Genomic DNA, 57671 nt, shown 5'->3' with positions numbered 1-57671 from the left:
TACAGGGGGCTGCACACTGTCAGCGTTGGGGAGTGCCAATGCGACCACATCATCGAGCTTGAGATGGCCCAGCAATCGGCGGCGTCGACTTTCGTCGGCAAGACGATGGGTGAGGATGTCGGTGAGCTGATTCAGTGAATCGAATCGTTCCAGGCTGTCGGCAGGGGTATAGAGAATGACCTCTCCAGCGGACTCATCGTCGGTTGCCGGAACCTGATCGCTGCGTTGCTCGGTGATCACAAATGCCCCTGTCAGCGCAAACAGCGCAGTGGCGCCGGTGCCTAGCCACACGCTGAATACATCGTGTTTGTGCAGGGGTTCAGCCGAGGTATCCACGCCGTAATCCAGTGTGTCGTTAAGCATGCTGTACAGATGCGGACGAAACTCGCCCTTCTCGACACGCATCTGGCACTCCAGCCTGAGCAATTTAACCCGGTCCGCGAGGAAGTCATCGCGCCGGGCGTTGCCGGAAGGCTGAATCACTGCCCAATGGTCCGAGAGCATTTGCTTATAGCGATCGGCCAGCCTTGGTGTGACGGATGCGTACAGGGCGACCAGAGCCTTGCGGTCAAGCGCGCCAATAGTGGGCGTGTCAGCCGAAGGAAGCTCGGTGGAATAAAGCTCCGCAGACTCGACGTTGTGCCATTGAAAGAGCCCGGTGAAGCATGCTGTCAGGCTGGCAAGCAGCGGGTAACGGCTGATGGTTTCTGTGGCGGCGGACTCGATGCTTCGCGTGTGGCAAACGAGCCATGTACTGGCGTAGTCAAATGTGAGTCCGCGATGGCTCAGGCGAAGGCAGTCAGTGAGTGTCTGCTCAACGGCCCGGGAAAAATCGGGCAGATCGTAGGGCGCAAGCGCTGAGCTGTCGATAGTGGGTGTGGGTGTGGGTGTGGGTGTGGGTGAAGGGGTGACGGTGGTGGAATTCATGGGGCCTGTTCATCTACATGAGGAATGACTCGCAGAACCGACGGGTTCGGCGACTCGTTTCATGGAGTCAGGGCTTGGGGCGTGCGTCTGTAGGCGGGACCAGGTCTGGATGTGAAGGAAAAGCGACCAGAGAGGTAGGATTTTTCACGGAGGAGGTGGGGCATCCATTGAGCAGAAATGCAGGTGCGGAGCCTGAAACCCGAAATGAGGAGGAATTCATCACTAAACCACCCAAAAAAGGTTCCAGGCCCCGCGAGACGCAATCTAAGCTGTTGCCGCCGTTTTGGCAAAGCGCGAACGCACTATTCGATCGAGCAGCCACACCGCCAGCATCGAAATGCCCACCAGCGGGAACGCCACGCCCAGCACGATCATCACTGCGGTAGCGGTTTTCCAGCGCGGCAGGTCATGACGCAAGGGCGGAACACCGAAGCCGTTCTGCGGGCGACGCTTCCACCAGATCACGATGCCGCTCACCGAACTCAGCAACACCATCAGGCAGATGAACAGAATCAGCAGCTGGTTTATCCAGCCATACATCTTGCCTTCGTGCAGCATCACGCCCAGTTCAGTGGCCTTGGACACCGTGCTGTAATCGCTGTAGCGCACATCCGCCAGCACCTTGCCGGTGTACTGATCGACATGCAGCGTGGCGTCGTTGCGCGGGTCATCGGCGAACACGGAAACGGTGAACACGCCATCGGCGTTTTTCGGTTGCGTGATGCTGTAGCCGGGCTCGATATGACGGGCCTTGGCGATGTCGACCACTTGCTGCAGGGAGATGCCCGGCGCGGCGGGAGCGCTGGACATGTGCGCGTGGTTCATGTGCTCGGCATGATCCCCGGACGACACCGGCATCGGCGTGTTTTCCATGGCCCACGGCACCGTCTGCACGCTGGCGCTGTTCAAGGCGCCGGCCTGTTTGTCCGACTTGGGCACGTCATTCCACATCGCCGCCGGAAAGGTGTTCCAGACGTCGGCATAAACCTTTCCCCACATGCCAGTCCAGGTCATGCCGCTCAGCAACATGAAAAGCAGCGCCACCGCCCCCAGAACCCGGTCACCGCGTGCAGGTCGCGCCAGAGAATCCGACCTCGCGCGGTTAAGCGAGGCCAGAGCACGCCGGCGGGTGATCGACCTCGCGGCCACCACAGGTACACGCCCGAAACCACCAGCACGATGCCCCAGCCAGCGGCCAGTTCCACCAGCCGATCGCCGACGGTGCCGATCATCAGTTCGCCGTGCAGTTCGCGCGCGATGGCTTGCAGGTTTTGCTTCGCGTCCTGGGTGCCGAGCACTGAGCCGCTGTACGGATCGATGAACACGTTCACGTCGCGGCCGTCGTTTTTGACCACGAACTGCGCGCTGCCCTCGGCATTCAGCGGCGGCAGGTATTTGCTCACCTGCGCCTGTGGATAAGCGGTCATTACGCGCTTTTGCAGGTCATCGGCGCTGAGTGAGTGGTGGGCGGGTTTGACCGTCAGCAGGTCGCTGTACATCAGCGCATCCAGCTGCGGCTTGAACAGGTAAATGATCCCGGTGACCGCCAGCAGGATCATGAACGGTGCGACGAACAGGCCGGCATAGAAATGCCATCGCCATGCCAGGTTGTAGAAAGACACATTCGGTTTGGACATGGTGCAACGCTCCCGTCAGGGAAAAACACGGCGCAGCGCGCTGACGGCCAGAAAAGGGGTCAGCGGGTACGAGTCAGTTTGTGGTGTTCAAGCGACTGACGAGAGGGGCGGCGCGCGACTGCGGGCGTTGGGAAAGACGTTGCGCTGGGCGTGGCCGAGTTGCGTGGCCTCATTGTAGTAGTCGGCGGGTCTGGGCGGGACCGGTGCCAGGACGGCGACGGTTTTGGTCAGCGCCGGGCAACTGAACAGCAGCGTGCAATACCCGCACTTGGCCCAGATGACGTGGTCGGCGCCGGCGTCCAGTTCGGCCTTGGCGTGGCCGCTGTGTTCGCTCGCGCCCATGCCCATGTGCATCGACGCCGACATATCCATTTCGCCCTGCATCGACATCGACATGGGTGTCGGCGCAGGCATCGCCATGCCGCTGTGATGCGCCATGGGCATCGACTGGGAAATCAGCGGGCCGATGAAAATCATCAGCATGGCGAACAGGCTCAGCCACGCGCCCTGCGTGTTACGCGGGGTAGAGGCGGATCGGGCGCGGATCGCGGGCAGGCGGTTCAAAGGGTTCGGCGTCGGAACTCAGCGGGTCAGTGGGCGTGGGCCGGAGCGACAGTATCGGGTGGCTGCTTCAGTACCACGACGTCGACGGTGAGGTCACCCGCTTTTTGAAAATGCAGGGTCAGCGGGAAGGTCTGGCCGTCGATGAGTCGGGTGCGGTCTTTCAGGTCCAGCAACATGACGTGATAGGCCATGGGCGCGAAGGTCACGGTGCCGCCGGCAGGGATGGCCACGGTCTCGACGTGCTGCATTTTCATCAGGCCGTCCTTGCTGATGTGCTCATGCAACTGGGCGGCACCGGCGATGGGGCTGTCGACGGACTCCAGTCTATCGGCGTCAGCGCCGCTATTGCTGATCACAAAATAGGCAGCGACGGTGGGTGCGTTGGGCGGCAGTGCCATGGACCATGGCTGCGCGACGCTCAGTTGGCCCTTGGTGTAATCCTGGGCCTCAACGAAACCGGCTGGCAGCGCGAGGGCGATCAGCAAGAGGATTTTGTTCAGCATCAACGCAGGTCTCCGGTTCATTCAGGTAGGCGACGGCACGATCGACACATCAGACCCGGGGTGATGCGTGGGGATTGCGGTCAGGCCAGTGCTGACGGGGCGGCGCGTGCAGCACCAGCACCGCGACAGGGAAACGCACCGGTTCGACAAGGGCGAACAGTCCAAAACCGATACGGGTCGGCACCGCGACCAATGGCACGGGATTGGTGCAACAGGCGCAGTGCTGCATGAACGCAATGTCGGGGTGATAGGGCGATTGTTTATCGATGACTTCAACGGGCGTCATGGCCAGTCGTGACCCAGCGCCAGTGCAGGCGCTTCCCCATACCAGCCGCTCACCCTCTGGGCGCGGCATGGTGGGCGTCATCGGCATCGCCAGCACGCCGAACAGCAACGCGAAACAGGCCACCCAGGCAAACGCCCGGCGCCGCTTCTGCGTGATGATTTGATCTTGTTGTTTTTTCATGTCGGCCATTTAGCCTGATCGGCCGCCAGATGTAAAAAGCCCGCCCGCGACGTTGTGTCGCGCAGCGGGTTTGGTTCAGGAAGGGTTCAGTCAGATACCGCACGCCGTAGGAGCCGGCTTGCTGGCGAACGCGGTGAATTGGACAGCGAGTTGTCGACTGACACACCGCATTCGCCAGCGAGCCGACGCCTACAGAGCATGTAGGTTTACAGCATTCCGCAACGCCTCCAGCACCTCGCCCACACTCCAGAAGGCCCGATCCACCTTCGGCAGCATCGGCCGTTTCAACACCAGCACCGGCACCCCGCGCTCCCGCGCCACTTCCAGCTTTGGCTCGGTCGCTGTGCTGCCGCTGTTCTTGCTGATAAGAACGTCGATGTTGCGACTCTCGAACAGCTCGCGCTCGTCCTCCAGCCGGAAAGGGCCGCGCGCGCCGATCACTTCACAGCGTTCGTTGCCGGGGTAAACATCCAGGGCGCGCAGCGTCCAGAACTGATGGACTGGAATCTCGTGCAGATGCTGCAAAGGCTCACGGCCCAAGGTAAACAGGGGACGCTCAAAGGGGGCGAGGGCGGCGATCAGTTCTGCCCAGTCCGCAACCTCGCGCCAGTCATCGTCAGGCCCCGGCTGCCACGCCGGTCGACGCAATGCCCAGCATGGAACACCGGTCAGCTTCGACGCCGTGACAGCGTTCTGGCTCATCTGCGCAGCGTAAGGGTGCGTCGCGTCCAGGATCAGATCGATGCCTGTGTGCTGGACGAAATTTGCCAGCCCTTCGGCGCCGCCGAACCCGCCCACACGGACTTCACAGCGCAAGTCAGTGGGCACGCGACCTACGCCCGCCAGACTATAAAAGTGCTGAGGCCCCAGCGTGCGTGCGATCGCCAGTGCGTCGGTGACGCCGCCGAGCAGCAGCACGCGTTTCATGGTGTGTGATTTCAAACAAAACCTCCCGCGTGGCCGACAATCCCGCCCTGTCGGTCGATGGCAAAGACCTCCACCTGAACCTGCGGCGGCACCACGCTGCGGGCGAAATTCAGTGCGTGCTGACACACTGCATCGCCCAGCGCGATGCCGACGGCGGAGGCCATGGCGAGCGCTTGCTGACTGGTATTGGCTTCGCGAATGCTTTGTTGCAGCTGGGCATCGGCGCCCACATCGGCAGCCCACCGCGCAAGCTGATCCAGATCGATACTCGAATGGCGGCTGTGCAGGTCCATGTGGCCCGCCGCCAGTTTGCTGATCTTGCCGAAGCCGCCGCAGACACTGAGCCGTTCCACCTGGGTTTTGCGCAGGTGCTTGAGCACGGCGCCGACAAAATCCCCCATCTCGATCAGCGCGATGTCGGGGATCTGATACACCCGACGCATCGTGTCTTCGCTGGCGTTGCCGGTACAGGCGGCGATGTGCTGGTAACCGTTGGTGCGGGCGACGTCGATGCCTTGGTGGATCGACGCAATGTACGCCGCGCAGGAAAAGGGCCGGACGATACCGCTGGTGCCCAGAATCGACAGCCCGCCGAGAATCCCCAATCGCGGGTTCATGGTTTTCAGGGCCAGCTCGCTGCCGTTTTCGACGCAGACCGTCACTTCAAACCCGCCGCCATAGCTGACCTCCTGGGCCAGTTGAGTGAGGTGTTCGGCCATCATTCTGCGCGGCACCGGATTAATCGCCGGCTCGCCGACCCCCAGCACCAGACCCGGGCGGGTGACGGTGCCGACGCCTTCGCCCGCAACAAAACGCACGCCAGGCTCAGAGATCAGCCTGACCTGGGCAGACACCAGCGCGCCATGGGTCACGTCCGGATCATCGCCGGCATCCTTGAGCGTGCCGGCCTCGGCGCCGTCCGCAATCAGGCGGCAGAATTCCAGGCGCATCTGCACGCACTTGCCTTTGGGCAGCGTGATGTCGATCGCATCGTTGGTTTCGCCGGCCAGCAACAGGCGCGCGGCGGCGAGGGACGTTGCCGTGGCGCAACTGCCGGTGGTCAAGCCGCTGCGCAACGGCGCGGGCTGTTCGGCGGTTTCGTCGCGCATCAGGGTTTGATCGCTTCGAGCAGGGTAATCGGCAGCGCCTGACGCCATGTGTCGAACTCGCCCAGTGGTTTGGCGTGGGCCAGATGGATGCGGGTCAGTTCGCCACCGTATTGCTCGCGCCAGTTCACCAGCATCGCCTCGCTTTGCAGCGTGACCGCATTGGCCACCAACCGCCCACCCGAGCGCAAGTTTTGCCAGCATGCGTGCAGCACGCCTTCGCGCGTCACGCCGCCGCCGATGAAGATCGCGTCCGGTTGCTCAAGACCTTCAAGCGCATCCGGCGCACGTCCGCGAATCAGCTGAAGGCCGGGGACGCCCAGCGCATCGCGGTTGAATTCGATCAAGTGCTGCCGGCCCTCATCGGCCTCGACAGCGATGGCGCGGCAGGTCGGGTGTGCGCGCATCCACTCGATGCCGATGGAGCCGCAGCCTGCGCCCACATCCCACAGCAATTCACCGGGAACGGGCGCGAGACGGGCCAAGGTAATCGCGCGTACGTCGCGCTTGGTGAGCTGGCCGTCATGCCGAAATGCCTCGTCCGGCAGACCGCCCAGCGGCGACAGACGCAACGTACCTGGCTCTGCGCGACAGTCGACGGCGACCAGATTCAATGCAGCGATGTCAGGATCGGACCATTCATTGGCCGTCGCATCCACTCGTCGCTCCGAGGCGCCGCCCAGATGTTCCAGCACCGTCATCCGGCTCGGGCCAAAACCGCGCTCACGCAATTGCGCTGCAATCGCCGCGGGGCTGTTGCCATCGTTACTCAACACCAGCAGGCGCACGCCGTGATGTAGCTGTGCATTCAATGCGGCCAAGGGGCGGGCGACGACCGAAAGCGTCACGACATCCTGCAACGCCCAGCCCAGGCGCGCGGCGGCGAGAGAATAAGAAGATGGGGCGGGAATCACGCGCATCTCAGCCAAGGGGACGTGTTTCGACAGGCTCGCGCCGACGCCGAACAACATGGGGTCGCCGCTGGCCAGCACGCAGATCGGGGCGCCGCGCTGCTCCAGCACCGGACTCAGGGAAAACGGGCTCGGCCACTGGCGCTGCTCGGCCTGAATGCACGGCGGCAGCAAGGCCAGCTGCCGCGCGCCGCCGAACACCTGCCGCGCCTGCAACAGCGCGTGCCGAGCGTTTCGACCCAGCCCTTTATAGCCGTCCTCACCGATTCCCACGACTGTCAGCCACGGTGACATGAATTGCCCTCAACCCGATTGCGTGCAACAGGCCCGCCTGCTCGGCCTGTGAAAGAGGCCGGCATAATACCGCGCGGACGGGCCCGGTTCGTACGGGTTTGTGAATCCGACAGAGCGTCTTTTCATGGCAACGGCCAAAGCAGGCATAATACGGCCCCTGTAACTTTTCGTTTCTCTACGCGTCCGCCCGTTCGCACCAGGTGATCCATTGACCGAGCCGTTGTCCGCTCGCCCATCCGCTACGCCCATTCGCCCCTCGGCTTGCCCGGGGTTGCTGCGTATCGTCCCGGCGCTGGATGGCGGCATCTGCCGGATCAAGCTGCCGGGCGGGGTGCTTTCAGCGGATCAGGCGCTGGCCGTGGCAGATGCTGCCGACGGGTTCGCCGGCGGTGTGATCGAGGCGACCAATCGCGGCAATCTGCAGATTCGCGGCATAGGCGCCGACCCTGACGGCTTGATTGCGGCACTGCTCGACGCCGGGCTAGGCCCGAAGAACCCGGCCAGCGACGACGTACGTAACCTGATGCTCAGCCCGACCGCAGGCATCGATCCCCAGCAGTCGCTCGACACTCGCCCTTTGGCCGCTCAGATTCTGCACTCGCTGGAAACCCACCCGCGCTTTCATGAGCTGTCACCCAAGTTCGCCTTGTCGCTGGACGGCGGTGAGGGCCTGGCGATGCTTGAGCATCCCCATGATCTGTGGCTGTCGGCGTTGCAGGTTGATGGCGGGACGCTGCTGGGTTTCGGGCTGGCGGGCTGTCCGGCCACCGATTCGCCGATGGCTGCGGTGGCGCCGGAAGCCGCGCAGACGTTGGTGGTCGCGGTGCTGGAAACTTTTCTGGAACTCGCTCGCCCCGATCAGGCGCGCATGCGCGATCTGCTGAAAGAAATGCCTGTTGCCCAATTCCTCGAACACGTCGCCGAGCGTTTGCCGCAGCGACTCGTGGTTGATCAAAAAGTAACCGACTGGCGGCGCGCGCCGATCCTGCCTTTTGCGCACATCGGCACGTACTCCCAGGCAACGGCCGGCGTCGTGGCCGTGGGTGCAGGCGTGCCGTTGGGGCGTTTGCGGCCGTCCATGTTGCGTGAAGCCGCTCGATTGGCGACTGCGTTTGGCGACGGCCAGGTGTGCATGACGCCGTGGCAAAGCCTGATGCTGCGCAATGTCCCGGCGGGAAAGTCAGCACTCGTATTGGATGGCTTGGGTCAGGCGGGCTTGCTCGTCGATGTCGCTCAGTCGCTGACAAAAATGGTCGCCTGCACCGGCTCCGCTGCGTGCGCTAAAGGGCTGGCCGACACCAAGGCCGATGCCCTGCGTCTGGCCGCATTGCTGCAAAAAAACGCCGTCAGCCGCGCGGTGCATCTGTCTGGCTGTGCGCGTTCCTGCGCCGCTGCGCACGTGATGCCGGTGACTCTGCTGGCAGCGTCGCCCGGTCGTTACGACCTTTATTTTCGTCATGCAGAAACGTCCGGATTCGGCGATCTGCATGCACGTGACCTCACTATTGAAGCAGTCGGCGCGTTGTTGACCGCCGACTCACGGAGCAACACCGATGATTGATTACATCCGCGACGGCCAGGAGATCTACCGCAACTCCTTCGCGATCATTCGTGCCGAAGCCCGGCTCGATTCCATCCCGGCCGACCTGGAAAAACTCGCCGTGCGGGTGATTCATGCCTGCGGCATGGTCGATGCGGTCGAAGGCCTGCGCTTTTCGCCTGGCGCGGGCACGGCAGGTCGACGCGCGCTGGCCGCCGGTGCGCCGATCCTGTGTGACGCGCACATGGTTGCCGAAGGGGTCACGCGCACGCGCCTGCCGGCCAATAATCAGGTGATCTGCACCCTGAAAAACGAACGCGTCCCCGAGATGGCCCGGGAGCTGGGCAACACCCGCTCGGCCGCAGCGCTGGAGCTGTGGCGGCCGCACCTGGAAGGGGCGGTCGTGGTGATCGGCAATGCGCCGACCGCGCTGTTTTACCTACTGGAAATGCTCGATGCCGGCGCGCCGAAACCTGCGCTGATTCTGGGTTTTCCGGTGGGCTTCGTCGGCGCCGCTGAATCCAAGGACATGCTCGCTGCTGATAGTCGCGGCGTGCCTTACGTGATCATGCAGGGCCGTCGCGGCGGCAGCGCCATGGCGGCGGCGGCGGTCAACTCACTCGCCACGGAGATCGAATGATGGCACCACGCGGTCGTCTGATTGGCCTGGGCGTGGGGCCGGGTGATCCGGAACTCATCACCGTCAAGGCGTTGCGCCTGCTGCGCGAATCGCCGGTGGTCGCCTACTTCGTCGCCAAGGGCAAGAAGGGCAATGCGTTTGGCATCATCGAAGGCTATTTGCAGCAGGCTCAGACCCTGATGCCGCTGGTGTACCCGGTGACCACCGAGGCGCTGCCCTCTCACATGTCTTATGAGCAAGTGATCAGCGAGTTCTACGACCGCTGCAGCACCGATCTGGCCGCGCACCTGGACGCCGGGCGCGATGTGGCAGTGATCTGCGAGGGCGACCCGATGTTCTACGGGTCCTACATGTACCTCCACGATCGTCTGGCCGAGCGCTACGAAGCTGAAGTCATCCCCGGTGTTTGCTCGATGCTCGGCGGCGCGTCGGTGCTGGGTGCGCCGCTGGTGTACCGCAATCAGAGCCTGTCGGTGCTGTCCGGCGTGTTGTCCGCCGAGGAGCTCAAACGCAAACTTCAGGATGCGGACGCTGCGGTGATCATGAAGCTTGGCCGTAACCTGCCGAAAGTGCGTCAGGTGCTGGTGGAAACCGGTCTGGCAGAGCGTGCGCTGTATGTCGAGCGCGCGACCATGGCCAATCAGAAGATCGTGCCGCTGGCCGAGGTTGACCCCATGTCCTCGCCGTACTTCTCACTGATCATTGTCCCCGGCGAACGGTGGCAAGGCTGATGGGCACGACCAACATCAAGGCCCCGGCGATCGTCATTCTGGGCAAAGGCGCGCTGGCGACGGCGCGACGTATTCAGCAGCTGTACCCGCAAGCGCTGATTTACGGGTTGGCCGGACGTGTCGAAGATGCCGACCGCAGCTACTCAGAGTTTGGCGCGACGCTGCGCCAGCTTTATCAGCAAGACACGCCGATCATCGCGCTGTGCGCGGCGGGTATCGTCATCCGCACGTTGGCGGCCGTGTTGCTGGAGAAGGGCGTCGAGCCGCCGGTGCTGGCCGTCGCCGAAGATGGCAGCGCAGTGGTGCCGTTGCTTGGCGGACTGGGCGGCGTCAACGTCATGGCCCGGGAAATTGCCGCAGCATTGAACACGGCAGCGGCCATCACCACCAGCGGCGAGCTGCGCTTCGGCACCTGCCTGCTCAATCCTCCTGCCGGTTATGCGTTGGGCGATCTTGAGTTGGGCAAGCGCTTCGTCAGCGACTTGTTGTCGGGTGAAAGCGTACGCGTCGAGGGCGCTGCACCGTGGCTGGCTCAGGCGCAGTTGCCTGAAGATGATCAGGCGCAGTTGGCTATTCACGTCGGTTACGCCGAGCGCGAACCCAACGACCACGAACTGTTGATCTACCCGCGCAACGTGCTGGTGGCGGTGAGCGGTGATCTGGCCACTTCCGGCGAGGCAGTGGCCGATGCCGTTAAAACCGCGCTGCATTATTCGCGCATTGCCGTGCAGGCGCTGGGTTGTTTACTGGCCAGCAAAGCCGAGATGGCCAATCCAGCGCTGCATGCGGCTGCCGACTCGCTGAGCGTACCGTTGCGTTTTACCGCCGCCGGTACGCCCGCCGAAATGACCCAGCAGGTGTTGCCGCAACTGTTGCCACCGCTTACGCCTGCGGCAGGTGTTGCCATTGCCGTCGCGCCGCAGCCGTTGGATGTTCAGCAGATTGGCCGTGGACGTGGGCGGCTGGCGGTCATCGGCCTTGGCCCGGGCGCCACCGACTTCATGATCCCCGCCGTAAAAGCCGAGCTGGCGCGCGCCAACGATGTGCTGGGCTACGAAACTTACGTGCGCATGGCAGGGCCGTTCCGCGCCGACCAGGTGCTGCACTGCACCGACAACCGCGAAGAAATGCTGCGCGCCCGGCACGCGTTCGAGCTGGCCGCTGAAGGGCGTTCGGTGGTGGTGGTTTCCTCGGGTGATCCTGGCGTTTTCGCCATGGCCGCGGCGGTGCTGGAAGCGCTTCATGAGTCGGACAATCCCGACTGGCACCGTGTGGATTTGCACATACTGCCGGGCGTGTCGGCTTCGCTGGCGACGGCCGCGCTGGCGGGGGCGCCGTTGGGCCATGACTTCTGCGTCATGTCCCTGTCGGACAACCTCAAGCCCTGGGAGATCATCGAGAAGCGTCTCGCTCTCGCCTGTGAGGCTGATCTGGCGCTGGCGTTCTACAACCCGATCTCGCGCTCCCGGCCCTGGCAGTTAGGGCGCGCCCTGGAAATCGTGCGCCAGCATCGTGGCCCGGAAACCCCGGTGACCCTGGGCCGGGATATTGGCCGGCCGGCGCAGACATTGCGGGTCATCACACTCGGTGAGCTGACGCCGGAGCAAGTCGACATGCGCACCATGGTGTTGATCGGCTCGTCGTTGACCTGCGTATTCCCGCGTGCCAATGGCGAGTCGTGGGTCTACACACCGCGCTGGTATGGTGCCAAGCCGGCGTGAGCGACTGTCGATTTGCGCTGTGGGATCGGTCCGGTAGCTGACGCAGGCCTTTCTGCGAGTCGACCGCGAAACCGGGCCAATGCCCGGCGGAAATGCCCGGCGGCGGGTGACACCATGCGTCGTGCGCTTCAGCTGCCAGGGGCGGCGGTTCTCGCAACCCTTTGCTTTTTCTGAAGTTTGAGTTTCCCCGGATCAGGGGAGTGCGCTGCCGTTCTGTAGGAATGCTTGCTCAAACGTAGCCGTAAGGCGCCCAACCCCTCGGGTGGCGTGCTTCCAAATGTTCGTTAATCTCGGAGGTGTCCACGACGGACTCACCCCTCAGTTAAAGGATTAACGAATGAAACATGAAGCAAGCATGACCATCGCCGAGCGCAGTGCGTTCATCAACAACTGCCAACTGGCCAACTGCACCCACTCGATGATCGAGCACGTTTCGGCAATGGACGACCTGGTTCCGGGCCTGCAGGACGAGCCGAGCCAGGGCGCCGTTGTCGCTGGCAACCTGTTGGCGTTCGCTGAAGGCGTTTCGCGGCAGAACAAGGAAGACGTCATGGACACCTTGCTCTTCGCCACGCTGTCCGCCAACAAGGAGTACAACCCGGAGACCCAGAGTCGGGAGTGGTACGAGCACTTTAACCGTGTGCTGTCGACGCTGGGCTGGCTTTCCCCCAACTGGAGGTACAGCCGCTATTACTCGACGCACCGTCGATTCAGCATGGAGCAAGCAGGGCTGGAGATCATCTCTTCCGCCATTGCAGCCGCCGCACTGCCCGGGCCCGCGTCCATCGCCATGTTGAAAGTTGCTGGTGATGCCGTTGCCGCGCTCAAAGCTCAAGACAAACCGCTGCGACTGTTTGAGCGTCAGACCAAGACCCACCGCGGCGCAAATTTCCGCATCGGCGCGTGTGCCGAATCCAACGACGGTACGGTCAACATGGCGATGGGTGCGGTTAATTTTGCTACCAGCTCGGCCGTCACCAACGTGCTTTTCTGGGAATGGAACAGTGCGGAAGTCAGCGCCTTCCGGGGTGAAAACCATCTGGTGTTTAACACGCGTTTGTACGCGCGTTTGCGCGAGCAGATCCAGCAGCGTCTGAGTAAAAGTGCCTCGGCCGCCATTGAAGAATTCGATATCTGAACTCAAGAGAGGAGGCGCGAGTCGCCTCCTTTCCCATGGAGATGTGCCATGCATCAGGGAACGATCGAAGCGCAGGTCAGCGCCGGCTGCGTGCTGTTCATGCACAGCGCCTGCGGGGCACAACGCAAAAGCGACACTGCCGACTGCATTCTGTACATGCAGCTGGCGGCAACCAAAAAAAAACCTCGTTTCACAGCCACATCGGACTGGAACGAAAGCTGGCTGGCGGCGTTCACCCGTTTCGGCTGGACGCTTAAAGCCCACGAGGCATTGGCTTGCCCCTCCGCTGAGTTAGGGCCCGGCTCAGTCTGGGCATGGCTTAAGAAGACCCTGCCGATGTTCATCCCCGCTGACCTGTTGTTTGCGGCAGAGTCCACGGCCTGGCAGTCGTTGTTGAGTTACCCGGATCAGCCTGCCATCGAGCGCTTGGCAAATGAGGCGCTCGAGCCAGTTAACGTCGGGATTCCGCGCGAAGCGCAAGACGGTCAGAAAGTGGTGCTGCAACTGGGGTTCCTGGACGCCAACGGCGAGCTATCGATGGTCCTCATCACCTTTACCCACGGTTCGTTGCTGAAACACGACTTTCTGTTCGAACCCCTGCAACCGGCGAACATCATCAGCAATGTCGAGCTGAGGTTCTACTCGCTGCGGCTGATGGACCTGGTGTACTCGCCGTTGCGGTCCAAGATCAGCCAGGCGCTGGAAGATCGACGATCGGGGCTGGTCTGTGCGCTGAAGGAGGCAGGTGATGTCCACTGACGAAAGCCTGCTCCAGGGCCGGAATTTTGTGTCGTTCACACCGGGCATCTCCTCGCAGCTGCGTGCCGACGTACTCGACTGTCTGCTCTACGCGCAGTTGTCCGCAGACCAGAAGTACGATCGGCATCGCAGGTGGAAAGCCTGGGTAGAGCATTACCAGCGCATCATCTATCAAAAAGGCGGCAGGCTGACCGGCAGCATTGATCCTGGCGTGGTCACGATCAAGCGTTTGCGGGATTTGCGTTATCTCCCCGCCAGCGCTTTCGGCAGGGCTACATCGCCGGAGCTGCACACATTAATGGCGGGGTCTCTGCAGGCGTTACTGAGCAGCGAGCATGCCAACACATTCTTCAGTTCTTGGATTTCATCGGGTCAGTCCGAGAGTTTCCAGGTGGTGCCGTGCAGGGCGAGCGGGACCGGCGCGGTAGATATTCTGGTGTGCGGGCTGCAGATGACCACGCGTGCGATACAACCGGGGCCGCTGTTCTGGGACGCGCTGTCCGGCGACATGCTCGTGCGCACCAATGGCGCGTCATTCTCACTCACCGAGCAGAGCTATGCGCCGCATCGGGAGAAGATCAGCCACTCCCTGACCAACGCCGCAAAAAAGACCATTGCCGAGCTATAGCGGTCGTCGTCAGGTCAGCAGATATCCCTTGATGCCGGTAAAGATGATCTGCGCTGCCAGGGCGCAGACGAACAACCCCATCAGCCGGCTGACAATCTGCAGGCCTTGATCGCCGAGAATCCGCTCGATGCTGTTGGAAAGATAAAGAATTACGCCGACGGTCAAACTGGCCAGCGCGATGCTGACGATGGCAGTCAGTTTGTCATCCCAGTGGGGCTGGCTGATGCCCATGACCAGCAGCGCGCCAATGGTGCCGGGGCCGACGGTGATGGGGATGGTCAGCGGCACGATCGCAACGTCCTGCTGGACGTTGTCGGTCTGCACGCCGGACTTGCCCTGCGCCATAGCCAGGGCGGAGATGAACAGCACGCTGCCGGCGCCGATACGGAAGGCATCGGCGGTGATGCCGAAGACCCCGAAAATCACCCGACCGAACAGGTACAGAAGGACGCTGGAGACCAGGGTCGCCAAGGCGATCTTCCATGCCAGGTGCCGGCGTTCCTTGCGCGAATAACCGCGGCTCAGGGAAATGAAGCAGGACAGGACGAAGAACGGGCTATAGAGCACCAGCATCTTCAGGTAAACGCTGAACAGCACGTGAAGCATGGTTTGAGCTCAGGCAGCAGACTGGGACGGCGCCAAGTCTATCAGCCCCTAACGGACACCTGGCGGTCAGTTTTGCTCATAACGGTCTTCGCCGCGTATGGCGCGGGTCGCCTGTTCCCGGGCACGCTGCTCCACCCAGTACTCGACCAGCTCGCGTAACTGCGACAGCTCCACCGGTTTGGACATGTGGCCGTCCATCCCGGACTGGCGCGCGCGATCCTTGTGCTCCGCCAGAATGTGCGCAGTCAGCGCCACCACGGGGGTGCGAATGCGCTGATTGCCGGTTTCCCAGGCACGGAACTGCTGGGTCGCCGAGAAGCCGTCGAGGATCGGCATTTCGCAGTCCATCAGCACTAGGTCATAGCGCCGGGTCTTCATTGCCAGCAGGGCCTCTTCGCCATTGCTGGCGGTGTCCGGCTGCAAGTTGAGCTTGCCGAGCATGCCGCGAATGACCTTGGTGGAAATGCTGTTGTCTTCGGCAACCAGAATACGGAAGTCGCTGGGCACGTCGATATCGCTGATCAGTCCGGGCACCGCAGAGAAGGGCGCATTGCCTTTGTTGCGCTGGTTGAGCTCGTCGGCCAGCGTGGTCTTCAGCGTGTACCCGGCGACCGGTTTGGCGAGGATGCGTTTGACCCCGGCATTGCGTGCGATGATCTTGCTCGGCGCGTTGCTGATGCCCGTGAGCATGATCAACAGAATGTCGTGGTTCAGGCTCGGGTCTTCCTTGATCTTGGCGGCCAGCTGCATGCCGGTCATGCCGGGCATGTTCTGGTCGAGCAAGACGATATCAAAGTAGTCGCGCAGGTGAGCTTTTGTACGCAACAGCGCCAGCGCCTCTTTGCCCGATGGCACGGCGCTGACGTTGAGCCCCCACGCGCTGCACTGCTGGACCAGCACCTTGCGGCAGGTGTCGTTGTCGTCGACCACCAGAACTCGCGCGCCTTTGAGCGGGCTGTCCAGGTCGGCGGGGGGCTGTTCCAGTCGTTCTGCATCAAGGGGCAGACTCAGCCACAACGTGCTGCCCTGGTTGGTGCCGCTCTGGATGCCGAACTCGCCGCTCATCAACAGGATGAGCTGCCGGGCAATGACCAGCCCCAGATGCCCGCCGACCTTGCTGGCCGCCAGGAAATTCTTGCTATGCAGTTCGGCGTGCAGCAGCGCGTCGCGTTCCTTGGGCGTCAGCGGCGTACCGCTGTCCTGAACGGCGATGCGCAGTCGTGGCTTGCCGCCGCGGGAGTCGAGGGCGACGACCAACAGGATCTCGCCCTCGTCGGTCTTCTTTAAGGCGTTCTCCAGCAAACTGAGCAGCGTCTGGCGCAAGCGTGTCGGGTCACCGCTGATGACGCGCGGCACCTGGGGCTGAATGAAGCTGATCAGCTCGACACTTTGCTGTTCGGCCTTGGCGCGGAAGATGCTCAGGCAGTCCTCGATCATCGCGTTGAGATCGAACTGCACGTCGTCCAGCTCGATCTGCCCGGACTCGAGTTTGGTGATGTCGAGGATTTCGTTGATCAGGGTCAGCAGTTCGTTGCCGGCGCTGTGAATGGTCTGCACGTAATCGCGCTGCTTGACCGACAGCGGCGTGCCCAGCAACAGTTCGGTCATCCCTAGAACGCCGTTCATGGGGGTGCGAATCTCATGGCTGATCTTCGCCAGAAACTCGGCCTTGGCGTTGATCTCTGCCGTACTCGCCGCCAGTTCACGGCTGATGCTGAAGTTGTCTTCAGTGATGCTGCGATGCCGCTCGCTGAGGGCAATGCTCATCAGCAGGCCGCACAGGCAAAACACCGCCAGCACCCCGATGATAAGGGTCTGCGCGGGAATGCTCGTCAGCCAGAGCATGGCCGGCAGCACCACGAGGTTGCCGAGATTGAACGCGATCATGGCGATCACGAACGGCCGGGCAGGGGAGTAACCCTTCTGCAGGTGGTAGATCGACACGAGGGTGATGCTGACCGTGGTCAGTGCCACGAGCAGGAACGTCATGATGTTCAGCGGCAGCGTTTCAACGAACAGCACCAGCAGCGCGCCAAAGCCGACCACCAGCAGCACGCCCATCAGGAGCCGATTGAGCATCTCGACCCCGCGCTGAACGAAGAAACAGTACGTGTACATCAGCCCCGTCGCGGCGGCGAGGAGCAGAGCGAGGTGAGCGCTCGGCGTCTGCTCCAGATGCCAGCGCGGCAGCCACGGCGCCTGAAGGTTGAGCAGCAACAGCGCGCTCAACCCCAGAAACGCCTCGCACGCCCCCAGCCATAAGCTGCTGACCGAGCGGGATTGAGCGAAGCGCGTAAGGTTCTGCACGATCAGCATGGCCAGCGAGCCGAAGAACAGACCGAGCAGCAGCGGGCGGCGCTCGTCGGCGGCGCTGGTGACGGCGGACTGCAGCGTGATGTTAGGGCGCAGTTCCTGCTCGGACTTGAGGCGCAAATAGAGGTCGAGGGGCTTGTCGCTGTGGGGCACCGGCAGCAGGAAGTCCAGCGACGGCAGAGGTTGGGCTTCGCGCGGCACCCGGTTACCGGAGCGCAAATGATCGATCAGGCTGTCGCCGTCGAGCACATACATGTCGACCGTGGCCAGGTCGGGCGCGAAGATCCGCACCAGCTGTTCATGGGTGGTCGGGGGCAGGCGATAGTGCAGCCACAGTGCGGCGTCGCGGTTGGTCGCGCGCACCTTGTCGAGTTCGACCGGGCTGAATTGGGATTCGTAGTGGGTGGAGCGAATGTCGCTGAGGTTCAGGTTCGCCTGATCGTCGACAAGGGTTGACCAGCCTGCACTGACCTCGGCGGTGGCCGAGGATATACAGAGCAGGGTCAGCAATGTGACGGTCAAACGAGTGGCAATCCTGAGCCAGCGCACGGCGAAATCCCTTCGTGAATGAAGCCTGTTAACTCTGGGGCACCGGATGACCGATCAGCGACTCAACGAGAAATCGCCGATCGGGCCGAGGCTCACACCAGATCTTCGCCGCGTTCCCGGGCAATGGCGCGATAGCCAATGTCCTTGCGGTAGAAACAACCGTTCCAGTCAATCTTTGCAGCCAGTTCGTACGCTTGTTTCTGCGCATCGCCAACGGTGTCGCCCAGCGCTGTCGCGCACAGTACGCGACCACCGGAGGTCACGATGCGGCCGTCCTGCAAGGCGGTGCCAGCGTGGAACACCTTGCCCGGCAACGCGGCCGCAGCGTCCAGCCCGTGAATCTCGTCGCCCTTGGCGTAGTCGGCCGGGTAACCGCCGGCTGCCAGCACGATCCCCAGACTCGGACGCGGGTCCCACTGAGCATCTACCGTATCCAGCGTTTGCGCCAGAGCGGCTTCGACCAGCGACACCAGGCTCGACTGCAGACGCAGCATGACCGGCTGGGTTTCCGGATCGCCAAAGCGGCAGTTGAATTCGATGACTTTCGGGTTGCCAGCCTTGTCGATCATCAGACCAGCATAGAGGAAACCCGTGTAAATGTTGCCCTCGGCGGCCATGCCCCTGACGGTCGGCCATATGACCTGATCCATCACGCGCTGGTGAACCTCGGCGGTGACCACCGGGGCCGGGGAATACGCACCCATGCCGCCGGTGTTCGGGCCGCTGTCGCCATCACCGACGCGTTTGTGATCCTGGCTGGTGGCCATGGGCAGCACGTTCTTGCCGTCGACCATAACGATGAAGCTGGCTTCTTCGCCATCGAGGAATTCCTCGATCACCACGCGCGATCCTGCGTCGCCGAAGGCATTGCCGGCCAGCATGTCACGCACGGCGTCTTCCGCTTCCGCGAGGGTCATCGCGACGATCACGCCTTTGCCCGCCGCCAGGCCGTCGGCCTTGATGACGATCGGTGCGCCTTTCTCTTGCAGGTACGCCAGCGCCGGTTCGATCTCGGTGAAGTTCTGGTAGTCGGCAGAGGGAATAGTGTGGCGCGCCAGGAAATCCTTGGTGAACGCCTTGGAGCCTTCCAGCTGTGCGGCGTTCTTGGTCGGGCCGAAGCACTTCAGGCCACGGGCGCGGAACAGGTCGACGACACCGGCCACCAGCGGCACTTCCGGACCGACGATGGTCAGCGCGACGTTCTTCTCGGCGAAGTCGGCCAGTTGCTCCAGCGCCAGCACGTCGATCGCGACGTTTTCACACTTGGCTTCAGTGGCAGTGCCGGCATTGCCGGGGGCGACGAAGACTTTCTCGACACGAGCGTCCTGCGCGACCTTCCAGGCCAGCGCGTGTTCACGGCCACCGCTGCCAATGATCAAAACATTCATTTCCAAAACCTCTATATCGACAACGCGTAAAAATCCGAAGGCAAACAGTGTGGGACGGCGAACGCAGACTGTGGGACCGGCTTCACCCGGGAAGAGGGCAATACATCCGACAGATCTGTCGGGTCGGGCATGCCGCTTTCCCGGCTAAAGCCGGTCCTACAAAAGCCAATCGCGCGAACCGGTCCTAACGTATCAATGACGGAAATGGCGCATGCCGGTGAAGACCATCGCGATACCCGCTTCGTCTGCTGCCGCAATGACTTCGGCATCGCGCATCGAACCGCCGGGCTGGATCACCGCCGTGATGCCGACCTTGGCCGCGTTGTCGATGCCGTCGCGGAACGGGAAGAACGCATCGGAAGCCATGACGGCGCCCTGCACTTGCAAACCGGCGTGTTCGGCCTTGATCGCAGCGATGCGCGCGGAGTTCACGCGGCTCATCTGGCCTGCGCCGACGCCGATGGTCTGGCGATTCTTGGCGTAGACGATGGCGTTGGATTTCACGTATTTGGCGACTTTCCAGGCGAAGATCAGGTCGTGAATCTCCTGCTCGGTCGGTGCGCGCCGGGTGACGACTTTCAGGTCGTCGGCGCCGATCATGCCGATGTCGCGGCTCTGCACCAGCAAGCCACCGTTGACCCGCTTGTAATCCCAGGCCGGCGCGCGTTCTGCGTCCCACTGGCCGCTGGTCAACAGGCGCACGTTGGCTTTACTGGCAATGATGGCCTGAGCTTCGGCGCTGACGCTCGGGGCGATAATCACTTCGACGAACTGACGTTCGACGATGGCCTTGGCCGTCTCGGCATCCAGTTCACGGTTGAAGGCGATGATGCCGCCAAACGCCGACTCGCTGTCCGTCGCATAGGCCAGTTCGTAGGCCTGACGAATCCCGCCTTCCGCGTCCAGGCTCACTGCCACGCCGCACGGGTTGGCGTGCTTGACGATGACGCACGCGGGCTTGACGAAGCTCTTCACGCACTCAAGCGCGGCGTCGGTATCGGCGACGTTGTTGTAGGAAAGCTCTTTGCCTTGCAGTTGGGTCGCGGTCGCGATGCCGACTTCGGCAGGCCTGGCTTCAACGTAGAACGCCGCGCTCTGGTGCGGGTTCTCGCCGTAGCGCATTTCCTGCGCCTTGATGAACTGGCTGTTGAAGGTGCGCGGGAATTCGCTGCGGCCTTCGGTGCTCAGGGTTTCAGCGGACTGGTCAACGCTGCCCAGGTAGTTGGCGATCATGCCGTCGTAGGCCGCGGTGTGCTCAAAGGCCTTGAGCATCAGGTCGAAGCGCTGCGCGTAGGTCAGGCCGCCGGCCTTGAGGCTTTCCAGTACGTGGGTGTAATCGCTGGCGTTGACGACGATGGCGACGTCTTTGTGGTTTTTAGCGGCGGAGCGAACCATGGTCGGGCCGCCTATATCGATGTTCTCGATGGCCGTCGGCAGGTCGCAGCCCGGCTTGGAAACCGTGGCTTCGAACGGGTAGAGATTCACGGCGACCAGGTCGATCGGCTTGATGCCGTGTTCGCTCATGATGGCGTCGTCGATGCCGCGACGGCCCAGGATGCCGCCGTGGATTTTCGGATGCAGGGTCTTGACCCGGCCATCCATCATTTCAGCGAAGCCGGTGTAGTCGGCGACTTCAACCGCTGCAACGCCGTTGTCCTTGAGCAGCTTGAACGTACCGCCAGTGGAGAGGATCTCGACACCGAGGGCTTCTAGTTCACGCGCGAATTCGAGGATACCGGTCTTGTCGGATACGCTGATCAAGGCGCGGCGGATCGGCAGGCGGGTCGTCTGGTCGGTCATCTCAACTTCCATCAAAAGCAAAAGAATTTTGCAAAAAAAACGACCGCATTGAAGTGAGGTCGCTTGTTTTTCGGATGCTTACAGCAGGTCGTACTGCTTGAGTTTCTTGCGCAGGGTGCCGCGATTCAGCCCCAGCAGCTCGGAGGCCTTGGTCTGGTTGCCCTTGACGTAGTTCATCACACACTCGAGCAACGGCGCCTCGACTTCCGAGAGCACGAGGTTGTAGACATCAGTGACGGCCGCACCTTCCAGATGAGCGAAGTAGTTGTGCAACGCCTTCTCGACGCTTCCGCGCAGGGTCTGACCCTCTTCGCTCGGCGTATTGAGGTGTTGTTTCAAATTGACGTTGTCGCTCACGGGTGTTGTTCCACTCACTAAAGTCTCAGTCATCATCGTCATGCGGCCACCTCTTCTTCGTTCCCTGCTGGGCGGGATTTATCGCGCTGGGAAAAGAACTCCCGAACGTTGGCGCACTGTGCTTCTGTATCGTCCAAACGGTTGAAAAGGGCGCGAAACTCCCTGGCGCCCGGCAACGTTGCGAGGTACCAGCCGACGTGTTTGCGAGCGATTCGCACGCCCATCACGTCGCCATAGAACGTGTGAAGCGCAGCCAGATGCTCTAGCAGAATGCGTTCCACTTCACCGACAGGCAGGCCCGGAAGTTTTTCCCCGGTCTGCAGGTAGTGTTCTATCTCGCGAAAAATCCATGGGCGCCCTTGAGCGGCCCGGCCTATCAACAGCCCGTCGGCGCCGGTCGCGTCGAGGACGTAGCGGGCCTTTTCCGGTGAATCGATGTCGCCGTTGGCAAATACCGGGATAGACACCGCCTGCTTGATGGCGGCGATGGTGTCGTACTCGGCTTCACCGGTGTAGAGATCGGCACGGGTTCGCCCGTGCACCGCCAGCGCCTGAATGCCGGCTTGTTCGGCAATTCTGGCGACGGTCAGACCATTTTTGTTCGCCCGGTCCCAGCCGGTGCGAATCTTCAGCGTGACCGGTACCTCGACTGCCGCGACCACTGCGTGCAGGATTTCGGTCACTAACTGTTCATCTTTCAACAGCGCGGAGCCGGCGGCCTTGTTGCAGACCTTTTTTGCCGGGCAACCCATGTTGATGTCGATGATCTGCGCGCCGAGTTCGACGTTGGCACGTGCTGCGTCCGCAAGCATCTGCGGGTCCCCGCCAGCGATCTGTACCGAGCGTGGCTCGGGATCGCCTTCGTGAATCATGCGCAACCGCGACTTGCGGCTGTTCCAGAGGCTCATGTCACTGGTGACCATTTCCGAGACCACCAGGCCTGCGCCGAGCTGGCGACAGAGTTGTCGGAAAGGCTGGTCGGTGACACCCGCCATCGGGGCGAGAATCAAGCCGTTTTGCAATGTGTAAGGGCCGATGCGTACCGCCGACATAGGGTGACCTGTTGTGGGGCCGAATCACGAGGTCTGGTCCGAAAAGTGCTTCAGCGCCAATTCAGACGGGACCCAGAGTATGAAAAAGGGTGGGCATGATACCCGCTCTCGATGACTGGATAAAGGCTGAATTGGATAAAATCTGAACAGCTCCGTTCTTAACGCGAACGGTTAGGTTTAGGCCGGTAATGTCATAAAAGTGTCGTCGGATTTCGGGCATCCCGCTCCGCGCAGGTGCTGCATTTCGGTGCGGACAAACCACTGCACGTGGCGTTTTTACTCCGGCGAGCGGAAGCTCAGGCTGTAGTTCGCCGCCTTGGGGCCCGGGTCGAGAATGTCCAGTGCGATATGGATCGGCGTCTGTGGCGGCATTTCGTCCTTGCCTGCCAGCTCGCCGCTCAGGTACTCGCCCGGTTTGAATCGCCGGCTGGCGATCAATTGACCGGTCGCATCGGCAAAGCGTAGTTCGAGCAGCGGGAATGGCTGGGAAAAGGACGCACGGTTATAGATGATCGCGTCAACCACCAGCGCGCCTTGAAATTCGGGGTGGCTGCGCACGACAAGGTTGCTGCTCTTGAGCAGTTTGATATCGACCTTGGACGGGACTTTGCAGCCGAGGGTCGGGCACAGCTCTGTAAAGATGGGCCGGTACTGATCCTGTCGCGCAAGTTCTTCAAAGTGGTAGGCAACGTACTGTCCGGCCAGTGCACCCAGCGCAATCAGGATCAACAGCATCCACAGCAGGCGCCGCCCCCAGCGCGGTTTGGTTTTTTGCCATGACAGTTGGAGTGGGTCATCCGTCAGGTCGACCAGCGCTCTGTCCCGCAGGCCCGGTTCGTTGCGGCTGCCACGCTTGCCGTCTGCAGCGCGCTGCACCTCATCGTCTTCATCATCGTGACGGGCGCTGAGGCGATCCTGATTGTCGTGGGTGTCCAGGGCGGAGAAGCGTTCCGACGACGGCTCATCGCCAGCCTCGGCGTGAGGCTTGAGCGAGTGGGGGCGAGCGGGTTCGTCGTCCAGATCGTCCGGGGTCAGCGAGAATGAAGGCTCGGTGCGATGCCGGTCCTGCTGGTTGATCGGCTCGTCCAGCGGGTTTTCGTCAATGGTGTGGTCGGTGTGCTCTTCGTGTTCCTCTACGACTTCCGCGCGCAGTTCGGGCAGCTGGTCGACATCGTCGTGACTCATGCCGTGGGCCCATGACTCCTGCGCGACGTCGGGCTCGTCGCGGCGGGCGCTGAAAGACTCGACTTCGTCGTGATCGCGCGCTTTGCTGACCCGCCCGAAGGACTCGGGCAGCTGAATCTCACGCTGTTCCAGACGGGCCAGTTCCACGTCGAGATCGTCCAGATCCAGGCTGTCCAGGTCGACATCACGCTCTTCACGCTTGACCGGCAGTGACGCTGGCTGAGTCACGACGAGTGACTGCGGTGCGATGATTTCCGGATTTTTCTCCATGCTTTCGGCGTTTGGCACGGAAGGCGACGGCGTTTGCGGGGTTGCATCGGCGCGTTGTTCCAACAGCTGTTTCGCGGCGTTGAACACCTGCAGGCATGAGCCACAGCGCACCATGCCTCGGGCCACGCTCAGCTGAGCGTGACTGACGCGGAAACTGGTCTGGCAATGCGGGCACTGAGTGACGAAGCTGTCGGTCATGCGGGTATCCGGGGGTTAAAGAGCGCCTGATGGATGGATCTTAGGGCAACTGGCTGTCAGCGGCGACGACCGGTGATCCGCACCCAACCCTCGCGGTTGGCGATCGGGTCTAGCTCGAAGGTATCAGCGTAGGCGGCAGCGACTTCATCGCCTTGCTCGGCAAGGATGCCGGACAGCGCAAGGCGGCCGCCGGGTTTGACCAGGCTCGCCAGCTGTGGCGCCAGCGAAACCAGCGGGCCCGCGAGGATGTTGGCCACCAGCACGTCGGCCGGCACCTGGGGCAGGTCTTCAGGCAAATACAGCGGGAATTTCTCGGCCGGGACATTGTTGCGGCCGGCGTTGTCGCGCGACGCTTCCAGGGCCTGGACGTCGATGTCGGTGCCGACGGCCTGTTCAGCGCCCAGCAGCAGTGCGGCGATGGCGAGAATGCCGGAGCCGCAGCCGAAATCCAGCACGTTGCAGCCGGCAAGGTCCTGGCCGTCGAGCCACTCAAGGCATAGCGCGGTGGTCGGATGGGTACCGGTGCCGAACGCCAGGCCTGGGTCGAGCAACAGATTGACCGCCTCCGGCTCTGGCGCGGCGTGCCAGCTCGGTACGATCCACAGCCGCTGGCCGAAGCGCATCGGGTTGAAGTTGTCCATCCAGCTGCGCTCCCAGTCCTGATCTTCGATCACTTCATGGGTGTGTTCCGGCAGCTCGGCGTCGGTGAGCAATCTCAGGTGAGCGAGGACGTGATCGGCATCGGTGTCGGCTTCGAACAGCGCCAGCAGGTGCGTGTGCGACCACAGCGGCGTGGTGTTCAGCTCTGGCTCGAAGATCGGCTGGTCTTCAGCGTCCATGAACGTCACCGATACGGCGCCGACTTCGAGCAGGGCGTCTTCGTAGGTTTCGGCTTGTTCTGGGCTAATGGCGAGACGGACTTGCAGCCAAGGCATGGCGGGTGACCTTCGAGTTGAAAAATTAAGAGGCGGCCGACGGCCACGAAAGACCGGCAAGTTTACGGGGTTCGTGAAGAAACAACAAAGCGGGTGTCGCAGTGTAGCTGGGAAGTGGGACCGGCTTTAGCCGGGAAGGCGTCAGCGCTCATACCGCAAAGGTGATGTCGGTCACCCCGGCCCCTTCCCGGCTAAAGCCGGTCCCACTGGATGGCTCGCGCCAAAATCTATATGGCAGGTCCCAAAAACAACAAAGCCGCTCGAAAGCGGCTTTGTTGTTCTGGAGCACTTACTGGCGGATCAATGCTTGTCAGCGGCCAGCTTGTGTTCCAGGTAATGGATGTTGACGCCGCCTTCGCAGAAGCCTTCATCGCGGGTCAGATCACGGTGCAGAGGGATGTTGGTCTTGATCCCGTCGACCACGATTTCGTCCAGTGCGTTACGCATGCGCGCCATGGCTTCGTCGCGGGTTGCGCCCCAGGTGATCAGCTTGCCGATCAAGGAGTCGTAGTTGGACGGAACCTTGTAGCCGCTGTACAGGTGCGAATCCACACGCACGCCATTACCGCCTGGCGCGTGGAAATGCTTGACCAGACCCGGGCTCGGAACAAACGTCTTCGGGTCTTCAGCATTGATCCGGCACTCCAGCGAATGCCCGTGGATGACGACGTCATCCTGGGTAAACGACAGTTTGTTGCCAGCGGCGATGCTGAGCATTTCCTTGACGATGTCGATGCCGGTGACCATCTCCGAAACCGGGTGCTCCACCTGAACACGGGTGTTCATTTCGATGAAGTAGAAACGGCCGTTCTCGTACAGGAACTCGAACGTGCCGGCGCCACGGTAACCGATGTCGATGCACGCTTTGACACAGGCCGCGAACACGTCCTTGCGGGCTTGTTCGTCGATGAACGGTGCCGGCGCTTCTTCCAGAACCTTCTGGTGACGACGCTGCAGCGAGCAGTCACGGTCGCCCAGATGGATTGCATGGCCCTGGCCGTCGGAAAGCACCTGGACTTCCACGTGACGTGGGTTGGTCAGGTATTTTTCCAGGTAGACCATCGGGTTGCTGAACCAGGCAGCCGCTTCAGCGCGAGTCTGCTTGGCCGCTTCGATCAGGTCTTCTTCCTTGTGCACCACGCGCATGCCGCGACCACCGCCGCCGCCAGCGGCCTTGATGATCACCGGATAGCCGACTTCACGGCCAATGCGCAGCGCGGTTTCTTCGTCTTCCGGCAACGGGCCATCTGAACCGGGGACGGTTGGCACGTTGGCGAGCTTCATGGCGTCTTTGGCGGAAACCTTGTCGCCCATCAGGCGAATGGTTTCGGCCTTGGGGCCGATGAAGGCGAAGCCGGATTTCTCGACCTGCTCGGCAAAGTCTGCGTTTTCCGCGAGGAAACCGTAGCCCGGGTGGATCGCCGTGGCGCCGGTCAGCTCCGCAGCCGAGATAATGGCCGGAATGTTCAGGTACGACAGATTGGCTGGCGCCGGGCCGATGCAGACGGTTTCGTCTGCCAGGCCAAGGTGCATCAGCTCACGGTCTGCCGTGGAATGGACCGCGACGGTCTTGATGCCCAGTTCTTTACAGGCACGCAAGATGCGCAAGGCGATTTCGCCGCGGTTGGCGATCAGGACTTTTTCCAACATCGCAGGCTCTCCCCGGTTCAAACGATAGTGAACAGCGGCTGGTCATACTCAACCGGCTGACCGTTTTCTACCAGGATGGATTCGATCGTGCCGCTGACTTCAGCTTCGATGTGGTTCATCATTTTCATCGCTTCAACGATGCAGATGGTGTCGCCTTTCTTCACTGTCTTGCCGACTTCAACGAACGCTGGCGAGCCAGGCGCCGGAGTGCGGTAGAACGTACCGACCATTGGCGATTTGATGACGTTGCCGTTGTACTTCGGAGCAGAAGGCGCTTCAGCGGCGGCCACGGGTGCTGCAACCGGGGCAGGTGCCGGAGCGGCAACGGGGGCGGGCGCGTAGTACTGCTGTGCTGGAGTCTTGCTGTGACGGCTGATCCGTACGGATTCTTCGCCTTCACGGATTTCCAGTTCGTCGATGCCGGACTCTTCCAGCAATTCGATCAGTTTCTTGACTTTACGGATATCCATTAATCATCAACTCCCAAGGGACGGTCAGGGGGATTTGGTGGCCGGTTCCGGCGGTCTGGCTCAGTACGGGACTGTGCCGTTCACACCGTAGAACGCTTGGCCAATTGTTCCAGGGCAGCCTCCAGGGCCAGTCGGTAACCGCTGGCGCCAAGGCCGCAGATCACGCCTACAGCAACATCTGAAAAGTAGGAGTGATGGCGGAAAGGTTCGCGCTTGTGCACGTTTGACAGGTGCACTTCGATGAATGGGATGCTCACTCCCAGCAACGCGTCACGTATCGCAACGCTTGTGTGCGTAAAAGCAGCCGGATTGATCAGGATGAAGTCCACGCCTTCATCGCGTGCAGCGTGGATGCGATCAATCAACTCGTATTCAGCGTTGCTCTGCAGGTACATCAGGTGGTGACCGGCTTCGCGCGCACGCTGTTCCAGATCCTGGTTGATATCGGCCAACGTGATCGAGCCGTAGATCCCCGGTTCACGGGTCCCCAGCAGGTTCAGGTTAGGTCCGTGAAGAACCAGAAAAGTCGCCATCGAGTGTTCCTTGTTGTTCGCGTTTTCGACGCTCACGCACAGAGTGAGCCGCTGATGGGCAGCGACTATGCCGGAAAGTACGATGGACTGTCCAGTTACCCACAATATTCAGCACGATGCCCGATGTTCGCGCGAAGTTTGTGACCATGGTGCTAAATTTGGTCATTTGCTCTAGAAAGCCGCTCTGAGAACGCTTCGACGTGGATTTCGCCGACGACGCGTGCGTTTTCCAGCTCGTTGCCGTTTTTTCCGAAAAACAGCAATGCGGGAGGGCCAAACAGCTTGTAGCGATCCAGCAATGCGCGTTGCTCGGTGTTGCTGTCCGTCATGTCGAAGCGGATCAGCTTGAAAGCGCCCAACTGATTGACGATTTGCGGATCCGGCAGAACCTCATGCTCGATGACCTTGCAGCTGATGCACCAGTCGGCGTACCAGTCGACCAGGACCGGCTGGCCTGCGCTTTTGGATTCCGCAAGAATCCGGTCGAGCTCACTCGCCTGGGTCACCGTCTGCCAGCGGCTTTCTGGCGTCGGTTGAGCACGGCCCGAAAGGATCTGGGATTGCCCGATTGGACGCAATGGATCGGACTGACCGCTTAACGCGCCGTACCAGCAGGCAAGAGCGTAGACCAGCAAGAACAGGCCCAGCAGGTGGGCGAGGCGACCCCGCGTGGTCTTTTCGCTGAACTCCAGCGTGCCCATGAACAGCGCAATGCCGGCACATAGCAGCCCGATCAGCAGCAACGTGGCTTGCCCCGGAATTACCCGGCTGAGCAAACCGATGGCCAGGGCCAGCAACAGCACGCCGATCGCATTCTTGACCGCGACCAGCCACGGCCCGCTTTTAGGCAGCCACGCCGCACCGCCTGTTGCCACCAGCACCAGCGGCGCGCCCATGCCCAGGCCCAGAACGAACAGCTTCAAGGCCCCGCCCAGCGCATCGCCGCTCGCACTTATATAAAGCAATGCGCCGGCCAGTGGTGCCGAGACACAAGGCGAGACCAGCAGGCTTGAAACCACGCCCAGAACAGCCGCGCCCCACAGAGACCCGCCCTGCGTATTGCCGGCGATACGGTCCAGTCGGTCATTGAGGGCGCGGGGCAGGCGCAGCTCGAACGCGCCGAACATGGCGACGGCGAACAGCACAAAGAACCCGGCGAACGGCACGAGCACCCACGCCGATTGCAGCCGCGCCTGCAGATTCAGGCTGGCGCCAAACATGCCCATCACTGCGCCAAGAACGGCAAAGCAGATCGCCATCGGCAGCACGTAGGCCAAGGACAAAGAGAACCCGCGCAGCCCGCCGATCTGCCCGCGCAGGACCACGCCGGAGAGGATTGGCAGCATCGGCAACACGCACGGTGTGAAGGTCAGGCCGACGCCGGCGAGGAAAAACAGCGCCAGTTGTTTCCAGCTGAACTCGACGTGGGTGACATCGCCAGCCAGGGGGATATCGGACGCTGCGGGGCTCGCGCCGCCGATGCTCAGGCGCTCGGTTTCCGGCGGGTAGCACAGCCCTTTGTCCGCGCAGCCCTGATAGGTGACCACAAGCGTAAAGGGGCGGGTGTCCCCGGCTTTGCGCGGCAGGTTGACGTCCAGGATGCCGTGATAGACCTCGACGTCGCCAAAGTACTCGTCGTGTTTCTTTTCGCCGTCCGGCAGTTGCGCGGCGCCGAGGCCGATGTCGGCGGGCTCGGTGCGAAATTGAAAGCGATGGCGATACAGGTAGTAGCCTTCGGTGGCGACGAACTGCAGCTTGATGGACTCAGGGGTGGTGTCGCTCAGGTTCAGCTGGAACGCCTGGCGAACCGGCAGAAAGTCCTTGCTGTTGTCGACTGTTATGCCGCCCAGTGTGGGGCTCGATCTGTTCTCCAGAAAGCTCGCGCCGACGGCGGGCAGGGCGCAGATAAGCAGTAACAGACAAAGCAGGCGGCGCATGGCGGTCTCGCATCACAGAAGTCCGCGCATGATAGCGGAGTGGCTGCGGGCGTGCAGGGAGGGCTAAGGTTCTTCGGTCTGAACTTCGGTCTGAAAATGACGTAGGACGCTGCCAGTCAAACGATGTCCGGATGGGTGTGTTTGCTGTGGGGTGATACTGCAGCGCGCTCTTCCAGCCCATGCACCTGATTGCGGCCAGCTTTTTTCGCGCGGTACAGCGCTTCGTCTGCTTGCGAGGCCATCGTCAGCGCGTCGTCGTCCTCGGCGATCTCCACTACCCCGGCGCTGAACGTGCAGAACAGATCCACGGGTTGCGCGGGGTAGTGGATTTCGGCGAAGCGCTGGCGGATTTCGTCGAGCACGCCGTGGGCGGCTGCCAGATCAGTGTCCGGCATGACCACGGCGAACTCCTCACCGCCATAGCGACCGATGTAGTCGGTCTTGCGCAAGCGTTGCTTGAGGAACAGCGCCAGGCTTTTGATCACGCGGTCGCCCATGGGATGGCCGTGGCTGTCGTTGACCCTCTTGAAGTGGTCAATGTCCAGCATCGCGAAGCTCAGTGGCTTGCTCTCTCGCCGCGAACGGAAGCTGCAATCTTCGAGTAATTGCAGGATGTGCGTGTGGTTGTAAAGCCCAGTCAGGCTGTCGCGGACCATGCGCGCCTTGAGGTTGCGCGCCCGTGCCGCGCGATTGCGCACGGTAGTGATCAGATGGCGGGGCTTGATCGGTTTGGTGAGAAAGTCCTCGCCGCCTTCGCTCATTGCATCCAGTTGCTTGTCCAGATCGTCTTCAGCCGAGAGGTAGATGATCGGCACGCTGACGTAGCGGTCATTGTGGCGTATCACCTTGGCCAGCTCGGTGCCGGTGCAGCCGGGCATGTACATGTCGAGGATGATCAGGTCAGGCTGAAAGTCGGCCAGCTCCGACATCGCCTTGATCGGGTCGAGCAGCGTTCGGGTGACGATACCGGCACCGTTGAGCAAGCGTTCGGTGTGGGTCGCCTGGGCGCGCGAATCGTCGATGATCAGCACCTTGTACGGTTCGTACTGCGCGACCCGGGTCAGGATTTCAACTTTCTCCAGCAGGCTTGATGCCTCAAGCGTGCCAGTCAGAAACTCTTCGCCGCCTGCGCGCACGGCGGCAAGGCGCGTGGGCGTGTCCGTCTCGTGATGGCTGAAAAACAGCAGCGGCAGTTTCTGCTCGAGTCCTTCCTGCATCTGCGTAGCAAGCTTCAGGCCCAGCCCGGCGCCACCGAAGTCGACGTCCATGACGACGGCGGCGGGCAAGCGCTCGGCCATGGTCATGTGGAAGGTGTCGACGCTGGCAAGGGATTGCGCGCTCAGGCCGAAGAACTCCAGTTGCTTGGCCAGACGCTCGCCGCGTTCATGATCCTCCAGCACGATGTAAATCGGCTTGCGCAGGGGTGGCAGGGCGGTTTGCTCAAGGCTGTCGCCGTGCCTGAGGCCGGTTCGGGACAGACGTTGCATCAGGCGATTGAGGTCGGTGATCAGGGCACTGCTCAAACGGCCGCGGTTGGCCTCGACGTCGAGCAATGCCAGGCTGATGGCGGTGGCCAGTTGTGCATGCTCGGCCTGCTCGAAACGTTCCGCGAACCGCAGCAGCCGCTGGTTTGCCTCGGTGAGTTCAGCCATGTCCGCTGCAGACCATTCACTTTGCTGCAGGCGCTGCCACACCTCAAGAATCTGACGAGCCTGATGGATAACGCGCTGGGCAAAGTGGTGCTTGAGCCTGTTGCGGCTCGGGTCTGCTGCTTCGGTCATGTTCTGACTTCTTTATAGGGGAAACCCCGATATAAATGATGGCGCTATGCTAGCACTACTTTTCCCGGGTCAGGATGCCGCGCGTGGATTTTTTCATGTTTTTTGACGCTTTTTTCCGTCAAATTTTTAGCTTTTGAGAGGTTTTGGTGTTCGGACCAGTTGGTTCAATTCAGGGGACGTCGATCAGTCTGGGTGAAGGGGTGTAAGAGAATGGATGAGGCGCTGTAAGCCGTACCCTGATGGCGCCCGCATCCGTCTATTCCCGGCGAGAGCCGGTCCCACTAAACAGCCGCGTTCATCTCGCAGGACCGTCTTCAGTCGGGAAGGCGCTCCACTCAGTTGCCAAAGAATTGCACCTGCCACCACATTCCTGCCAAACGCACCTTGCTGTAAGGTTGCGGTCAGAAGCACTGAATTCCGTGATTGAAAGGACAAGGCCATGCTGGATTGGAAGAAGCGCTCGGGCAGCGCGGGAACTGAACGCGTTGACGAAAAGCCGATGGGCAAGGCGCGTCGCGGTTATTGGGGCGGCCTGTTGTTCAGTCGCGCCGTCGGGGCCGTGGTGGGTATTTACCTGGTGGTCACCGTGGTGCTCGGCATCTGGTGGAGTAGCGAACCGCCATTGTTTCCGGTCCAGCAGCAAGCCCAGGCTGCCGCGCAAAGCGAAGGCAAGCAGATGGTGCTGGGCTACACCACCGTCGAAACCCTCAAGACCGTCGCGTCCACTCTGCTGGATAAGCCAGGCGGTTACATTTCCAACGATCGCTCGCCGCCCGGCCTGTGGATGGACAACATGCCGAGCTGGGAATACGGCGTGCTGGTCCAGGTGCGCGACATGAGCCGTGCGCTGCGTAAAGACTTCGCCCGCTCGCAGTCGCAGTCCGCCGAAGATGGCGACCTGGCGCGCGCCGAGCCGCTGTTCAACTTCGACAATAAAAGCTGGGTGCTGCCTTCGAGCGAGTCTCAATACCGCGAAGGCATCACTATGTTGAGCCGCTATCAGGCGCGCCTGTCTGACCCGAATCAAAAAGGCGCGCTGTTCTACACCCGCGCCGACAACCTGAATAACTGGCTGGGCGACGTCGGCACCCGACTGGGTTCTCTGTCCCAGCGGCTGTCCGCCAGCGTGGGTCGGGTCAAGCTGAACAGCACCCTGAAAACCGAGGCGCAATCCACGGTCACGGTCAAGCCGGGCGAAGTGCCGCAGGTTGACGAAGAAATCGTTGAAACCCCATGGATGCAGATCGATAACGTCTTCTACGAAGCACGCGGTCAGGCTTGGGCGCTGTCGCACCTGCTGCGCGCGATCGAAGTCGATTTCGCCGATGTTCTGGCGAAGAAAAATGCAACCGTCAGCGTGCGTCAGATCATTCGTGAACTGGAAGCCTCGCAAGAGCCGATCTGGAGCCCGATGATCCTCAACGGCAGCCCTTTCGGGATTTTTGCCAACCACTCGCTGGTGATGGCCAACTACCTGTCGCGTGCCAATGCGGCGGTGATTGACCTGCGTCAGCTGCTGTCCCAAGGCTGATCGATGAGTGTTTCCGATCAAGAGGCCGCCCACCGTGCGGCCTCCGATGCCGAGCTGATTGCCTGGGTTGATCGTCACGATCAACCCCTTGGCGCGTTGCCCAGAGCAGAACTGCGTGAGCGCGGCCTGATCGGGCGCGGCACCTACATCCTTCTGTTCAATTCGGCGGGCGAGCTGTGTGTGCACCGACGCACGCTGAGCAAGGCGATCTATCCCGGCTATTGGGATGTGGCAGCGGGCGGTATGGTCCAGGCCGATGAAAGCTACGCGCTCTCGGCGGCGCGCGAACTTGCGGAAGAGCTCGGCGTCTCCGGAGTGGAGCTTACGGCCCACGAGCGGTTCTTCTTCGATCAGCCGGACAACCGGCTGTGGTGCGCGGTGTTCTCGGCGGTCTGGGACGGTCCGCTCAAGCTGCAGCGTGAAGAAGTGCTGGAAGCGCGCTTTCTCAGCATCGACCACGTGCTGCGCGAAACCACTGAAAAGCCTTACTGCCCCGACTCGTTGGCCGCCTTCAAGCGCTATTTGGAAGGCGTCGCAAATGTTCCGTAAATTGGCGCATATTTGCACTTAGCAACTGCGCTTTTTGCCGTTACACTGCGCGACTTTTCACGCCGGACCGCCCTTGCGATCCGGTAGCGCCGCCCCTGCCTGAGTGGGGCTTCGCGGTCGGCTCCCGTCGGCCAGACTTCGCTCCTCAACAAGAGGATTGCCGGTGGCCAAAAAAGCCGCATCCTTCGCCGCCCTCGGTGGCCTGGTATTTTCAACCGACGCCGGTCGGCATTGCCCCGACTGCCGTCAGCCTGTCGACGCCTGCACCTGCAAAAGCACGCTCATCCCCGAAGGCGATGGCATTGCCCGCGTGCGCCGTGAAAGCAAGGGCCGCGGCGGCAAGACCGTCACGACCGTCACCGGCGTTCCGCTGGCCGAGGACGCGCTCAAGGACCTGGCAAAGACCCTCAAGCAGCGTTGTGGCACCGGCGGCGCGCTGAAGGATGGCGTGATCGAGATCCAGGGTGACCACGTCGAAACGCTGCTGGCCGAGCTGGTCAAGCAGGGTTTCAAGGCGAAGAAGTCGGGCGGTTGAGCCTCCCGTTTCAAGCCCGTTTATTTTTGTCGTCGGTCTGGCCGCAGTCACCCATGCAAACTCTGCTGCGCAATGCGGGTCTATTGCCCCACAGCGAGCAGGCGCTAAACCGTCATTTCCACGCTCTACACTGCGCCCAGCCGGTCAGGCCGGGGCTTTATGACTTTTCTATAGGGGACTTTGATGTCCGTACGACGCACACGCAAAGACGATGGCAGCCAATGGACCGTGGCAGACAGCCGCAGTGTCTACGGGATCCGTCATTGGGGGGCCGGTTATTTCGCAATCAATGAAGCCGGCCGCGTTGAAGTTCGCCCCAACGGGCCGACCAGCTCGCCCATCGATCTTTACGAGCAGGTCGACCAGCTGCGCAAAAGCGGTTTGTCCCTGCCATTGCTGGTGCGCTTCCCTGACATTCTGCAGGACCGCGTGCGCCAGCTGACCGGTGCGTTCGACGAGAACATCGCCCGCCTGGAATACCAGAGCAAATACACCGCGCTGTACCCGATCAAGGTCAACCAGCAGGAAGCGGTGGTGGAAAACATCATCGCCACGCAAAACGTTTCCATTGGTCTCGAAGCCGGCTCCAAGCCTGAGCTGATGGCCGTGCTGGCCCTCGCGCCGAAGGGAGGCACCATCGTCTGCAACGGCTACAAGGACCGCGAGTTCATTCGTCTGGCCTTGATGGGGCAGAAGCTGGGCCACAACGTTTTCATCGTCATCGAGAAAGAATCCGAAGTCGAACTGGTCATCGAAGAAGCCGCCGAGCTGAAGGTCGCGCCGCAAGTGGGTCTGCGTGTGCGCCTGTCGTCCCTGGCTTCCAGCAAATGGGCCGACACAGGTGGCGAGAAGTCCAAGTTCGGGCTGTCCGCCGCGCAATTGCTGTCGGTCGTCGAGCGCTTCACCAAGGCAGGGCTTGATCAGGGCATCCGTCTGTTGCACTTCCACATGGGTTCGCAGATCGCCAACCTGGCCGACTACCAACACGGTTTCAAGGAAGCGATTCGTTACTATGGCGAGCTGCGTAACCTTGGACTGCCGGTGGATCACATCGACGTGGGCGGCGGTCTGGGTGTCGACTACGACGGCACGCATTCGCGCAATGCCAGTTCGATCAACTACGACATGGACGATTACGCCGGTGTCGTGGTCGGGATGCTCAAGGAGTTCTGCGACGCGCAGGGCCTGCCGCATCCGCACATCTTCTCGGAAAGCGGCCGCTCGCTGACCGCGCACCACGCCATGCTGGTGATCCAGGTGACGGACGTTGAACGTCATAACGACGAAGTGCCGGAAATCACCGATAAGGAAAACCTGCCGGAAACCCTGCAATGGCTGGTCGATCTGCTTGGCCCGACCGACATCGAAATGGTCACCGAGACCTACTGGCGCGCCACGCATTACATGAGCGACATCGCGTCCCAGTATTCCGACGGCAAGATCACCCTGGCGCAAAAGGCCTTGGGCGAGCAGTGCTATTTCGCGGTGTGCCGTCGTTTGCACAACTCGCTGAAAGCCCGCCAGCGTTCCCATCGTCAGGTGCTCGACGAACTCAACGACAAGCTGGCCGACAAGTACATCTGCAACTTCTCGGTGTTCCAGAGCCTGCCGGACACGTGGGCGATCGATCAGGTGCTGCCAATCATCCCGCTGCACCGTCTGGACGAAGAGCCGATGCGTCGCGCCGTGCTGCAAGACCTGACCTGCGACTCCGACGGCAAGATCAATCAATACGTCGACGAGCAGAGCATCGAGACCAGCCTGCCGGTTCACGCGTTGAACGAGGGTGAGGATTATTTGCTGGGCGTGTTCCTCGTCGGCGCGTATCAGGAAATTCTGGGCGACATGCACAACCTGTTCGGTGACACCGATTCGGTGAACATCTACCAGAATCAGGATGGCAGCGCGTATTCGGCCGGGATCGAAACCCACGACACCATCGAAGACATGCTGCGTTACGTGCACTTGTCGCCGGAAGAACTGATGACCCATTACCGGGACAAAGTCGCCAGCGCCAAGATCACCCCGCGTGAGCGCACGCAGTTTCTGGATGCGTTGCGCCTGGGCCTGACGCGGTCTTCCTACCTGTCGTCTTGATGATGTAGCGACTCTCAAAAACGGGCCCTCGTGGCCCGTTTTCGCTGTCCGCACAGTAAGGCGTCCTCCACTTTTTCGGGAGCATGAACGATGATCAAACTGGCGCTCAAAGCAGTATTCACCGCCTGGCTGATGACCTTGTTGATGGCCTGCACGCCGTTGAAGGTGCTCAACGCGTTTACCCCGAGCAGCACGTTCACCAGAACGTCCGACCTGGCGTACGGCCCTGACCCGCGCAATAAGCTCGATGTCTACACGCCCAAAGATGCCGCGCCGGGCGCGCCGGTCGTCGTGTTCTTCTATGGCGGCAGCTGGACCAGCGGATCGCGGGGTGACTACGCCTTCGTCGGTGAGGCGCTCGCGTCCCGGGGCATCGTGGCGGTACTTGCCGATTACCGGCTCTACCCGCAAGTGCATTACCAGGAGCTGCTGCAGGACAGCGCCCAGGCGGTGGGCTGGACCCACGCGCACATTCGTCAGTTCGGCGGTGACCCGGCGAAGTTGTATGTGATGGGCCACAGTGCCGGGGCCTACAACGCGGCGATGCTGGCGCTGGACCCACAATGGCTGGCGGCGGCGGGTACGACGCCTTCCATCATCAAGGGCTGGATCGGTCTGGCCGGGCCCTATGATTTTCTGCCCATCGAAGATGCGGAGGTGAAGCCGGTGTTTTACTTCCCAAATTCGCCACCCGACTCCCAGCCGATCAACCATGTCAGCGCGGCGTCACCGCCGGCGCTGCTGCTCGCTTCCGCCGATGACACGGAGGTAAACCCGCAACGCAACACCGGGGGTATAGCCAGTCGTTTGCGTGCTCAGGGCGTGGCAGTGCGCGAGTTGTATTTCTCTCGTACCAGCCACCGCACGCTGGTGGGTGCACTTGCCAGGCCGTTACGCAGCCTCGCGCCTGTGCTGGAGGAAGTTGTAGCGTTCATCCATGCCCAGGATCAGGCACAGGTGTCGAGGGTTTCGGTCAGCCGTTGAACCAGGCGCCGCTGCGGTTGAGCTTGAGCGCCAGATACCCCAGCGTCAGCGCCCGCACCGCCATGAACAGCAAAAACACCAGCCACAGCCCGTGGTTGCCGAACCCGCTTGCCAGCCAGGCAAACGGTGCGGTGATCAAGGCCGTGACCACCATTGCGTTGCGCATCTCGCGGGCACGGGTGGCGCCGATGAACAGGCCATCGAGCAAATAACTCCAGACCGCGACAAAGGGCAGCACGGCGAGATAAGGCAGATACACGAAGGCGATGTCACGCACTGCGGTGATGTCGGTCTGCATCTCGATGAACAGGTGCCCGCCCAGCAGAAACAGCCCCACAAACGCGACGCTGCAAATCAGTGACCAGCCTCCGGAGACGTTCAGCGAGCGTCGCAAGGCGCTGCGGTCCCGTGCGCCGATGGCGTGTCCGCAGAGGGCTTCGACGGCGTGGGCCAGTCCGTCCAGCGCGTGGGCCATCAGCAACAGCCCGTTAAGCAGCAGCGCATTGGCGGCCACGGTAGCATCGCCCAGTCGCGCGCCTTGCACGGTGATCAAAAAGAACACCGATTGCAGGATCAGGCTGCGAATGAAGATATCGCGATTGACCGTGAGCAGCGGTCGCCAGCTCTGCCAGCGCTTGAGTGCGGACACGGCCAGCTGTCCCGGATACGCGTGCAGACCTTTGTGGGTGAGGGCGAGGCCGAGGAGGGCGCCGGTCCATTCGGCGATGACCGACGCACGCGCGCAGCCGACCACGCCCCAGTCCAGGCCCATGACGAACCACAGGTTCAGCGCGATGTTGACCAGGTTGGTGGTCAGCAGAATCGCCAGCGGCGCGCGAGCGTTTTGCAGCCCGAGGAACCAGCCCACCAGCGCGTAGCTCGCTAACGCTGCCGGCAAACCGAACAAGCGGGTGTGGAAAAAGTCGCGGGTCAGGTCGTTGAGGTCGTCCGAAGGCTGCATCATTTCAAGCGCCAGGTGCTGGAACGGCAGGCCGATCAGCCCCAACAGCACAGAAAACCCCATCGCCAGCAGCAAGCCCTGCAACAGCACTTGGCGTAGCGCCGCCCCGTCGTTGCGCCCGGCGGCCTGGGCGGCAAACCCGGTCGTGCCCATGCGCAGAAAACCCATCGCCCAGGCGAGAAAGCTGTACAGCGTGCCGCCGACTGCCACGGCGCCGAGCTGGTGGGCGTGGGGCAGGTGACCGATGACCGTGCTGTCGACCAGCGAAACCAGCGGCACGGAGATATTCGACAGAATCATCGGCGCCGCCAGCGCCCACACCTGCCGATGCGTGGCGCGCTGACGCCAGTCGTTGAAGAAGTTGGACATAAAGGCTCCCGGGCAAGCGCGCGAGTGTAGCGAGAACAAACGCACAAACCCACGGTCTATCTGCGCGCCGCGCTTTACGATTGCCAAAGCGGTGCTATAACTTCTGCTCCCTCATCGCTGCCGTCCAAATGAGTGCCTCATGCTAAACAAAGGATTGTTCCTGGCCTGCGCGCTGGTACTGCTCAGTGCCTGCGATTCCTCTTCGTCCGACAAGCCCGCGGCTGTCCCCGCCCCACCTGCTGCGGCAGTTGCGCAACCGGGACCCGCCGATGCCAAGCCCAAGCCTGCGGTGGATATTCCCGCGCTGAGCAAGCGGTACGCCGGGCGCGAGTTGACGGTGGTGGACGTCTCCGAAGTTCAGCTCGATGGCGCCAGCACGCTGTCGTTGAGCTTCTCGGTGCCACTGAATCCCGATCAGAAATTCGCTGAAAAAGTGCACCTGGTCGATAGCAAGGACGGCAAGGTGGATGGCGCCTGGGAACTCTCGGACAACCTCATGGAGCTGCGCCTGCGTCACCTTGAGCCCAAGCGCAAACTGGTCTTGACCATCGATCCGGGTCTGCTGGCGGTAAACAACAACGCGTTGGCGGCTGAGTATTCCGCGCGTATTGAAACGGCTGACTTGCAAGCGACCGTGGGCTTCGCCAGTCGCGGCAGTCTGCTGCCAACGCGGCTCGCCGAAGGGCTGCCGGTGATTGCGCTCAACGTCGATAAAGTGGACGTTGAATTCTTCCGCATCAAGCCCGAGTCACTGCCTGCGTTTTTAGGCTCGTGGGAAGGTTCGTCCAGTCTTGAGAGTTACCAGTCCAAAGAACTGCTGCCCCTGGCCGATCTGGTCTACAGCGGCCGTTTCGACCTGAACCCTGCGCGCAACACCCGCGAAACCGTGCTGCTGCCGATTTCGGGTCTCAAACCACTGCAACAGCCGGGCGTTTACCTGGCTGTGATGCGCGCGTCAGGGACCTACAACTACACGCAGCCGGCCACGCTGTTCACCCTCAGCGACATTGGCCTGTCGGCGCACCGTTACGCCAACCGCCTCGACGTATTCACCCAGGCGCTGGAAGGCGGCAAAGCCCTGAGCGGCGTTGACGTCGAGCTGTATGACGAGAAGGGTCGCGTGATCGGCCAGGGCAAGACTGACAGCGCCGGCCACGCCGAGCTGCCATTGCCGGCCAAGGCCCAAGTGCTGCTGGCCCATCAAGGCGAGCAGACCAGCATGCTGCGTCTGAACAGCGCCGCGCTGGATCTGGCGGAATTCGACATCACTGGCCCCAAGGCCCACCCGCTGCAATTTTTCATCTTCGGCCCCCGCGACCTCTATCGCCCGGGCGAAGTCGTGCTGCTCAACGGCTTGCTACGTGACAGCGACGGCAAGAGCGTGAAACCTCAGCCGATCACCGTGGAAGTGCGTCGCCCGGATGAGCAGGTCAGTCGCAAGTTCGTGTGGGACGCTGACGCCACCGGGCTCTATCAATATCAATTGCAGCTGTCGGAAGAGGCGCCGACAGGTCGCTGGCAACTGGTGTTTGATCTGGGTGACGGCAAGCCGCAGCTTTACGAGTTCCAGGTCGAGGACTTCCTGCCTGAGCGCATGGCGCTGGAGCTCAAGGGCAGCGACACCCCGTTGGCCCCCGATGCGCCGTTCGATGTGGCGATCACTGGTCGATACCTCTACGGCGCGCCGGCGTCGGGCAATCGCCTGAACGGTCAGCTGTATGTGCGTCCGCTGCGTGAAGCCGTGCCCGGCCTGCCGGGTTATCAGTTCGGCTCGGTGACCGAAGAAGACCTCAAGCAAGACCTGGAAATCGAAGACAGCACGCTGGACGCCAACGGCAAGCTCGACCTGAGCATTGACAGCCAATGGGCCAAGGCCCGTTCACCGCTGGAGCTGGTGCTGCAAGCCAGTTTGCAGGAGTCGGGTGGGCGGCCGATCACGCGGCGTCTGACCCAGCCGGTCTGGCCCGCAGACGCAATGCCCGGCCTGCGTGGTTTGTACGAAGGCGAAGCCACTGATGGTGACGGCCCGGTTGAGTTCGAAGTGCTGATGGCTGACGCCCAAGGCCACAAACTGGCCGCCGACAACCTTAAAGTGCGGCTGGTCCGCGAGCGTCGCGATTACTACTGGAACTACTCCGACAGCGATGGCTGGAGCTATCACTTCAACGAGAAGTTTCTCAACCTGTCCGAAGACACCCTCAGCGTGAAGAAGGACTCGACAGCGAAAATCAGCTTCCCGGTCGAGTGGGGCCCGTATCGCGTCGAAGTCGAGGATCCGGCCACCGGCCTGATCAGCAGCGTGCGTTTCTGGGCCGGTTATCGCTGGCAGGACAATGCCGAAGGCGGCGCCGTGCGTCCCGATCAGGTCAAGCTGGCGCTGGACAAACCGGCCTATACCGATGGCGACACCGCGAAAGTGACCGTCACGCCGCCGTCTGCGGGCAAGGGCTATCTGTTGGTGGAATCCAGCGAAGGGCCGCTGTGGTGGCAAGAGATCGATGTGCCCGCTGAAGGCAAAACCTACGACATCCCGATGGACAAGAAGTGGGCGCGGCATGACCTCTATGTCAGCGCGCTGGTGATTCGTCCGGGTGAGCGCAAAGCCAACGTCACGCCGAAACGCGCCGTGGGCGTCCTGCATCTGCCGCTGGATCGCTCGCAGCGCAAGCTGGCGCTGACCGTCACGGCACCCGAGAAGATGCGGCCCAAGCAGCCGCTCAAGCTGAAGGTCAACGCGAAGAACGCTGACGGCACGATCCCGAAGAGCGTGCATGTGCTGGTCGCGGCCGTGGACGTGGGCATTCTCAACATTACCGAATACGCCACGCCGGATCCGTTCGCGGCGATGTTCGGGCGCAAGGAGTACGGCGCCGACCAATTGGACATCTACGGCCAGTTGATCGAGGCCGGCCGTAATCGTCTCGCCAGTCTGGCCTTCGGTGGCGACGCGGCGCTGGCCAAAGGCGGCAAGCGTCCGGAAACCAGCGTCACCATCGTCGCCCTGCAAAGCGCGCCGGTGACCCTGAACGAGCAGGGCGACGCAGAAGTCAGCGTCGACATCCCGGATTTCAACGGCGAGCTGCGGATCATGGCCCAGGCCTGGACCGACGAGCGCTACGGCATGGCCGAAGCCAAAACCGTGGTCGCCGCGCCGTTGATTGCCGAGTTGTCGGCACCCCGGTTCCTGGCCGGCGGCGACCAGACCAAGGTGGCGCTGGACTTGTCGAACCTGTCCGGTAAAGCGCAGAAGCTCAATGTGCAAGTCGTGGCTGAAGGGCAGTTGAGTCTGGCCGAAGGCGACGGCGCCAAGGCCGTCAGCCTGAATCAGGGGCAACGCACCACGTTGCAGATTCCGGTGAAGGCGCTGGGCGGTTTCGGTCAGGGCGTGATTCGGGTCACGGTTAACGGTTTGGAGCTGCCGGGTGAGAACCTGCCGGCCTTCAGCCGAGAGTGGACCATCGGCGTGCGCCCTGCGTACCCGGCGATGCTCAAGCAATATCGCGCGGTGCTGAAGGATCAGGCGTGGAGCCTGCCGGAGGGCGCCCTTGAGGCGTTTGAGCCCGCTGGGCGTGAGGCGTTGCTGTCGGTGTCGAGCCGTCCGCCGTTGAACCTCGGCGAACAGATTCGGGCGCTCAAAGCCTACCCCTACGGTTGCCTGGAGCAGACCACTAGCGGCTTGTACCCGTCGCTCTACGCCGACGCCGCAACGCTCAAGCGTCTGGGCCTGCAAGGCGAATCCGATGCCGACCGCAAGCGCAAGATCGAACTGGGCATCGAGCGACTGATCGGCATGCAGCGTTACAACGGCAGCTTCGGCCTGTGGGCGGCGGACGGCGAGGAGGAATATTGGCTGACTGCTTACGTCACTGACTTCCTGCTGCGTGCTCGCGACCAAGGCTTTGCCGTGCCGCCGGATGCGCTGAAAAAGGCCAACGAGCGTCTGCTGCGTTACCTGCAGGAGCGCAATCAGATCGAGGTCAACTACAGCGAAAACGCCGACCACACCCGTTTCGCCGTGCAGGCCTACGCCGGTCTGGTGTTGTCGCGCAGTCAGCAGGCGCCGTTGGGTGCGCTGCGCAGCCTGTTCGATCGCCGCAGCGACGCGCGATCGGGCCTGCCGCTGGTGCAGCTGTCCATCGCACTGGAGAAAATGGGCGACAAACCCCGCGCCGATCAAGCTTTGCTTGCAGGGCTGGCGGCGGGTCGCAAGGCCAACGACTGGCTCGCCGATTACGGCAGCCCGTTGCGTGATCAGGCGTTGATTCTGTCGCTGCTGGAGGAGAACAAACTGGCGCCGGACAAGGTTGAGGAGCGGCTGTTTGCGCTGTCCGATCAGGTCGCGGCGAACCTTTATCTGTCGACCCAGGAGCGCAACTCGCTGTTCCTCGCCGGTCGCGATCTGCTCGGCAAGCCTGAAGCCAAATGGGCGGCAACGTTGACCAGCGGCAGCAACAATCGCGAACTGAGCAACGACCAGCCGGGCGTCAAACTCGACAGCTCAGTGCTAGCCGCGCCGTTGACCGTGCAGAACACCGGCGGCGACACGCTGTATCAGCAGATGACGATTTCCGGCTATCCGTCGCAGCCGCCTGCGGCCGGTGGCGAGAACCTGTCCATCAGCCGCGACTATTTGGGCATGGATGGCGCGGCGCTGAACCTCAATGGCTTGAAGAGCGGCGAACTGGTCTTGGTTCACCTTGAGATCAAGGCCAAGGAGCGCGTGCCTGACGCATTGGTGGTGGACCTGCTCCCGGCCGGTCTGGAGATCGAAAACCAGAATCTGGCGCAGAGTTCGGCCAGCCTCGAAGACGCCAGCGAGTCGGTGAAACAGTGGCGCGAATCGATGGAAAACGCCGGCGTGAAGCATCAGGAATTCCGTGGTGATCGTTATGTGGCTGCGGTGGACCTGGAGGGCTTCAACACGGTGCACCTGTTGTATCTGGCGCGGGCTGTGACGCCGGGCGTGTACCGCGTGCCGCCGCCGCAAGTGGAGTCGATGTATCGGCCGAACTGGCAGGCACTGGGTGAAGCGCCGGCGCAGTTGGTGGTGAAAGGCAAGAAGTAGGGGTTAGGTGATCGCGCTTGGGCCGGATTGCTCCCACGCTCTGCGTGGTAGCACCTCGGTCGACGCTCTGCGTCAGGTGACGCGGAGCGTCTTGGGCTGCATCGGCATTACCACGCGGAGCGTGGGAACGATCAGCGCCGCTCGGGAACGATCAAAATCAAACCAATCAATGAATAATCCAGCTCAACAGCCACAACCCCAGAAACAGCCAGATGATCCCCATGATGATCGAGGCGCGCATGAAGGCGCGGATCGCTGAATACAGCAGCATCAGCCCGACGATCAGGGCCACGATGCTGACGATTGAAGTGTCCATGCCCAGCGTGCGCGACAGGCCGTCAACGAAATTGCCGCCCGCGTGAGTGAACATGTTGAACAACCAGCTTAAGCCGTCGACGACGAAGCGGATCACGGCGCCAATCACTTGGCCGAGCCATTCGAAAACGCTTTCTACCTGCATATCTGCTTCCTGATGAGGGACGTGGACCAAAAACGGCACTGCTCGCTTTGGCTGCTGATTGTCTGGGCGAGTTCCCTGTCGGGTAAAGGCTTTCTGTGAAGATCACACGATTATTGCTACGACACATCGGCTGGCGGTCAATGTGGGAGCGAGCTTGCTCGCGAATGCAGCGACGCTGTGCCCGCATAGTCGCCGGGCTCATCGGCAGCCTGGTCATCATGTGTCTGCTGCTCTGGCTCGCCGACCGGATCTGGCCGCTGCCCTTGCCCAAGGACGATCTGGCGCGCGTGGTGCTCGCCGAAGACGGCACGCCGCTGTGGCGGTTCGCCGATGCCAATGGCGTCTGGCGCTACCCGCTGACGGTCGATCAGGTGTCGCCTTATTACCTCGAAGCGCTGCTGACCTACGAGGACCGCTGGTTCTATCAACATCCCGGCGTGAACCCCATGGCGTTGGCGCGCGCGGCCTGGCAAAACCTCAGCGGCGGCCACGTGGTGTCCGGCGGCAGCACGCTGTCGATGCAGGTCGCCCGTTTGCTCGACCCGCATTCACGCACGCTGGCGGGCAAACTCCGGCAGCTCTGGCGCACCGCGCAACTGGAATGGCATCTGTCCAAGCAGGACATACTCGTGCTGTACCTCAATCGCGCGCCGTTTGGCGGTACGTTGCAGGGCGTGGCCGCCGCCAGTTGGGCCTACCTGGGCAAGTCCCCGCAACAACTGACCCGTGCCGACGCGGCGCTGTTGGCCGTGCTGCCCCAGGCGCCGAGTCGTCTGCGTCCGGATCGCCACGCGCAACGTGCTCAGGCGGCCCGGGACAAAGTGCTGCGGCGTCTGGCCGAGTTCGGCACCTGGCCGCAGGGTGCCGTTGACGAAGCGCTGGAAGAGCCGCTGCTGCTTGCGCCTCGTCAGGAGCCCAGCCTGGCGCCCTTGCTCGCCCGGCGCCTGAACCGTCCGAACAGCCCGCCGCTGATCCGCACCACGCTGGACGCCGGTCTGCAGCGTCGTCTCGAAGACCTGCTGCTGGGCTGGCGCGCGCGTCTGCCCGAGCGCACGTCCGCCGCGATTCTGGTGGTGGAAGCGCAGAACATGGCCGTGCGCGCCTACGTCGGCTCGGTGGACATCGGCGACGCTAAACGTTTTGGTCATGTCGACATGGTCAGCGCGTTGCGTTCGCCCGGCTCGACGCTCAAACCCTTTCTCTACGGCAAGGCCATCGACGCCGGGTTGATCCATTCCGAGTCGTTGCTGCAGGACGTGCCCCGGCGCTATGGCGATTACCGGCCCGGCAATTTCTCGTCGGGGTTCAACGGCGCAGTGGCGGCGAGCTCCGCGCTGTCGATGTCGCTCAACCTGCCGGCCGTGCAGTTGCTGGAAGCCTACGGCCCAAAACGCTTCGCCGCGGAACTGCGCAATGGTGGCGTACCGCTGACCTTGCCGCCCCTGGCCGAGCCCAATCTGGCGTTGATTCTCGGTGGCGCCGGCAGTCGGCTGGAAGATTTGGTGGGCGGTTACAGCGCTTTCGCGCGGGGCGGGCGCAGTGCGGACATTCGCTTGCAGCCCGATGACCGTCTGCGTGACCGGCCGATGATGTCACCGGGTGCGGCGTGGATCATTCGGCGCATTCTCAGCGGCCAGTCACGGCCTGACCTCGACCCCCATGCGGAACTGGTGCAGCGTCCGCAGCTGGCCTGGAAAACCGGCACCAGTTACGGCTTCCGTGATGCATGGTCGATTGGCGTGGGGCCGAGGTTTCTGATTGGCGTGTGGATCGGCAGGCCCGACGGCACGCCGGTGCCCGGGCAGTTCGGGCTGGCCTCGGCAGCGCCGCTGATGCTGCAGGTTCACGACCTGTTGGTGAACCGCGATGCCCAGCGCAACATACTGCCGCCGGTGTTGCCAGTGCCGCTCAACGTTGGCGTCGCGGCGATCTGCTGGCCGCTGGGGCAGCCGATGAGCAAAAGCGACCCGAACTGTCGGCGTCAGCGATTCGCCTGGACCCTCGATGGCACGACGCCGCCAACCTTGCAGGCGACCGATCAACCGCTGGGGTTGGGGCTCACCGAAAAAGTCTGGCTGAACGAAAAAGGCCTGCGCGTCGCGGCAAGTTGTCCACAGGCTCAGCCGAAAGACATTGCCCTCTGGCCTGCGCCGCTTGAGCCTTGGCTGCCGAAGACTGAGCGACGCGAGGCGCGTCTGCCGGACATCGACCCGTCATGCCCGCCCCAGGGATTGAGCCTGGCGCCGCCGTTGTCCGTGGTGGGGGTGCGAGAGGGCGATCAATTGCGCTTGCCGGCCGGCAGTCAGCAGCTGTTGCGGCTCACGCTGTCGGCGTTGGGCGGGAGTGGCCGACGCTGGTGGTTCATCGACGGCACCCCGGTCGGCGACACCGCCAGTCAGGACAGCTACAGCCACACCTTCACGCGTTTGGGGCGCTACCAACTGAGCGTGCTGGATGAAAGCGGGCAGACTGCCCGGGTGGAATTCAGTGTGGTGGATTGAAACGTAGAGGCCCGTGCGTGAGACCCATGGTCAGAGGTGCCGCCGATCCACCGTAGGAGCCGGCTTGCTGGCGAACCTGACCGGTCATGCACCATCGCGGTGTCTGGACAAATGCATTCGCCAGCAAGCCGGCTCCTACGAATTCGCTGTTCAATATTCAGATTCTTGGTGCTCAGCCAGCAAACCGACCATTACGGATTCGCGGCGGTGGTCAGTCTGATCAACCCTCAATGCGGCGGATATTGCTGCAGGATGTTCTGCACCGTCTGGCGCAAAGCCTGCTCGCGCGTAGCAGGGTTGGCGTTGCCGTCACTGACCATTTGCTCGGTGCTGCCGCGCCACACCAGCTTGCCGTCCTTGCCGTCTAGCATGTCGATCTGCAGCGTCGAGACCTTGTAGTCGACGTTGCGCGTCTCGGTGCCGATCGGGCCGCCCCAATAGCCGGCCCACGGATTACCCCAGTAACCGCCACCGCCGCCGTAATTGGTAGTGACCGTCTGCTGGCGGTTTTCGACGATTAGCCACGTCTGCAGTTGCACGTCCGCTTTCACACCCGGCGCCGCCATGCGCAGGCCGCGCTGCTCCAGTTGCTCTGCCACTGCCTGGCGAATTCGCTGCTCGGTCAGGTCACTTTTGATACGCGGATCGTTGGGCTGATATTGCAAGCCCGGCTCCTTCCACGCCCAGGACCGGTAGGCGCCGAAATCGCGCTGGGCGTCGAAGTCGCGGTTGACCCGATCGGTCTGGCAGGCGCCGAGCAGCAGGGCGACACAGAGGACAGCAATGCGGCGATACATGGGGGTTCTCCCGCGTGTAAACAAAACGCCAAGCGGCGCGAAATCAAGACGGCGGGTAGGCCGTCAGAGCTTGTTGTACGGCTTGGCGCAGGGCTTTGGCACGCGTCGATTGATCGCCGCCGCTGGCGGTTTCGGCGCTGGCGCTCCACACCGGCTGACCGCTGCGGGCATCGAACAGGCTGATGCGCACCACAACGACCTGTTCTTGATAGGTGCGCACGATGGGCACGCTGGCATAACCGCCATAACCGTTGCGGTAGCCATTGCCACCGTAATAGCCCCCACCTGAACCGCCGTAGTACGGATCGTAATAGTCATCGCGCACCTGCCGAATCCGGGTTTCTGCGTGGGCGTCGGCAGCCACGCGCAGGTCAGCCGCCTGCGGGTTCTGCGAAGGCCGCAGACCGCGTTGATCCAGCCCGTTGCTGACGGCTTCGGCCAGTTGGGCCGAGTCTGCCCAGAGCGTGCCCGGCGGCAACTGGTTGTTAAGCCACGCCCAGTTGCGGTAACGGCCGTAATCACGGGGCGCCGCCGGGTAGGCACTCATGTCAATGGCATTGGCGGCGTGGGGCGGCGCTGGCGGAATGGCCGCAGACACAGCGCGATACGGGTTCGGGCTCTGGCAGGCGGCAAGGCCCAGGCAGAGGGAGAGCAAAGCGAGACGGCGTTTCATGAGGGTCTCCGCAGCATTGGTTAAGCAGCGTCTGTCAAACAGCCCGGCACATCCAGTGCAGGTAGCGTCCCAGTCCGGCGAAGGCCGGGTGGCGACGGTGTGCGAGCTCCATTTCCAGCAGGTCCGCAAGCTCGGCTCGAGCCTGGAACTCGACCGGCATGTAGTCGTGAAAAACCCGAACGCCACTCTGGGTTTCGACTCGCCACAGGGAGCCAAGTTGCGCCGCCAACTCACGCGGATCAAGAGGCTCCTGGGGGGTCAGGCTCTGTTTTTCGCCGGCCAGGGTGTTCTTGCGCATTTTGCGGAAGTGGCCCTTGAGCAGGTTGCGGTAAATCAGTGCGTCGCGGTTGTAGAACGCCAATGACAGCCAGCCGTCAGGCTTAGTCAGTTGGCGCAACACAGGGAGAATGGTGAAGGGCTCGGCGAGCCACTCGAGCACGGCGTGGCACAGCACCAGATCGTAGGGCTCGGCCAATTGCGCAGTCAGTTCCTGCCAAGGCGCCTGAATGAACGTGGCGCTCTGGCCCGCATCGGCAAAACGCTGACGAGCGCCTTCGAGCATGGGCGCAGCGGGTTCAGCCAGGGTGACGTCATGACCTCGCTCGGCGAGCCACAACGACATGTGCCCAAGCCCGGCGCCGATGTCCAGCACGCGCAAGGGTCGCTGCGGCAGGGTCTCGGTCAGATCGGCTTGCAGCACCGCGAGGCGGATCGCCCCCTTGGCGCCGCCGTAAATCTTTTCGGCGAAGCGCGTCGCCAGTTGATCGAAATGACGGTCGCTCATTGGCTGAACCGCCGTTCGCCATCCGCCAGTTTCGCGCGCACGACTTCATCCATGTCCAGTCCCAACTCGCTGCACAACAGCAACAGGTAAAGCACGATGTCCCCGACTTCCTGCCCGGCGTGCGCCAATTCATCAGCAGGCAGCTGACGCGACTGCTCTTCGGTTTTCCACTGGAAGATCTCCACCAGTTCAGCCATCTCCACGCTGGCGGCCATGGCCAGGTTTTTCGGGCTGTGGAATTGCCGCCAGTCGTTGTTATCGCGGATGCGATGCAGGCGTTGAGTGAGTTCGTCGAGGTTCATGGGGGTCTCCTGAAGGTGCGTAGCTTCAGGGGGATAGGCGATTGACGCAAGGGGGGGCGATGCTCCGGGACGCAGGTTTGATACCCGCTACGGCGGTGCGCCGATTCCCGGCTGAAGCCGGTCCCACTAAACAGCCTGCGCCCTCAACTTTATTGACACGCCTCACGCTCCTAGTGGGACCGGCTTTAGCCGGGAAGGCGTCAGATGTCACACCGCAAAACTACGGGCGCACAATAGGCGCAGCCATCACTCCGTGGCCGGCCGCCAGCTCCCCAGCATATGCACGATCCCTTCCGGCCCTTCCGGCCCTTCCGGCCCTTCCAGCTTGAACTGCCCATGGGACCCCGCCGCGCTGGCGGACAACGTCACCCCGCTGGGCAGCCGCACCGGTTTGTGAAATTCCACCGATATCTCCACATTCGACGCCTGCAGATGATCTTCAAGCGCTGCCAGCGCGCGGCTTTTTATCCACAGCCCGTGGGCGATCGCCTTCGTAAAACCGAACAGCCTGGCGCTGCTGTCACTCAGGTGAATCGGGTTGTAATCACCACTGACCTTCGCGTACTGACGACCAATGTCCGACGGCGCCGACCACGTCGCCAGCTCCGCCATCGGCAGTGGCGCCGGTTCGTAATCGCCGTCGATCTCGCCGTCCACGTGAACGCCCCGGCAGAGCATCGTGCTCTCTTCCTCCCACAGCAGGCCCAACGCATCTTCGACCTGCGTGATCAGGCTGAAGGTCGCGCCTTTTGCATGGGGTTTGAGATGGCCAACATGCACGCTGACCTGGACCTTGATCACACTGCCGAGCGGGCGATGAATGCTGATTCGGTTATGAAGGTGAACCAGCCCGAGGAGCGGGAAGGGGAAGTCCTTGTCGGTGAGTAGCTTCATCTGCAGCGGGAAGGCCAGCACGTGGGGATAGGTTGGCGGCAGCAGACTGCCGGGGACAAAGCCGCAGACGTGGGCAAACGCTTTCACCTTGTCCGGGTCCACCGACATCCAGCACCGCAGCCCTTGATCCGGGAGTTGCGTGCCGCTGACCTTGCGCCGCAGCGCCGCTTGCATGAACAGGCCGGGCAGGGCCGGGGGCGTGTCCAGATACCGCCAGTGCGCACTCATCGAGTTTCTCCTGTGGTCATGCTGCAGATCAGCCCCGCCTCGGATCGACGGGGCGGCCATTCAAACGCTCATCGTGTCGATGCCCACTCAAGCACCGAGCACGCTTTGGCCGCACACCCGCAGCACCTGGCCACTGACCGCTCCAGAGCCCGGCTGACCCAGCCACGCCACCGCTTCCGCCACGTCCTGCGGATGACCACCCTGGCCCAGCGAGCTCATGCGTCGGCCGGCTTCGCGCAGGGCGAAGGGCATGTGCGCGGTCATGCTGGTTTCGATGAAGCCCGGTGCCACAGCGTTAATGCTGATACCGCGCGCTTTAAGCATCGGCGCCATCGCCCGGGCATAGCCGATCAGCCCGGCCTTGCTCGTGGTGTAGTTGGTCTGGCCGCGGTTGCCTGCCAGTCCGCTGATCGACGCCAGCAGAATCACACTGCCGTTGTCGCGCAGTGCGCCGCTGTCGATCAGCGCCTGGGTCAGCACCTGGGGAGCATTGAGGTTGACGTCGAGCACCGAGTCCCAAAAGTCCGCAGGCATATTGGCCAGCGTCTTGTCCCGGGTGATGCCAGCGTTGTGCACGACGATATCGAGTCCGCCGGGCAAGTGTTCAATCAACTGAGCGGCAGCGTCCGGTGCGCAGATGTCCAGGACCAGCGCCTGCCCACCAAGACGCGCCGCCAGCGCATCGAGATCGGATTTAGCCTGGGGCACATCCAGCAACACCACCTCCGCACCGTCGCGAGCCAGGGTTTCCGCGATGGCCGCGCCGATGCCTCGGGCTGCCCCTGTCACCAGCGCTTTGCGCCCCGCCAGCGGACGGGTCCAGTCCTGAACCTGTTGCGCGCACGTGCTCAGACGAATGACCTGACCGGAGATGAACGCACTCTTCGGCGACAGGAAGAACCGCAGCGCGCCTTCGAGCTGATCTTCCGCGCCGTCCTCTACTTGCAGCAGTTGAACCGTGCCACCGTTACGCATTTCCTTGGCCAGCGAGCGGCTGAAACCTTCGATGGCCTGCTGCGTGCTGGCCGCCAGCGGATCAGTTTGAGCATCCGGCGCACGGGCAAGAATGACGACGTGGGCGCTGTTGTCCAGAGGACGCAGGATCGGCTGAAAGAACTCGCGCAACTGACTCAGCTGGGAGGTGTGCAGCAGCGTGCTGGCGTCGAACACCACAGCCTTGATCTTCCCGCTCTGCTCCGCATTCCAAGGGTGGGCGCCCGTGACTTCGCCGCCAGCACTAAAGAGCACGTCGGTCAGGCGCGGCGCGAAGGTGCTGACTCGCTCGGCCAGCGGCCCCGCGCTCAGTAACAACGCGCCCTCCACCGGACGCAGACGCCCCGCCTGCCAGCGCTCCAGACGTGCGGGCGCTGGCAGACCGACGGCGCCGACCAGCTTGCGGCCGAGGTCGGAGTTGACGAAGTCAATGTAGCGATCGGATGCCATGGAACACTCTCCTTGCGTCTGGGTTCAAATCAGTGGACCGCATGGTTGGGTAATAGGTCCTACGCTGTCAGGCAGCGCTTCTCAAACGATAGACGCATTCAGGGCAGGGAGATTTCGATGATTCAGACACGACGCGTGGCCATTGTCGGCGGCAATCGCATTCCGTTCGCACGCTCCAACGGCGCGTATGCCACCGCCAGCAACCAGGAAATGCTGACCGCTGCGCTGGAAGGTCTGATCGAGCGCTTCAACCTGCACGGCCTGCGCATGGGCGAAGTCGCCGCCGGCGCGGTGCTCAAGCACTCCCGTGATTTCAACCTCACCCGTGAATGCGTGCTCGGTTCGCGGCTGTCGCCACAAACGCCGGCTTACGATATTCAACAAGCCTGCGGCACCGGGCTCGAAGCGGCGCTGCTGGTGGCGAACAAGATCGCCCTCGGTCAGATTGAGTGCGGCATTGCCGGCGGCGTCGACACCACCTCCGACGCGCCCATCGGCGTCAACGAGGACCTGCGGCAGATCCTGTTGCAGGTCAATCGCAGCAAGACGACGGCTGACAAGCTCAAGGCGCTGACACAATTGCGCCTGCATAACCTCAAGCCGGAACTGCCGCGCAATGGCGAACCCCGCACCGGTTTGTCGATGGGCCAGCACTGCGAATTGATGGCGCAGACCTGGGGCATCCCCCGCGAGGCACAGGACCAACTGACGCTGGAAAGTCATCAAAAAATGGCCACTGCGTACGCGCAAGGTTGGCAGGACGACCTGCTCACGCCATTCCTCGGCCTGACCCGCGACAACAACCTGCGCACTGATGCGAGCCTGGAAAAACTTGCCTCGCTCAAGCCCGCCTACGAGCGCAGCGCAAAAGGCACGCTGACGGCGGGCAACTCGACGCCACTGACTGACGGGGCGTCGCTGGTGTTGCTTGCCAGCGAGGAGTGGGCACGTGAGCGGGGCTTGCCTATTCTGGCCTACTGGCGGGATGGCGAGGCCGCCGCCGTGGATTTCGTGCGCGGTAACGAAGGCCTGCTGATGGCTCCGGTCTACGCCGTCCCTCGTCTGCTGGCACGCAACGGGTTGACGCTGCAGGATTTCGATTATTACGAGATTCACGAGGCCTTCGCGGCGCAGGTGCTGTGCACCTTGAAGGCGTGGGAAGACCCGGATTACTGCAAATCGCGTCTGGGGCTGGACGCGCCGCTGGGCTCTATTGATCGCAGCAAGCTCAATGTGAAAGGCAGCTCGCTGGCGGCGGGACATCCGTTCGCTGCGACCGGTGGTCGTATCGTCGCGAACCTGGCGAAACTGCTGAGCAAGAAAGGAGGAGGGCGCGGTTTGATCTCTGTCTGCGCGGCAGGCGGCCAAGGCGTGACGGCCATTATCGAGAGCTGACGTGGATTAAGGGGAAGGATTATCTACCAGGTTGATCGGTGAAGTAATCTGTCCTCTTGGGGCACGCACTCCATAAAGCAGGACCCCCACAGGCCATCCCCACACGGGCGCCCGGTAATGCCGACAAGCAGACACTCTTCCCTACGAAATCCCGGTAACGAACGCCGGATCCCGGCGCTTCTGCATCTTCCTCGCCCGCTTTATGCCCGGGCCGAAAGCCTGAGCGAGGGCTCCTGGACGCCGACTCATCGCCATGACTGGGCGCAGTTTTCCTACGCAATCAGTGGCGTGCTCGGGGTCCATACCCCCCACGGCAGCTTCTTCGCGCCGCCGCAGTGGGGCGTGTGGGTTCCCGCCGGGCTGGAACATGAAGTCATCACGTCAACCCGCGCGGAGATGCGAAGCCTGTATGTGCGCAAAGAGGATTGCGACTGGGCGCCGGATCGCTGCCGAGTGCTGGAAGTCACGCCGCTTGCCCGTGAACTGATCAAGGCCTTCTGCCAATTACCAGCCGATTACCCACAGCCAGACAGCCGCGAAGCGCGGCTTGTCCAAGTGCTGCTTGATCAACTCAGCCACTTACCGGAAGTCGGGTTTTCCCTGCCATCGCCCCGGCATCCACGGCTGTTGGCGCTGTGCGATGAACTTGTCGAACAGCCGGGCCAAAACATCACCCTCACCGACTGGGCCGCGCGCCTGAACATGTCCGAGAAAACCTTGATGCGTTTGTTTCAGCGCGAAACCGGCTTGAGCTTTCGCGGCTGGCGGCAGCGGGCGCGGTTGTTGTCATCGCTCAACGGGCTGGAGGAGGGCGCAAGCGTCACAAACACGGCGCTCGCTTGTGGCTACGACTCGACCTCGGCATTTATTGCAGCGTTCAAAGGGTTGTTTGGGTTTACGCCGGGTGAGTTGTTTCGGGGGTGAAGGTTTAAAAGCGGGCCGTTGAGATTACAGAGTGTCGCTGTGGGCGCGACGGTCCGCCTTGCGTATTGGCCTACGGGACATCTACCCGCAAGATCTGGGAGAAAATCAGCGAATTGTTTCCCACCCCTACGCTGTAATTGACCAGTACCGTTCTGCCCCGGTTCTCGCTGACCCAGGTCGCAGGAATGGAAAAGTTGACGTAATACCCATTCTGCTCGGGATGTTTTATCGCGGTGCTGTGTTCGGTTACGCCTAGCCATCGAACCACGATGGTGTGCGAGGTCAAGCTGCCGGGATAGTCGACCCGGACGTTGTCCCGCGTACCGTTGATAGTGGGTGCTACCAGATTCAACGGTTGTCGTTTTACGCTCAGTTGATAAATCTTCGATGCCTGAATCGGCGCTCCGGGGGCGACGACCACCGAGTAGTTCACATCAACGGTGGAGCCAATGACATCGATCACTTCGTCCCGGGGTATGTCGAACAACAGTGGGCCAACAGCCGTGACTGGCCGGGTGTCAGTGAAGTATTCGATCCGGCCCCTCCACCGCACTCGCACGGTATGACCGACTGCCATGCCGGGGTAGTTGACCCTGACTGTCGCCACGCCGTTGGCCAATTGGTGGAAGTCGATTTCATCGTTCACTGCCTGGTCCACCGACGGCTCAATCAAGTCCAGCGGGACTTGCTGTCGAGTGACGGTAATGTGAAGCGGCTGTGAGGTCACCACCGGATTGGCGCCACGTCCATAACTGTACGTGAGGGTTACGCCGGCCGGTTGATCGACATTTTCGGTGGCCCAGGCGAGGGGGAGATTGAAGTTCATGGGGCCTATGGCGGCTACAGTTTGCACGGCGGTGTCGTGCTGAGTGATGCCAGCCCAGCGCACCTGTACCATGTCGCCGGCCAGCATGCCGTAGTTTGGGACACGCGCCGTGACGACGGTCAGGTTGGAAATGTCCAGCACGTGGGTCGCTTCGTTGTCCTCAAGCACATCCAGCGCAGGTGGTTGCTGATTGGCCACAGCCTTGACCGTCAGCGAGCTGTGATCCGACGCCCGTTGCCCCCCTCCAGACACCACCACGTAGTACAGGTCCAGCTTGCCGCCTGCCAGCGGTATGACCTGCTCAGCCTTCGGGACCGTAAACAGAAGATCCTGACCGGCCGCTATCACAGGCTGGTCTGCCGTGAAATGAGTGTCACCTCCGGCAGCAGTGGTGCCGTTCCAGTAAAGGTAAACGCGATCGCCGGGCGTCATGCCAGGCGACCATTTGACAAGCACGGTGGCACCGGCAGCGGTAACGTTGGCCGGGTCGAGTTCGCCGCCTTGTGCCTGCACAACGCTTGGCGCCGGAAGTTGCTGGAGTGCACCGCTGACAGTAATGGCCTTGCGTCTTGATCTTGAAGTGCCGTTGACCTCGTAATAGACAATGGCTCTGCCGCCTGCAATAGCGACAACCGTGGCATTGTCGATTTCCAGGGTCACCGGAAAACCTTCGTCGTCGGCGAGCATGGTGTATGCCTTGGTCTGGTTGACCTCAATGCCTCCAGCGGTCAAGCCTGACCAAAACAGATTGACGCGATCCCCGACGTTCCAGGGCGTGTAGGCAGGAATCAATACATGGGCGTTCTGAGCGCCCAGTTCCCCAAGCGCCAAGTCATCATCGCCGAGGGCTTCTTGAATTCGAGGTGAGGGCAGGGTGTTGGGACCGGCCTCGACATCGGTTGTTGCCGGCAAGGAATTGAGCGACCAGTTACCCACGTTGTCCCGGATGTCATAAAACACTTTCAAGTCCAGGGTGTTGGAGGTGGCCAGGATAATGGCTTGGCTGACTGGCACCGTGACCGGTCTGTTCAGCTCACCTGCGGTCAGTGGCGGCCGAACGATTTTGCTTTGCCCCCAGGTCAGCGTGAGGACATCTCCGACTTCCATATTGGTCCATGGAGCGATGATGACGTTGATTCCGTTCGCCGCAATTGCATCGGTGATGGGGGTGGGGATACCGCCCGGCGGTGCCAGGTTCTGGTTTATGGGCTCTACCGGATTGAGTGGCGGCGAGCCGGGCACCTTCGTATTGACGCGCACATAATACGGTGCAGACACCGCCGGATTTCCGCCGACGGGTGAAAATATCTGGTAAATCAGTTCCGCCTGATCCGCATCCGCTATTTGCCCGGGCAGTACATTGAAGGTAATCAATCCAGTGGCTTGTTGTTGTTCAGTCAGCACGTAGGAATCTGCAGCCATGCCGCTCCAGAAAAGCACTATCGTAGAGCCGACCGGTATAGAGGGCAACAACGGCGCAGTAACGATGACATCTTCTGGCGGGTTCTTGCGCAGCTCTGCCACCCCCAGTCCGCCTTTATCGGGTCGGTCTACCACGGGTATTCTGGGTGCAACGAGCGTGGCCGTTATGCTCATATCCAATATGTAGTTCATGACAATTACCTATGAATTATCAATTTCCCTGAATCGCTGCCCAGTTCAATGCAGCGCGGTGGGGCTGCTTGAACTCAGCCCCTTGCACTACCTGCACTACCTTGCACGAACCGCTCAAGGGGCCGTTTCATCCAATGTTAATCACGCTTGTTGAATGAGGCTTGCCCCTTGAGGATTCAATGAACTGCATAAACCACTAAGGCCAGTCAGTGGCGCAGGTACCATCACTAGCATCGCTCAGGTCGATGGTGACCTTAGAAAAGTCTGAACTTCCGGTACCTTTATCGTTTTCCAGTGCGTAGCTTGCACGGCCGTATCCCACGCACACTTTTCTTAACGTAGGGACGGGCACTGTAAATTCATAATATTTCTGTGTGATGTCTGCACTTGTCAGTGTATCGGTGTGAGTATATTCCGTCCCCGGAATGACGATTGTATCATCGTCGAAATTGAGTCCGATAAACGTCAGCGTAATGCTATCATCGGCGGTCACATTGGTGATGTCGACCGGGCAGCGTATGATCCCTCCCAGCCTACCGTTTTCCTGATCAATCACGCCGTCGGCGTTAACCCTTGGGAATGTTGGACCGTTAAAGGGCTTGCCGTCGTTGGGGAGGCCAATATCGGACCTTACATCCACCAGGGTATCCGGCGCCTTGCCGGTGCCATACTGTGGCGGACTGTAAGGAGGCAAAAGCTCGCGCCTGATTATGTAACTGACCGGAATGCTGCCAGAGGTGTTGATGTAGGAGCCGGGGACGGTCAAGCGCAAGTTTCGGCCTACATCTGCCGTGCCGACAGTGTAGCCAGGCGATACCTCCACTCCGCCCCAGATAATCGTCACCACATCTCCCGAAAGGAAGGCGTTTTTAGCCGGTACATCGTTGGTTTGGTAAGGGATCGTGGCAGTGGCGTTCATGCCAAAGTCGTCGTTCGGGATCTCGTTTACAGGCCCGCCGCTAAAACCAACGATGATGGTTGGACGCAACAGTGTTGCCGGGTCAGGGCCACCGGGCACGGTGAGGTCGACATTGACGAGGGTTGTCGGTGACTTCGGAAATTCCCGGCCTCCTCGGGTGACCGTGTAGTAAACCGGTACCTCGGTGGCACTTCCCTCGGCGCTGACCAAGGCGAAGGACAACAGAATGGTTGTGACGGGGTCGCTCGTGATATCCGCTAAAGTGAGTGAGTATCCCGTCGCAATCTGACTACCCCAGTGAACA

At 61.9% G+C, this 57671-nt stretch carries 46 protein-coding genes and 1 pseudogene (2 of these 47 only partly in view); 16 read left to right on the top strand and 31 right to left on the bottom strand.

The window, feature by feature from the left end:
* The 8 genes and pseudogenes from OKW98_RS26310 to cbiE all read right to left on the bottom strand — a co-directional run.
* Positions 1 to 927, bottom strand: partial view of a dermonecrotic toxin domain-containing protein gene (locus tag OKW98_RS26310; protein WP_265387307.1) — the 5' portion only. 2556 nt of this gene lie to the left of the window's left edge; only the first 927 of its 3483 coding nucleotides appear in the window; its start codon is at positions 925 to 927; its stop codon lies off the left edge, out of view.
* Between the two features lie 264 nt (positions 928 to 1191).
* Positions 1192 to 2564: pseudogene (locus tag OKW98_RS26305) on the bottom strand (PepSY-associated TM helix domain-containing protein).
* A gap of 87 nt (positions 2565 to 2651) precedes the next feature.
* Positions 2652 to 3128, bottom strand: coding sequence for a DUF2946 domain-containing protein (locus OKW98_RS26300; protein WP_265387306.1), 477 nt, complete (start codon positions 3126 to 3128; stop codon positions 2652 to 2654).
* Between the two features lie 26 nt (positions 3129 to 3154).
* Positions 3155 to 3631 (bottom strand): copper chaperone PCu(A)C, encoded by a 477-nt coding sequence (locus OKW98_RS26295; RefSeq protein WP_265387305.1) that lies wholly within the window; start codon positions 3629 to 3631, stop codon positions 3155 to 3157.
* Between the two features lie 49 nt (positions 3632 to 3680).
* A complete protein-coding gene (locus tag OKW98_RS26290; RefSeq protein WP_265387304.1) occupies positions 3681 to 4097 on the bottom strand; it encodes a DUF2946 domain-containing protein in 417 nt (138 codons plus the stop codon).
* Positions 4098 to 4286: 189 nt separating this feature from the next.
* On the bottom strand, positions 4287 to 5024 hold the full coding sequence (locus OKW98_RS26285) for a cobalt-precorrin-6A reductase (RefSeq protein ID WP_265389844.1): 738 nt from the start codon (positions 5022 to 5024) through the stop codon (positions 4287 to 4289).
* An 11-nt stretch (positions 5025 to 5035) separates the two neighbouring features.
* Positions 5036 to 6133 carry a cobalt-precorrin-5B (C(1))-methyltransferase gene (locus OKW98_RS26280; RefSeq protein ID WP_265389843.1) on the bottom strand — a complete coding sequence of 366 codons (1098 nt, stop codon included), beginning with the start codon at positions 6131 to 6133 and terminating at the stop codon, positions 5036 to 5038.
* On the bottom strand, positions 6133 to 7335 hold the full coding sequence (gene cbiE / locus OKW98_RS26275; RefSeq protein ID WP_265387303.1) for a precorrin-6y C5,15-methyltransferase (decarboxylating) subunit CbiE: 1203 nt from the start codon (positions 7333 to 7335) through the stop codon (positions 6133 to 6135). The genes OKW98_RS26280 and cbiE overlap by 1 nt, the downstream gene beginning before the upstream one ends.
* Before the next feature lie 208 nt (positions 7336 to 7543).
* On the opposite strand from cbiE, the gene cobG reads away from it, so the two are divergent.
* The 7 genes from cobG (at position 7544) to OKW98_RS26240 (ending at position 14492) form a co-directional block, all read left to right on the top strand.
* Positions 7544 to 8896, top strand: a complete 1353-nt coding sequence (cobG, locus tag OKW98_RS26270) for a precorrin-3B synthase (protein WP_322114162.1) — start codon at positions 7544 to 7546, stop codon at positions 8894 to 8896.
* The gene (locus OKW98_RS26265; protein WP_108119017.1) at positions 8889 to 9515 is read left to right on the top strand and encodes a precorrin-8X methylmutase; all 627 of its coding nucleotides are present in this window, start codon (positions 8889 to 8891) and stop codon (positions 9513 to 9515) included. The genes cobG and OKW98_RS26265 overlap by 8 nt, the downstream gene beginning before the upstream one ends.
* The gene (locus OKW98_RS26260; RefSeq protein WP_265387302.1) at positions 9512 to 10246 is read left to right on the top strand and encodes a precorrin-2 C(20)-methyltransferase; all 735 of its coding nucleotides are present in this window, start codon (positions 9512 to 9514) and stop codon (positions 10244 to 10246) included. Before OKW98_RS26265 ends, OKW98_RS26260 begins: the two co-directional genes overlap by 4 nt.
* Positions 10246 to 11967: a precorrin-3B C(17)-methyltransferase gene (gene cobJ, locus OKW98_RS26255; RefSeq protein ID WP_265387301.1), complete on the top strand. Its 1722-nt coding sequence runs from the start codon at positions 10246 to 10248 to the stop codon at positions 11965 to 11967. The genes OKW98_RS26260 and cobJ overlap by 1 nt, the downstream gene beginning before the upstream one ends.
* Before the next feature lie 337 nt (positions 11968 to 12304).
* Positions 12305 to 13105, top strand: coding sequence for a hypothetical protein (locus OKW98_RS26250; protein ID WP_265387300.1), 801 nt, complete (start codon positions 12305 to 12307; stop codon positions 13103 to 13105).
* A 48-nt stretch (positions 13106 to 13153) separates the two neighbouring features.
* A complete protein-coding gene (locus OKW98_RS26245; protein ID WP_265387299.1) occupies positions 13154 to 13864 on the top strand; it encodes a hypothetical protein in 711 nt (236 codons plus the stop codon).
* Positions 13854 to 14492: a hypothetical protein gene (locus OKW98_RS26240; RefSeq protein ID WP_265387298.1), complete on the top strand. Its 639-nt coding sequence runs from the start codon at positions 13854 to 13856 to the stop codon at positions 14490 to 14492. The genes OKW98_RS26245 and OKW98_RS26240 overlap by 11 nt, the downstream gene beginning before the upstream one ends.
* Before the next feature lie 9 nt (positions 14493 to 14501).
* On the opposite strand, the gene OKW98_RS26235 is transcribed toward OKW98_RS26240, so the two are convergent.
* From OKW98_RS26235 to OKW98_RS26175, 13 genes are all read right to left on the bottom strand, one after another.
* Positions 14502 to 15098 (bottom strand): MarC family protein, encoded by a 597-nt coding sequence (locus tag OKW98_RS26235; protein WP_122625668.1) that lies wholly within the window; start codon positions 15096 to 15098, stop codon positions 14502 to 14504.
* A gap of 66 nt (positions 15099 to 15164) precedes the next feature.
* Entirely contained in the window at positions 15165 to 17960 is a 2796-nt protein-coding gene (locus OKW98_RS26230; RefSeq protein ID WP_265387297.1) for a hybrid sensor histidine kinase/response regulator, read from the bottom strand.
* A 92-nt stretch (positions 17961 to 18052) separates the two neighbouring features.
* The gene (gene purD, locus OKW98_RS26225; RefSeq protein ID WP_265387296.1) at positions 18053 to 19348 is read right to left on the bottom strand and encodes a phosphoribosylamine--glycine ligase; all 1296 of its coding nucleotides are present in this window, start codon (positions 19346 to 19348) and stop codon (positions 18053 to 18055) included.
* Between the two features lie 192 nt (positions 19349 to 19540).
* Positions 19541 to 21148 (bottom strand): bifunctional phosphoribosylaminoimidazolecarboxamide formyltransferase/IMP cyclohydrolase, encoded by a 1608-nt coding sequence (gene purH / locus OKW98_RS26220; RefSeq protein WP_265387295.1) that lies wholly within the window; start codon positions 21146 to 21148, stop codon positions 19541 to 19543.
* Between the two features lie 78 nt (positions 21149 to 21226).
* Positions 21227 to 21547, bottom strand: coding sequence for a DNA-binding transcriptional regulator Fis (gene fis / locus OKW98_RS26215; RefSeq protein WP_007907419.1), 321 nt, complete (start codon positions 21545 to 21547; stop codon positions 21227 to 21229).
* A complete protein-coding gene (gene dusB, locus OKW98_RS26210) occupies positions 21544 to 22557 on the bottom strand; it encodes a tRNA dihydrouridine synthase DusB (protein ID WP_122533752.1) in 1014 nt (337 codons plus the stop codon). Before dusB ends, fis begins: the two co-directional genes overlap by 4 nt.
* A 276-nt stretch (positions 22558 to 22833) precedes the next feature.
* Positions 22834 to 24210, bottom strand: coding sequence for a DUF3426 domain-containing protein (locus tag OKW98_RS26205; RefSeq protein WP_265387294.1), 1377 nt, complete (start codon positions 24208 to 24210; stop codon positions 22834 to 22836).
* Positions 24211 to 24266: 56 nt separating this feature from the next.
* Entirely contained in the window at positions 24267 to 25145 is an 879-nt protein-coding gene (prmA, locus tag OKW98_RS26200; RefSeq protein WP_265387293.1) for a 50S ribosomal protein L11 methyltransferase, read from the bottom strand.
* A 300-nt stretch (positions 25146 to 25445) separates the two neighbouring features.
* Positions 25446 to 26795 (bottom strand): acetyl-CoA carboxylase biotin carboxylase subunit, encoded by a 1350-nt coding sequence (accC, locus tag OKW98_RS26195; protein ID WP_265387292.1) that lies wholly within the window; start codon positions 26793 to 26795, stop codon positions 25446 to 25448.
* 17 nt (positions 26796 to 26812) lie between these two features.
* Positions 26813 to 27265 (bottom strand): acetyl-CoA carboxylase biotin carboxyl carrier protein, encoded by a 453-nt coding sequence (gene accB / locus OKW98_RS26190; RefSeq protein WP_265387291.1) that lies wholly within the window; start codon positions 27263 to 27265, stop codon positions 26813 to 26815.
* Positions 27266 to 27345: 80 nt separating this feature from the next.
* Positions 27346 to 27798, bottom strand: a complete 453-nt coding sequence (gene aroQ / locus OKW98_RS26185; protein ID WP_265387290.1) for a type II 3-dehydroquinate dehydratase — start codon at positions 27796 to 27798, stop codon at positions 27346 to 27348.
* 152 nt (positions 27799 to 27950) lie between these two features.
* Complete coding sequence (locus OKW98_RS26180; protein ID WP_265387289.1) at positions 27951 to 29735, bottom strand: protein-disulfide reductase DsbD; 1785 nt, start codon at positions 29733 to 29735, stop codon at positions 27951 to 27953.
* A gap of 116 nt (positions 29736 to 29851) precedes the next feature.
* Positions 29852 to 31516: a response regulator gene (locus OKW98_RS26175; protein WP_265387288.1), complete on the bottom strand. Its 1665-nt coding sequence runs from the start codon at positions 31514 to 31516 to the stop codon at positions 29852 to 29854.
* Positions 31517 to 31955: 439 nt separating this feature from the next.
* Between OKW98_RS26175 and OKW98_RS26170 the strand changes: the two genes are divergently transcribed.
* From OKW98_RS26170 to OKW98_RS26150, 5 genes are all read left to right on the top strand, one after another.
* Positions 31956 to 33047, top strand: a complete 1092-nt coding sequence (locus OKW98_RS26170; RefSeq protein ID WP_265387287.1) for a DUF2333 family protein — start codon at positions 31956 to 31958, stop codon at positions 33045 to 33047.
* A 3-nt stretch (positions 33048 to 33050) separates the two neighbouring features.
* A complete protein-coding gene (locus OKW98_RS26165; RefSeq protein WP_265387286.1) occupies positions 33051 to 33596 on the top strand; it encodes an NUDIX hydrolase in 546 nt (181 codons plus the stop codon).
* 163 nt (positions 33597 to 33759) lie between these two features.
* Entirely contained in the window at positions 33760 to 34131 is a 372-nt protein-coding gene (locus OKW98_RS26160; protein ID WP_265387285.1) for a translation initiation factor Sui1, read from the top strand.
* A gap of 183 nt (positions 34132 to 34314) precedes the next feature.
* Positions 34315 to 36228 (top strand): arginine decarboxylase, encoded by a 1914-nt coding sequence (speA, locus tag OKW98_RS26155; protein WP_265387284.1) that lies wholly within the window; start codon positions 34315 to 34317, stop codon positions 36226 to 36228.
* Positions 36229 to 36318: 90 nt separating this feature from the next.
* Positions 36319 to 37212 carry an alpha/beta hydrolase gene (locus OKW98_RS26150; protein ID WP_265387283.1) on the top strand — a complete coding sequence of 298 codons (894 nt, stop codon included), beginning with the start codon at positions 36319 to 36321 and terminating at the stop codon, positions 37210 to 37212.
* Here OKW98_RS26150 and OKW98_RS26145 read toward each other — a convergent pair.
* On the bottom strand, positions 37202 to 38542 hold the full coding sequence (locus OKW98_RS26145; protein WP_265387282.1) for an MATE family efflux transporter: 1341 nt from the start codon (positions 38540 to 38542) through the stop codon (positions 37202 to 37204). The two genes, OKW98_RS26150 and OKW98_RS26145, sit on opposite strands and share 11 nt — an antisense overlap.
* A 139-nt stretch (positions 38543 to 38681) precedes the next feature.
* Here OKW98_RS26145 and OKW98_RS26140 point away from each other — a divergent pair, with 139 nt between their 5' ends.
* Positions 38682 to 43607, top strand: coding sequence for an alpha-2-macroglobulin family protein (locus OKW98_RS26140; RefSeq protein WP_265387281.1), 4926 nt, complete (start codon positions 38682 to 38684; stop codon positions 43605 to 43607).
* Between the two features lie 166 nt (positions 43608 to 43773).
* On the opposite strand, the gene OKW98_RS26135 is transcribed toward OKW98_RS26140, so the two are convergent.
* Positions 43774 to 44067, bottom strand: coding sequence for a hypothetical protein (locus tag OKW98_RS26135; protein ID WP_074890469.1), 294 nt, complete (start codon positions 44065 to 44067; stop codon positions 43774 to 43776).
* A gap of 164 nt (positions 44068 to 44231) precedes the next feature.
* Here OKW98_RS26135 and pbpC point away from each other — a divergent pair, with 164 nt between their 5' ends.
* Positions 44232 to 46568: a peptidoglycan glycosyltransferase PbpC gene (pbpC, locus tag OKW98_RS26130; RefSeq protein WP_265387280.1), complete on the top strand. Its 2337-nt coding sequence runs from the start codon at positions 44232 to 44234 to the stop codon at positions 46566 to 46568.
* A gap of 227 nt (positions 46569 to 46795) precedes the next feature.
* Here the strand turns inward: pbpC and OKW98_RS26125 are convergent, their stop codons facing one another.
* From OKW98_RS26125 to OKW98_RS26100, 6 genes are all read right to left on the bottom strand, one after another.
* Entirely contained in the window at positions 46796 to 47365 is a 570-nt protein-coding gene (locus OKW98_RS26125; protein WP_265387279.1) for a DUF4136 domain-containing protein, read from the bottom strand.
* A 43-nt stretch (positions 47366 to 47408) separates the two neighbouring features.
* Positions 47409 to 48038 carry a DUF4136 domain-containing protein gene (locus tag OKW98_RS26120; RefSeq protein WP_265387278.1) on the bottom strand — a complete coding sequence of 210 codons (630 nt, stop codon included), beginning with the start codon at positions 48036 to 48038 and terminating at the stop codon, positions 47409 to 47411.
* A 34-nt stretch (positions 48039 to 48072) separates the two neighbouring features.
* On the bottom strand, positions 48073 to 48822 hold the full coding sequence (locus tag OKW98_RS26115; RefSeq protein WP_265387277.1) for a methyltransferase: 750 nt from the start codon (positions 48820 to 48822) through the stop codon (positions 48073 to 48075).
* Entirely contained in the window at positions 48819 to 49124 is a 306-nt protein-coding gene (locus OKW98_RS26110; RefSeq protein WP_265387276.1) for a MazG-like family protein, read from the bottom strand. The genes OKW98_RS26115 and OKW98_RS26110 overlap by 4 nt, the downstream gene beginning before the upstream one ends.
* 246 nt (positions 49125 to 49370) lie before the next feature.
* A complete protein-coding gene (locus OKW98_RS26105) occupies positions 49371 to 50246 on the bottom strand; it encodes a MaoC/PaaZ C-terminal domain-containing protein (protein WP_265387275.1) in 876 nt (291 codons plus the stop codon).
* 87 nt (positions 50247 to 50333) lie between these two features.
* Positions 50334 to 51689, bottom strand: coding sequence for a 3-oxoacyl-ACP reductase (locus OKW98_RS26100; RefSeq protein WP_265387274.1), 1356 nt, complete (start codon positions 51687 to 51689; stop codon positions 50334 to 50336).
* 117 nt (positions 51690 to 51806) lie between these two features.
* Between OKW98_RS26100 and OKW98_RS26095 the strand changes: the two genes are divergently transcribed.
* Entirely contained in the window at positions 51807 to 53084 is a 1278-nt protein-coding gene (locus tag OKW98_RS26095) for an acetyl-CoA C-acetyltransferase (protein ID WP_265387273.1), read from the top strand.
* A 117-nt stretch (positions 53085 to 53201) separates the two neighbouring features.
* Positions 53202 to 54008 carry an AraC family transcriptional regulator gene (locus OKW98_RS26090; protein ID WP_265387272.1) on the top strand — a complete coding sequence of 269 codons (807 nt, stop codon included), beginning with the start codon at positions 53202 to 53204 and terminating at the stop codon, positions 54006 to 54008.
* A gap of 70 nt (positions 54009 to 54078) precedes the next feature.
* Here OKW98_RS26090 and OKW98_RS26085 read toward each other — a convergent pair whose 3' ends face one another.
* Both OKW98_RS26085 and OKW98_RS26080 read right to left on the bottom strand, forming a co-directional pair.
* Positions 54079 to 56448 carry a hypothetical protein gene (locus OKW98_RS26085; RefSeq protein WP_265387271.1) on the bottom strand — a complete coding sequence of 790 codons (2370 nt, stop codon included), beginning with the start codon at positions 56446 to 56448 and terminating at the stop codon, positions 54079 to 54081.
* A 196-nt stretch (positions 56449 to 56644) separates the two neighbouring features.
* Positions 56645 to 57671, bottom strand: the 3' portion of a protein-coding gene (locus tag OKW98_RS26080; protein ID WP_265387270.1) for a hypothetical protein. It continues 932 nt past the right edge of the window; 1027 of the gene's 1959 nt are visible here — the last part of the coding sequence; the start codon falls outside the window, past its right edge; it ends in the stop codon at positions 56645 to 56647.

Origin of the sequence: Pseudomonas sp. KU26590 (assembly GCF_026153515.1) — a bacterium.
In the GTDB taxonomy this organism is placed as follows: Bacteria; Pseudomonadota; Gammaproteobacteria; order Pseudomonadales; family Pseudomonadaceae; genus Aquipseudomonas.
Note: the sequence above shows the minus strand (reverse complement) of the source record. Positions and strands in the feature narration are given on the sequence as shown.

Bases quoted from the DNA above. Each gene is read 5' to 3' on its own strand.
- OKW98_RS26170 (WP_265387287.1), top strand. From the start codon at position 31,956: ATGCTGGATTGGAAGAAGCGCTCGGGCAGCGCGGGAACTGAACGCGTT.
- accB (WP_265387291.1), bottom strand. From the start codon at position 27,265: ATGGATATCCGTAAAGTCAAGAAACTGATCGAATTGCTGGAAGAGTCC.
- prmA (WP_265387293.1), bottom strand. From the start codon at position 25,145: ATGCCTTGGCTGCAAGTCCGTCTCGCCATTAGCCCAGAACAAGCCGAA.
- OKW98_RS26100 (WP_265387274.1), bottom strand. From the start codon at position 51,689: ATGGCATCCGATCGCTACATTGACTTCGTCAACTCCGACCTCGGCCGC.
- OKW98_RS26090 (WP_265387272.1), top strand. From the start codon at position 53,202: ATGCCGACAAGCAGACACTCTTCCCTACGAAATCCCGGTAACGAACGC.
- OKW98_RS26295 (WP_265387305.1), bottom strand. From the start codon at position 3,631: ATGCTGAACAAAATCCTCTTGCTGATCGCCCTCGCGCTGCCAGCCGGT.
- OKW98_RS26280 (WP_265389843.1), bottom strand. From the start codon at position 6,133: ATGCGCGACGAAACCGCCGAACAGCCCGCGCCGTTGCGCAGCGGCTTG.
- OKW98_RS26235 (WP_122625668.1), bottom strand. From the start codon at position 15,098: ATGCTTCACGTGCTGTTCAGCGTTTACCTGAAGATGCTGGTGCTCTAT.
- OKW98_RS26245 (WP_265387299.1), top strand. From the start codon at position 13,154: ATGCATCAGGGAACGATCGAAGCGCAGGTCAGCGCCGGCTGCGTGCTG.
- fis (WP_007907419.1), bottom strand. From the start codon at position 21,547: ATGACGATGATGACTGAGACTTTAGTGAGTGGAACAACACCCGTGAGC.
- purD (WP_265387296.1), bottom strand. From the start codon at position 19,348: ATGAATGTTTTGATCATTGGCAGCGGTGGCCGTGAACACGCGCTGGCC.
- OKW98_RS26140 (WP_265387281.1), top strand. From the start codon at position 38,682: ATGCTAAACAAAGGATTGTTCCTGGCCTGCGCGCTGGTACTGCTCAGT.
- OKW98_RS26125 (WP_265387279.1), bottom strand. From the start codon at position 47,365: ATGTATCGCCGCATTGCTGTCCTCTGTGTCGCCCTGCTGCTCGGCGCC.
- OKW98_RS26150 (WP_265387283.1), top strand. From the start codon at position 36,319: ATGATCAAACTGGCGCTCAAAGCAGTATTCACCGCCTGGCTGATGACC.
- purH (WP_265387295.1), bottom strand. From the start codon at position 21,148: ATGACCGACCAGACGACCCGCCTGCCGATCCGCCGCGCCTTGATCAGC.
- OKW98_RS26175 (WP_265387288.1), bottom strand. From the start codon at position 31,516: ATGACCGAAGCAGCAGACCCGAGCCGCAACAGGCTCAAGCACCACTTT.
- OKW98_RS26265 (WP_108119017.1), top strand. From the start codon at position 8,889: ATGATTGATTACATCCGCGACGGCCAGGAGATCTACCGCAACTCCTTC.
- OKW98_RS26240 (WP_265387298.1), top strand. From the start codon at position 13,854: ATGTCCACTGACGAAAGCCTGCTCCAGGGCCGGAATTTTGTGTCGTTC.
- OKW98_RS26120 (WP_265387278.1), bottom strand. From the start codon at position 48,038: ATGAAACGCCGTCTCGCTTTGCTCTCCCTCTGCCTGGGCCTTGCCGCC.
- OKW98_RS26180 (WP_265387289.1), bottom strand. From the start codon at position 29,735: ATGCGCCGCCTGCTTTGTCTGTTACTGCTTATCTGCGCCCTGCCCGCC.
- OKW98_RS26165 (WP_265387286.1), top strand. From the start codon at position 33,051: ATGAGTGTTTCCGATCAAGAGGCCGCCCACCGTGCGGCCTCCGATGCC.
- OKW98_RS26285 (WP_265389844.1), bottom strand. From the start codon at position 5,024: ATGAAACGCGTGCTGCTGCTCGGCGGCGTCACCGACGCACTGGCGATC.
- OKW98_RS26085 (WP_265387271.1), bottom strand. From the start codon at position 56,448: ATGAACTACATATTGGATATGAGCATAACGGCCACGCTCGTTGCACCC.
- OKW98_RS26145 (WP_265387282.1), bottom strand. From the start codon at position 38,542: ATGTCCAACTTCTTCAACGACTGGCGTCAGCGCGCCACGCATCGGCAG.
- OKW98_RS26105 (WP_265387275.1), bottom strand. From the start codon at position 50,246: ATGAGTGCGCACTGGCGGTATCTGGACACGCCCCCGGCCCTGCCCGGC.
- pbpC (WP_265387280.1), top strand. From the start codon at position 44,232: ATGCAGCGACGCTGTGCCCGCATAGTCGCCGGGCTCATCGGCAGCCTG.
- cbiE (WP_265387303.1), bottom strand. From the start codon at position 7,335: ATGTCACCGTGGCTGACAGTCGTGGGAATCGGTGAGGACGGCTATAAA.
- cobJ (WP_265387301.1), top strand. From the start codon at position 10,246: ATGGGCACGACCAACATCAAGGCCCCGGCGATCGTCATTCTGGGCAAA.
- OKW98_RS26095 (WP_265387273.1), top strand. From the start codon at position 51,807: ATGATTCAGACACGACGCGTGGCCATTGTCGGCGGCAATCGCATTCCG.
- OKW98_RS26110 (WP_265387276.1), bottom strand. From the start codon at position 49,124: ATGAACCTCGACGAACTCACTCAACGCCTGCATCGCATCCGCGATAAC.
- accC (WP_265387292.1), bottom strand. From the start codon at position 26,795: ATGTTGGAAAAAGTCCTGATCGCCAACCGCGGCGAAATCGCCTTGCGC.
- OKW98_RS26260 (WP_265387302.1), top strand. From the start codon at position 9,512: ATGATGGCACCACGCGGTCGTCTGATTGGCCTGGGCGTGGGGCCGGGT.
- dusB (WP_122533752.1), bottom strand. From the start codon at position 22,557: ATGTCGGCGGTACGCATCGGCCCTTACACATTGCAAAACGGCTTGATT.
- OKW98_RS26205 (WP_265387294.1), bottom strand. From the start codon at position 24,210: ATGACCGACAGCTTCGTCACTCAGTGCCCGCATTGCCAGACCAGTTTC.
- speA (WP_265387284.1), top strand. From the start codon at position 34,315: ATGTCCGTACGACGCACACGCAAAGACGATGGCAGCCAATGGACCGTG.
- OKW98_RS26135 (WP_074890469.1), bottom strand. From the start codon at position 44,067: ATGCAGGTAGAAAGCGTTTTCGAATGGCTCGGCCAAGTGATTGGCGCC.
- OKW98_RS26290 (WP_265387304.1), bottom strand. From the start codon at position 4,097: ATGAAAAAACAACAAGATCAAATCATCACGCAGAAGCGGCGCCGGGCG.
- OKW98_RS26115 (WP_265387277.1), bottom strand. From the start codon at position 48,822: ATGAGCGACCGTCATTTCGATCAACTGGCGACGCGCTTCGCCGAAAAG.
- OKW98_RS26250 (WP_265387300.1), top strand. From the start codon at position 12,305: ATGAAACATGAAGCAAGCATGACCATCGCCGAGCGCAGTGCGTTCATC.
- aroQ (WP_265387290.1), bottom strand. From the start codon at position 27,798: ATGGCGACTTTTCTGGTTCTTCACGGACCTAACCTGAACCTGCTGGGG.